Below are 57,671 nucleotides of genomic sequence, written 5' to 3'. Positions count from 1 at the left end.
CGATCTACCCGGTCAGGGGCCGCTCTCCTGCGGTGAGTGTGGGGCGCCCCGGGAGGACGAGCGCAAGAACTAGCGCGTCAGCTGCTTGCCGACTGAGGCTCGGTCCACGTACGCGATCTTCCGAAGTCGTTCCACCTGCTCACCCGGTGGTTCGTGAGGTGTCCAGGGACCGGGCGAAGCAACGGCCTGGTCTTCCAGTGGACTCCATCGGGGCGTTCTCGCAGCAGGACCTCGCCGAAGTCCACGAAGGGAAGTTCTGGAAGGCCGAGGACCGGTGCGATCCACCGGTTGGCGTCGTCCATCCACGTGGTGGCCCAACACAGCTCGAAGCCGAGCTGGAGCAGGATGCGCCCGTGTTCTGCGTTGAGCCAGACCCGCAGCGGGCGGCGAGGCGAGAAGCCTGTGTCGTCCTGATGGGTTTCTTTCCGGGGGACTCTGAGTGTGGTGTAACCGGCGGGGCGCCGTTCCGGCTTGGCCGCGTAAGGGTTGAGCGGCCCGTCCACGTCGAGAAACAGCAGTGGTCGGCTCACGGTTTCCCCCCTGGTCTTGCGCGCTGTGGACCGAGACTGGCTGTGGAGTCTGCCGCTGGGGCCGGCAGTGGGCCCGTTCCGGCCCACGGATGGCCCATACGCGCTGGTCAGAAGCGGGACAGGAGCGGGTCAGGGTGAGACAGGCCGGACGCAGAAGGGGTGCCACTCCGGAAAGTGGCACCCCTTCTGACCTGCAACGCTTATGACCTGCGCGGTGGGTGTGGGATTTGAACCCACGGTCACATCGCTGCGACGACGGTTTTCAAGACCGTTCCCTTAGGCCGCTCGGGCAACCCACCCCGCGCCGCTGAGAGATCGGCGCGGGGACAAGACTAACCGGTCAGCTGTCGCCCTCGCGCTGGCCCAGGGTCACTTCCGCCGTCCGCTGCTTGCCGTCGCGCGTGTAGGTGAGCTTGACGGTGTCGCCGGGCTGGTGGGTCCAGATCTCGCCGATGAGGGTGGGGCCGCTGTCGATCACCCGGTCGTCGAGCTTGGTGATGACGTCACCGGGCTTGAGGCCGGCCTTGTCGGCGGGCCCGTTCGGCGTGACCGCGGCCGAGTTGTTCGCGCCCTCTTCGGTGATCTTCGCGCCCGTGCTCTCGTCCAGGGCGACCGAGGCGCCGATGACCGGGTAGACGGGCTTGCCGGTCTTGATGAGCTGCTGGGCGACGTTCTTCGCCTGGTTGATCGGGATCGCGAAGCCCAGACCGATCGAGCCCGACTGGCTCGTGCCGCCCCCGCCGCTCGTGGACTGGATCGCGGAGTTGATGCCGATCACCGCGCCCTTGGCGTCCAGGAGCGGGCCGCCGGAGTTGCCCGGGTTGATCGAGGCGTCGGTCTGCAGGGCGCTCATGTACGAGGCCTTGCTGCTGGAGCTGCCGTCGCTGGAGGCGACCGGGCGGTTCTTCGCGCTGATGATGCCCGTGGTCACCGTGTTCGACAGTCCGAACGGAGCGCCGATCGCGATGGTCGAGTCGCCGACCGCGATCTTGTCCGAGTTGCCGAGCGGCAGCGGCTGGAGGTTGTCCGGCGCGCTCTTGAGTTTGATCACCGCGACGTCGTAACCCTGGGCGTGGCCGACCACCTCGGCGTCGTACTTCTTGCCGTTCGAGAAGGTGGCCGACAGCTTGCCGCTCTCGACCGCCTCGGCGACCACATGGTTGTTGGTGAGGATGTGGCCCTGCTTGTCGAAGACGAAGCCGGTGCCCGTGCCGCCCTCGCCGTTGCTGCCCTCGGCCTCGATGGTGACCGTGCTCGGCAGCGCGGTGGCGGCCACGTTCGCGACCGTGCCCGCGTCGCGCTTGAGGTCGCCGCCGCTCTCGGAGGAGGAGACCGTCGTCGAGCCCGAGGAGTCGTCGTTGCGGTCTGCCGCCCAGTAGCCGATGCCGCCGCCCACGCCACCCGCGATGAGCGCGGCCACCAGGACCGCGGCGACCAGGCCGCCGCGCCCGCCGGACTTCGGCTTGGGGGCGGGCTGCTGGTACGAGGCACCCCAGACGTCTCCGGAGCTGCTTTCGCCGCCGCCTCCGTAGGGACCGGAACCGCCCGCGCCGCCGCCTCCGTAAGGACCCGAGCCGCCCGCGCCGCCGCTTCCATAAGGGCCGGAGCCACCCGCGCCCTCTCCGGCGTACGGGCCGGAGCCTGCCTCGTTCGCGTACGCGGGCGTGGCCGGCGGCGGGGGCGGCCAGGCGCCTCCCTCCGGAGCCGGAACGGCGCCCTGAGGGGCCCCGGGAGGCGTCGGGGGCAGCGTGGCCGTCGGCGCGTCCTGCTGGAAGGAGCCCGGCGCCTGGGGCCGGTGGGTGCCGTCGTGGGGGCCCGCGGGACCCGCTCCCGGCGATACCGCCTGCTCCGGGGGCACGGAAGCAGCGGGAGTATCCACCGGCACGGGAGGTGCAGACGGGGCCGGGGGTACTGCAGTGCCCTCGTTCTCGGTGCTCACAGCTCTTCCTCTCGATCCACGGCTGTTCAGTAAGTTCGCATCCGGTCATGTTCGGTCGCGTGTGTTCAGGACTCCGCCACACGTGTTCGGGAACCGGCACGATTCAGCTGTGCATGTGCTTTTGTATGCCGTCAGCTTTTCCCACGGGACGTCAGGGCGCCATAAGCGGCACCTGTGACTCCGAGATCTTCATTTATATAGGACAGGTCTGACAAAACCACTGCACGGACCGCGGCGCCTGTCCCACCACCGGTCCCGCCACCGGTCCCGCCATCGGCCCCACCGCCGATCCCACTACCGATCCCGCCACGGATCCCCCGCTGGTCCCACGCGTACCCACTCGCGGTGGCACCATGACGCGGTGACCCACGCACGACAGCACCCGACGCAGGTCGTCGCTCACCGCGGCGCCTCCGAAGAGGCCCCCGAGCACACCCTGGCCGCGTACGAGAAAGCCATCGAGGACGGGGCCGACGCCCTTGAATGCGATGTACGGCTGACCGCGGACGGGCATCTCGTCTGCGTCCACGACCGTCGCGTCAACCGCACCTCCAACGGCCGTGGCGCGGTCTCCGCACTGGAACTCGCGGATCTCGCCGCCCTGGACTTCGGCTCCTGGAAGAACCGCGACGAGGCGCCCGACTGGGAACAGCAGCGGCCCCCCTCCTGGGAACAGCAGTCCGTCCTGACGCTGGAGCGCCTACTCGAACTCGTGGCGGACGCCGGCCGTCCCGTACGGCTCGCGATCGAGACGAAGCACCCCACCCGCTGGGCCGGCCAGGTCGAGGAGCGTCTGCTGGTCCTCCTGAAGCGCTTCGGTCTGGACGCGCCGCCCTCAGCCGCCGAGTCGCCGGTACGCGTCATGAGCTTCTCGGCGCGCTCCCTGCAGCGCGTCCGCGCCGCGTCCCCGACGATGCCGACGGTCTATCTGCTGCAGTTCGTCTCACCCCGGCTGCGCGACGGGCGGCTGCCTCCGGGAGTCCGCATCGCCGGTCCCTCGATGCGGATCGTGCGCAGCCATCCGGCGTACATCGAGCGTCTGAAGCGCGCAGGTCACCAGGTGCATGTGTGGACGGTGAACGACTCCGAGGACGTCGACCTGTGCCTCGGACTCGGTGTCGACGCCATCATCACCAATCGCCCGCGAGCGGTGCTGCGCCAGCTGGGCCGCTGAAACCACTCCCCTCCCGGTCCCCACAGGCCCCACACGTTCCGTCCACGTGGCGCCGATTCTCGGCCAAATAGTCGATTTCAGGCCGCCCGATCACAGGGAGTGCTCCGGCGCACTCGTTCCGTGTTCGATCGTTACGAGTGCGTCACTGCACGTGCATTGGCCGGTTTCCGGTCCATCCCAGAAGGGCATCCACACCGTGGCGTGGGGCAAAGGAGGTCTCGGGGGTGGCGTTGATGGTGGCACAAGAGGTGCCCACGTCGTCGAGCATGGCCGTACCCCATGGCCCTGCGGGCGTGGGAGAAGCAAGACACCGGATGCGCGATCAGTTGCGCACCGGCGGTGTAGCGGAAACGGTCATCGACGACGCCGTACTGATCCTTTCCGAACTACTGAGCAACGCCTGCCGTCATGGCAGGCCACTGGGTGAAGCCTTCGCCGGGGACGGCGACGTCCGGGCCGCGTGGCGTGTCGAACCGACCGGCAGACTCACCGTCGAGGTGACGGACGGCGGTGGTCCGACCCGTCCGGTTCCGGCCACACCCTCGGTCACCGCGCACGGCGGCCGCGGGCTGAACATCATCACGGCGCTGGCCGACGACTGGGGTGTCCGGGACGACGCCCGCGGCGAGGTCACGGTGTGGGTGGTCGTACACAAAGACGCCTGTGCGGTACGCCGCCGCAGCGACTTCGCCACGCGGGTCACGGGCCCGGCGGTGTCCGCGACGACCACGGTGGCAGCGTCACCCACGATCTCCGCGGCGTCCACGGTGTCCGCGATGTCCGACCTGGACTTCAGGGACGCCTTCGACGGTCTGGACTGACCGCGCCCACCGGACCAGCCAGGCAGGTCGGGCAGGCCGGGCAGGCCGGGCCGAGTGGAGCGAAGGGCTGGCAGGGCCGGCGGGGCCGGCCGGGTTGACAGCGCCCAAGCAGACGGAAGTGCCGGTTCCGGGACGAACCGAAGCGCCGCTCCGGCTACGACCCGGCACGTTGTCCACAGGGTCCCGTCGGTCCTCGTACGAACGGCTAGGCTCGCGCCCGTACGAGTCGAGCCGTAACCGGGAGACATCCACGATGGCCAAGAAGCGACCCCAGACGAAGGCCAAGCAGCCGCAGCGGCAGGATGGGGCCCGCGCCGCCGGAGCAGACGGACACGTCCCGGTTGTCGGAGCACGCGAGCCCTGCCCCTGCGGCAGCGGCCGCCGCTACAAGGCGTGTCACGGACGCGCCGCCTCACACGCGGTGACCGAGCTGATCCACCGGCCGTTCGAGGGCCTGCCGAGCGAGGGCGACTGGATCGCGCTGCGCGAGCTGGTGCCCGCGGCGACCGTCGAGCTGCACCTGAAGGAGGCCCTCCCTGAGGGCGTGCCGTCGGTCACCCTCGCGACGGTGCTGCCGATGGCCTGGCCGGCGCTGCGCCGCGAGGACGGCTCGGTCCTCATCGGTCTGCAGAACGACACGGCGTCCGGCGACATCAGCCGCGACCTGGCCGACACGCTCCAGCGCGCGCTCACCGCGGAGCCGGGCACTCCGGTGCAGGGCCGGCGCGCCCCGGGCGACGGAGTGCGCCTGCAGGATCTCCTCGACCCCGAAGGCGCGTTCGAGCCAGTTGTGCACGCGGGCTTCGAATTCTGGGTTCCGGACGCACAGAACGCCGCCACGGAGGTCACCGCCTCCCTGGAGCGGGCCAACGCCGCCGCCATCCCGACGGTGAAGCTCGCCGGTGTCGACGCCGCGTACTGGTGCGAGACCCCCGACAAGAACCACCTGCGCTGGGTCATGCCGCACCCCGAGGAGCAGCTTCTGGACGCGCTCGCGCGGCTGCACGCCGAGGGCCGGTCGAGCCTCGGCGAAGGCACCCGGCTGGTCGGTTCCTTCCGTGCCCACGGGCTCACCGTCCCGGTCTGGGACCTGCCGACGGGCGTCTCGGCGGAGGACATCGAGAAGCCCGCGTCCGAGTTCGCCGAGCGGCTCGCCGCCGCGCTGGCCACGGACGCGCCGCTCACCGCGGACGAGCGCCGGGCGCGTGGCGGTCTCACCAACCGCCAGGTCACCCTCAGCTGACGCACGGCGTACACCCACCTCCGGCTGACCGACCGGTCAGCCGGGCGACAGGTGCGCAAAGCGGGTGACTCCTGTCACAACTCCCGGTCGTGACAAGCGAATCCGTGTCTGAATAGCCGAGATCGAATTTGCGAACTGCCGATCTCTTGTTACCGTTCCAATAGCCCGGTTGCTGGTGCATCCCCCGTCGCCAGCAACCGGGTCTTTTCGTGCCCGGACCCGGGACCGCCCTCGGCGAAGTTCTCAACGCACCTTCCGTGTAGGCGAGTTGCTCCCCGAGCGCAGAAGCAGCGGCCCGTCGGCGCCCTCCGCGGATTTGGCGAACTCAGCGATCGCCGAGTACTCCGAAACGTCGCCCACCGTCCGCTCCCGCGGTGTCTCGCACACCCCCGGCTCGTCGTCCGCGCCCACCGCGCAGTGCATCCGCACGGTGCGGCCTCCGGGCGCCAGAAGCGTCAGTACGGACGTGAGGGCGTCACCGGTCGCGTTGCGGTAGTAGGTACGCGCCCACGTCTCGCGCCCCTGCGTCAGCACGCACGTCTGCGCCTCGATGCCGTCGGGGGAGGCGAGTTCGGGTCCGCAGCGGGCGGCGGTGGCGAGCCCCACTCCGAGCGTCAAGGAGCGCTCGGAAGCCGAGGGGTGCCGGCCGGCCGCCCCACCGTCGGCACGACCGGAGCCGGGCGCCGCGTCGGAACCGGGGCCGCCAAGACCGCCGGGACCTCCGGTGCCGCCGGGGCCGCCGGGGCCGTCGACACCAGCGGCGGCAGAACGCGAACCGGAGGAACGAGAACCGCCGGAATCAGGGCCGTCGGCGTGACGACCGTCGACGCCCCGTCGCCCGGCATCACGCTCAGCGGCGTAACGGCCACCGGCGCCACGGTCACCGGCGTCGCGGCCGGCACCGTCCGGCGACTGTGCGGACGCCCGTGCGGACGACAGTGAGGATGCGGAGGACGACGCGGGAGCATCGCGGCCCACCGGTCCCGCGGACGCCACCCCCAGCGGCAGCACGACCGTGAGAACGACGATGACCGCCGGCATCGCCAGGCGGACTTTTCGGGGATCCGGTCGGTCGGGGTCTGGGGGATCCGGGGAGTGCGGTGAGTACAGGGAGTCCAGGGGTCGTCCCCCGGAGTGACGCAGCATGAAGGGGACGATAACGAGCGAGGGCGGGCGCGCGGTTCGCCGCGCGCCCGAGTCCCCTACAACTCGGGGGCGCTCACACCCGTACGAGTGAGAGCCTCCACCACCGCGTCCACCACGGCCTCGACATCGGGCACCCAGGGGGCGGCCGAACCCGGCAGCGGAGCCCGCTCCCAGTGGATGCCGCCCTGTCCGGTCTCGGACGGCGGCAGGGCCACGTAACCGCCCTCGCCGTGGAAACGCAGCGAGCCGGGCACGAAGTCCTTGGCGTAGAGCAGCTCACCCAGCTGCTCCAGGGAGTACGGCTTCACGAGCAGCGCCCAGCGCGTCGGGGACGCGATCACGGGGCCGAGGCGCATTTCCTTGAGGTCGAGGGCGGCCAGCGCCCTCGCCGCGGCCGGAGCCGGCAGGCTCACCGCGCACGGGGCGTTTCCTCCGGTGGCGAGGATGATCGGGGCCGTCGGCCGGTTCGTCCACCACCAGCGCGCCATGCGCTCGTCGGTGGTGGCCGCGAGCAGGCCGGGGTCGAAGGGGTGGGCACCTGGCACCGTGCACTCCGGGTCCGGACACCCGCATCGGGCCCGCCCCTGCGGGTCCGGGGCCACACCCGGGAGTACGGGCCACTGCCATTGGGTCGCGAAGGTCAGGGCCGCGCTGAGCATCTCAGGCCTCCCGTCGTTTCGCCTGGACAGGAGCCTGCGTCGCCTTCCGAGGATCTCGCGCATGTGCGCTCGTTCCTTTCCGTTGAACGCCGAGGAACCACATCACACCATGTGTCGATCACTTCACTGTGCGTACCTACTGGCGCATCACACCCTCGTCAGAGACAAGGGGAACCCCTATGGGCCGAGCGTTGGTTGCGTCCGCGTCCATACTGCGTCTGGCTAAAGCACGGGCATGGCGTGGGGTGGCGGCGCCTGGCGTTTGCTGTACCGCGTATATCTCGCCGCCTCCGCCACGGGAGGATGGGGCACGGTCGTCGCTGGTTAAGACGCCCGGGTCCGGCGCCAGGTTCCGGGAGGGTTCTGTGAGGATCCCCACCACATCTGGCCTTCACCGAGTACGTACCCATCACGACCGCTGTGACGCTCTGTCGAGCTAGGCCAGTCGACCGCAATACGCCGTGACTTGAGTCAGTTTTAAGCCAACTTTACCTTTCCGTAGCAGTCCCACGGACACCAGGAATCCCAGCAGGACAATGCTGGACATCCCCTCACGAGTGCGTGTACATGTGGAGACACTGCCAGCGGCGCAGAATGACATGGGGGTTTGCGATGCTATTGAGCAATACGCACCGGTCGGAAAGCCGGACACCATGAACGCCCCTCACCTCCCGAAAGTGGCCGGAATCGATTCAACGGTTCCCTCACCCACACACACTGTCGCGCCGACACGTGCCACCACGGGTTCCCCACCGGCCACTTCCCCACACGCCCCGAGCGCCGTCCTCCAGGACAGACTCGCAGGCTGGGTGTCCGATCTCACCACCCTGCACGAGCTGACCGAGCGACTGGCACGGACCGCCTCACTGGCGGACGCCCTCCAGGAACTGCTGCGCGCCGGAGCCGCCCTCGTGGGCGCCCGGCGCGGTCTCGTGGTGCTGGAACCGGGCGACGGCCTCGGCCCGGACACCACGATCGGCCTCGGCCTCGCCCGGGCGGATCTCGGGCACATCGAGACCGTCCCGCGCAGCTCCACGTCGTACGGGAAGATCCTCGACGGGCTCCCCGGGGGCGAGGGCGAGATCGCCCAGCCCGACCTGCTCTCCGAGGACGGGCTCGACCCGCGGCACCGCGAGGTGGCCGCGCGGCTCGGCTACGCCGCGAGCTACGCGCTGCCGCTGGCCACGGACGCGGCGGGCCGTCTCGGCGCCGCCGTGTGGCTCTACGACGAGCCGGCCGAGCCGGTCGAACGGCAGCGTCACCTGATCGGCCTCTACACGGCGTACGCGGCGGAGCATCTGGCCCGCCTGGTGGAACTGGAGCGCACGCGCGCGTGCATCACGACCATCTCGGAGGAGCTGCTCCCCTCGCGGCTGCCCCGGGTCTCCGGGGTCCAGCTCGCCGCCCGCCACCGCACGGGACCGCGCGGCGGCGGCGACTGGTACGACGCGCTGCCGCTGCCCGACGCCGCGCTCGGCCTCGCGGTCGGGTCCGTCACCGGGTCGGGGCCCAGCGCCGTCGCCGCGATGGGCCGACTGCGGGCCTCCCTGCGGGCGTACGCGGTGATGGAGGGCGAGGACCCGGTCGCCGTCCTCTCCGACCTCGAACTGCTGCTGCGGCTCACCGAACCGGCCCGCTCCGCCACGGCCCTCTTCGCGTACTGCGAGCCGGCGCTGCGCAAGATCACGCTGGCCGGGGCCGGACACAGCCCGCCGCTGGTGATCGGCGAGCGGCGCACCGAGTACGTGGAGACGTCGCTCTCGGCGCCCCTGGGGATGCTCGCCTGCTGGGAGGCGCCCAGTGTGGAGTTCCGGGCGGAGCCCGGAGAGACGGTTCTGCTCTACACGGACGGGCTGCTGCACCGCACCGGCGATCCCATGGACCGGGCCTTCTCGCGGCTGCACGCGGCTGCCGCGAGCGTGCCCAGGGCGCTGCGGGCGGACCCGGACGCGGTCGCCGACCACGTCCTGCGGACCATGCTGCCGGACGGCCTCGACGAGACCGACAGCGACGAGGACGTGGTGCTGCTCGCGGCCCGTTTCGAGTGAGCCGCCGCATGTCCGGCGTCCGCCGCTTCGAGTGAGCCGCACGTCCGGCGCGGGCCGGTTCGCACGAGCCCCACGTCCGGTTCCGCGCGGGCCGCACCACCTGCCGCACGTCACCCGGGCGGGCCGGTCCGAGTGAGCCGCAGGCCCCTCTTCAGGGGCGCCGGCGTGCCCCCTGTGTGAGCCGCACGTCATCGGGTCTTCCGGCCCTGGGCGCTCTTCCGTACGACCGTACGATGGTAGGCGTCCAGAGTCGTATCGAGGAGGCAGATCGTGTCGGAGGCGCTCATTCCGGAGACCCCGGAAGCCGTGCTTGAAGATGCCGCCGACCAGGCGGATGAAGAAGAGCCCATCAAGCAGCGCAAGAACGGCCTGTACCCGGGCGTGTCCGACGAGCTGGCCGAGAGCATGAAGTCCGGGTGGGCCGACACGGAGCTGCACGGCCTGGAGCCGATCGCCCAGGCCGCGCACACGGCGGCCCGCCGCACCGCTCTCTCCGCGCGCTTCCCGGGCGAGCGCCTGGTCGTCCCCGCGGGGAACCTGAAGACCCGCTCGAACGACACGGAGTACCCCTTCCGTGCCTCGGTCGAGTACGCGTACCTGACCGGCAGTCTCACCGAGGACGGCGTCCTCGTGCTGGAGCCGGCCGCGGACGGCCACAAGGCCACGATCTACCTGCTGCCGCGCTCCGACCGCGAGAACGGCGAGTTCTGGCTCTCCGGCCAGGGCGAGCTGTGGGTCGGCCGCCGCCACTCCCTGACCGAGGCCGAGCAGCTGTACGGCATCCCGGCCTCCGACGTCCGGGAACTCCCCGAGAAGCTGCGCGAGGCGACCGGACCCGTCCGGGTCGTGCGCGGATACGACGCCGGGATCGAGGCGGCGCTCACCGACAAGGTCACCGCCGAGCGCGACGCCGAACTGCGGGTCTTCCTCTCCGAGGCCCGGCTGGTCAAGGACGAGTTCGAGGCCGGCGAGCTGCAGAAGGCGGTCGACTCGACCGTGCGCGGCTTCGAGGACGTCGTACGGGTCCTGGACCGCGCCGAGGCGACCAGCGAGCGCTACATCGAGGGCACGTTCTTCCTGCGCGCGCGGGTCGAGGGCAACGACATCGGCTACGGCTCGATCTGCGCGGCCGGACCGCACGCGTGCACGCTGCACTGGGTACGCAACGACGGCCCGGTGCGCTCCGGGGACCTGCTCCTGCTGGACGCGGGCGTGGAGACCCACACCCTCTACACGGCCGACGTCACGCGCACGCTGCCCGTCAACGGCACGTACTCGGAGATCCAGAAGAAGATCTACGACGCCGTGTACGAGGCCCAGGAGGCCGGCATCGCGGCCGTGCAGCCGGGTGCCAAGTACCGGGACTTCCACGACGCCGCCCAGCGTGTGCTGGCCGAGAAGCTCGTCGAGTGGGGGCTCGTCGAGGGCCCCGTCGAGCGGGTCCTGGAGCTGGGGCTGCAGCGCCGCTGGACCCTGCACGGCACCGGTCACATGCTCGGCATGGACGTCCACGACTGCGCGGCCGCGCGGACGGAGACGTACGTGGACGCCACGCTGGAGCCGGGCATGTGCCTGACCGTCGAGCCGGGGCTGTACTTCCAGGCGGACGACCTGACCGTGCCGGAGGAGTACCGGGGCATCGGCGTCCGGATCGAGGACGACATCCTCGTCACGGAGGACGGCAACCGGAACCTGTCCGCGGGGCTCCCTCGCCGGTCGGACGAGGTCGAGGCGTGGATGGCTTCGCTGACGGGCTGATGTGCGATGACATGAGTCGGCGCTGTGCTGTGGCATGAACCGACACGAATGGCCGGGTACCGATGGGGTGCCCGGCCATTTCCGTCGTCCGCGGGTGCGCTGTGGCTGGTCGCGCAGTTCCCCGCGCCCCCAAAAGGCAAAAGGCTGCGCGGTTTTTCGCGGCCCCGGCAGAAGGAGATCTGGTCGGTGGACTCGTTCTGGGCCGGTGTCGGTGTCGATCTGCATCTCGATCCGGACGTCTCCGACGGGCGTCGCGCCGGGCTCGAACGGGCCCTGCGCGACGCCGTCCGGGACGGGCGGCTGGCTCCCGGAGCACGGCTGCCCGCGACCCGGCGGCTCGCCGTGGAGCTCGGGATCTCGCGCGGCACGGCGAAGGCGGCGTACGACCAGCTCGTCGCCGAGGGTTATCTCACCGCGCGGCAGGGGGCCGGTACGCAGGTCGCCCCGCTGCCCTCCGTGGACGCGGCCGCGCCGAGGACGTCGGCACGCGCGCGTGCGCCCCGTTTCGATCTGCGGCCCGGCAGCCCCGACGTCGGTACGTTTCCGGCGGCGGCCTGGCTGCGGGCGCTGCGCAGGGCGATCGCGAACGCGCCCTCCCTGGCGTACGACTACGGGGACCCGCGCGGCCGGATCGAACTGCGGACGGCGCTGTCGGGGTACCTGGGGCGGGCGCGCGGGGTGATCGCGCCGCCCGAGCGGATCGTGGTGACGACCGGATACGTACAGGGGCTCGCGCTGCTCACCCGTGTGCTGGACGGCGGGGCGATCGCCATGGAGGACCCCGGGCTGCCCTTCCACCGGGACGTGGTGCGGCACAACGGCGGGACGGTGGCCCCCGCGGAGGTCGACGAACGGGGCGTCCGCGTACGGGGGCTCGGGGACGCGGCGGCCGTCGTGGTGACGCCCGCGCACCAGTACCCGACCGGGGTGACCCTGCACCCGGAGCGGCGGCGGGCCCTCACGGACTGGGCACGCGCGCGTGGAGGGGTCATCGTGGAGGACGACTACGACGGGGAGTTCCGCTACGACCGGCAGCCCGTGGGCGCGCTCCAGGGGATGGCCCCCGGGCAGGTGGCGTACCTGGGGACGGCGTCCAAGACGCTCGGGCCCGCGCTGCGGCTCGGCTGGATGGTGCTGCCGCCGCATCTCGTCGACGCGGTCGCCGACGCCAAGCTGCACAGCGACCACCACACCGAGTCCATCGGCCAGCTGGCCCTCGCCGAGCTGATCACCAGTCATGCCTACGACCGGCACGTACGCGCGTGCCGGCTGCGCTACCGGCGGCGCCGGGACCAGCTCCTCGACCGGCTGGGCGCGCGGCGGGGCGTACGGGGTGTCGCGGCGGGGCTGCACGCGCTGGTCGAGGTGGCGGACGAGGGGGCGGTGCTGGCGCGGGCCGCCGGGAAGGGCCTCGCGGTCGGGCACCTCGGCGAGCACTGGCACACGCCGGGCGACGGACGGCCCCAGGGGTTGGTGGTGGGGTACGGGACGCCTCGGGAGCGGGTCTATCCGGAGGCGTTGGAAGCGCTGGGGCAGGTGCTGGAGGGGGCCTGAAGCAGGACGGGCACCGGGCACGGGGCGCTGCGTGCTTGGCACGGGGCGCGGGGCGCGAGGCGCGGAAATTGGGCCAGGAAATGGCACAGTTATTGGGCCTGCCGAGAGGTCCACTGCCCTCGTAGCGTCATGGCCATGAGCAACCGAGCAACGGCAGCCGAGGCCTCCGTACGCGTGAACCGTGTGATCCCGCCCGCGGGACCGCAGCGGGTCCTGGCCCTGGCCCAGTTGAGCAATTCCGTCGGGGACGGCGCCTTCTACGTCACCTCCGCCCTCTACTTCACGCATGTCGTCGGGCTCGCACCCGCGCGCGTGGGGCTCGGGCTCACGGTCGCCTGGGCGGTCGGCTCGGTCGCGGGCGTACCCCTGGGCCGGCTCGCCGACCGGCGGGGGCCGCGCGGCACGGCGGTGCTCCTGGCGCTGGCCACGAGCCTCGCCGTGGCGTCCTTCCTCGTCGTGCGGGGCTTCGTGCCGTTCGTGCTGGCGGCGTGCGCGTACGCGACCGCGCAGTCGGGGCTCGCGGCCGCCCGGCAGGCGCTCCTGGCCGGTCTGGTGTCCCGCCAGGAGCGCACGGGGCTGCTCGCGCACCTCCAGTCGACGCTCAACGCCGGGCTCGCGGTGGGGGCGGGGCTCGGCGGACTGGCGCTGCACGCCGGGACGCGGGCGGCCTACCTCGGGGTGTTCGCGCTGGACGCGGTGAGCTTCCTGCTGTGCGCGGCGGTGCTGCTGCGGTTGCCGGCCGTGGACGGGACGCACGCGCGCGTGGGAGCCGGCCAGGGGTCCGGGCGGGGTGACGCGCCCGGCGTGCTGCGCGATCGTCCCTACGCCGTCGTGACCCTCCTCAACACCGTGCTGCTGCTTCGGATGCCGTTGCTGAGTCTGGGCATCCCGCTGTGGATCGCCGAGCGGACCGCGGCTCCGACGTGGGTGGTCTCCGCGCTGTTCGTGCTCAACACCGGCGCGGTGATGCTCTTCCAGGTGCGGACGGCCCGCGGGGTGACGGGCACGGCGTCGGCCACGCGCGCGGTACGGCGTTCGGGGCTCGTGATGCTGGCCTCGTGCGCGGTGTTCGCCCTGTCGGCCGGGGTCCCGCCGTGGACGGCGGTCTGTGTGCTGACGGTCGGCGCGGTGCTCCAGGTCGTCGCCGAGATGCAGCAGTCCGCGGGATCCTGGCAGCTCTCCTTCGACCTCGCTCCGCCCGACCGGGTGGGCGAGTACCAGGGCTTCTTCGGTACGGGCGCGACGGTGGCGCGGACGCTCGGCCCACTGGTGCTGACGGCGCTGCTCGTGGGCTGGGGAACGCCCGGCTGGCTGCTGCTCGGCGCCCTGACGCTGGCGGCCTCGTACGCGATGGGTCCCGCGGTGCGGTGGGCGACGGAGAGCCGGACCGCGGACTCGGACGGCAACCCGGTCCCCGGACCGACGGAGAGCCGGACCACGGACCCGCTCGGCAACCCGGTCCCCGGACCGACGGAGAGCCGGACCACGGACTCGGACGGCAACCCGGCCCCCGGGCCGACGGAGAGCCGGGCCGCGCGCTCACTTCTCGCTCCGGCACCCGAAACGGCCGTCAAGCGGCCGGTGCCGGTGAACTGACCCGCACCGGAAGCGCATCCGCGAACAGGGCCCCCGCGAGCAGCCCGCTGCTTCCGCGCGGGCTCCACGCGCGCGCGTGGAGGTCCTCGTCGAAGGCCGCCAGGGCCGCGCGGCCCGGACCGGTGGACGTGCTGCCCGCCTCGACGACCCCGCGCGCGCCCGCCTGCACGTGCCGCAGACCGTGCGGGCCTGCCGTGTACAGCAACTCGGTGTCCTGGAGCGTCGACATGACGGTCAGCAGGGCGTCCAGGCGCGCGTACGGCTCGGGGACGCCCGCGGTGCGGGCCGCGGCCAGCGTGTCCAACGCCCTGCGCACATGGGGGAAGCCGGCTCTCGCCTCGCCCCGGGCACCGGCCGCGCCGTACTTCGCGGAGACCGACGAACCGCGGGAGGGCCGTCGTGGCGCCCGCCGGTCGGAGTGGGCCGCGATCCGTTTGGCGGCGGCGGTCAGGTCCCGTCCGCCGGTCCGGGGTTCCAGGGCCGCGGCGGCGACCAGCAGGCCGAGCACCCACAGCGCTCCGCGGTGCCCGCCGCCCGCCAGGGCCACCGAGTGTTCGGTGCAGCGTCCGATCGCACCGAGTTCCGCCCGCAGTTCGGGGGTCGCCGCACCGGTGCGGCGGGCGGCGGCGGCCATCGCCGCGAGGCCCGGCTCCAGCGCCTTGGCCGACCAGCGCAGCGAACAGTGGTCCTCACCGGTCACCCGGGCACCGAGGTCACGCGGGTCGGGCAGTCCTGGCTTGGGTGCCAGCGCCAGCTGCCCGGTGAGCGCGGCCACCGCGGCCCGCGCCAGCGTCTCGTCCGCACGGCTGCTCATCGCCGACGGCCTCCTCAGGAAGAGGAGGCGGAGGAGGAGGCCGACGCGCTCGGGGCGTCGCTGGGGGCACCGCTCGGAGCGCCGCTCGGGGGCGTGCCGCCGCCACCGCCGCCGCTGCCCGCGCCGGTGTTCTCGGCGTCCGGGTCGACCCCGAGCGTGATGGAGCCCTTGTAGCCCTTGGAGGGGTCCTTCTTGTGCACGGCTTTGAGGGTGAGCAGGCCGCTGGAGGCGCCCCCGCCGTCGTAGACCATGTCGTCGTCGAGCTCGGTCCAGGTGCCCGAGTGCTGGGAGTAGGGCTCCAGTTCGAAGATCTGCTCGGCGATGTCGTCGTCGAAGAAGAGCTGGCCGGTGTAGTTGACCTTGCCGCCCTCGTAGGTGCCGTCCTCCTTCTCGCCGCCGGTGTGCACCTTCACGTGGATGTGGCAGGTGCGCGGCGTGTACCAGCCGGGGACGATGGTCTCGAACTTGACGACCCCGTTGGCGTTGGCGACCTGGTAGCCCCGCAGATAGGTCTTGTCGTCGGCGGTCGAGCCGTCCTCGCTCTCGGCGGGCGCGGAGCCGCCGGGGTTGGCCGTCGTGTAGCCCGAGTAGTAGCCCCACGCGTCGCAGTGCCAGATCTCCACGGCCGCGCCGGCGACCGGGGCGCAGGACTCCGTGGTGTCCTGCACGGTGATCCGCAGCGTCAGCGGGACACCGCTCTTGCCCTCGGTGATGTCCTTCCGCACGAGGGCGCCGTCCAGGTAGTACGGGCCTTCGGTGACGCTGGACATGAGGACGCAGGTGCCGCTGCCCGACGTGGCCGACGCGCTCGCGGAGGCCGTCTCCGTGGCGCTCCCCGTGGCGCTCTCCGCAGCCGTGGCGGCCGTCTCGTCGGCGAAGGCGGACTGGTATCCGGCGATCGCGAGCCCGCCGGCCGCGGCCGTACCGCCGGTGACCGCGAGGGCCCGGCGCCGCGTGATGGTCGTGCCTTTGTGTGTTCCCGTCATGCCGGAAAAGCTAGGGAGGCGACCCGTCAGGGACATGGGTGAAAGCTGTGAGCGCCCTGAGAATGCCGGGAAAGCTGAAATCGGCGGGAAACCACCCCTCTTGGAGGGGCCCGGTAGGGGTGCCCGTTCGAAGGGGCCCGGGACGGGCCGTCAGGTCGCCAGCAGCGGTGTGCCCTCGCGCCACTTGAGGATCTTGTCGAAGCTGACCACGGCCCCGCCCCTGACGGAGCTGCCGATGTGGACGTGGTCGGCGAGCTCCTGGATCAGACACAGGCCCCGGCCGTGCTCCGCGTCGCTGTGGGAGGGCCGCAGGGGCGCACGCCCCCGTCCGGACGGGAACCCCGGGCCGGAGTCGGTCACCTCGATACGGCACTTCTCGCCGTCCAGATAGGCGGTGACCCGGTAGGCCTCGGTGGGCTTGCCCCGGTCCGTGTCGCCGCCGTGCTCGACGGCGTTGGCGCAGGCCTCGCTCAGCGCGACGGAGATGTCGTAGGAGATGTCAGGATCCACCCCCGCCGACTCCATCGTGCCGATCAGCAGGCGCCGGGCGAGCGGAACACTCGCCGCCTCACGCCGGAGATGGAGGGACCACCAGATGCTCATGCTCCAGCCTCCTGGCCGCGGCTCGACATACCGATACGTATTGCCGCCGGAGCCCGGGGCTAAGCGTGCGGGCGACGTGAGAACGCCCATACGGGGGATGTACCGACGCCATCTGCCGGTGTATGGCCGGTATGTATCCGACACACAGGACCGACACACAGGACCGAGGCACGGCACCGACGCGGCACCGACGAAGCCGACACATATGCGGGCGAATGACCCCAGAACCTCATCTTCCGGTCCGCACGTCATCTTGTGGACCTGCCGTATGGGGCGGCCAGGGCCAGTGCGATGATGAGCCCGCCATGACTGCCTCCCACCAGCGCGCGCACACCGGAGGTGATCTCCGGGTCCTGAGGGCCGCGGTGTTCACCGCGGTCTGTGTCGTGCTGGCCGCGGCCGGCCACTCCATCGCCTCCTGCGCGACGGTTCCCCTGTGGTCGCTCGGGGTGGGCTTCCTCGCCGTCTTCGCCGTCGCGGCGCCGCTCGCCGGGCGTGAGCGCTCGCTGCCGGGCATCACCGTGCTCCTCGCGACCGGCCAGACGGTGCTGCACACGCTCTTCGGACTCGGACAGCACGGTACGGCGGCCACCGCCTCCACGGCTTCCACCGGTGTGGACACCTCGCTCGTGGCCCGCGCCGCGCGGCTGGTGTGCGGCGCGTCCGTCGCGACCCTCAGCCCCGCCCAGGCCCAGCGGATCCTCGCCGACGCACAACTCGGCACAGGCACCGGCACCGGCGGTACGGGCACGGGCGCCTCGCACGCCCTGCACGAGCAGGCGGGCGCCATGTCGGCCGCCGTCGGATCACCGTCGTCGGTGCTGCCGTCGCTGCCGATGCTCCTCGGCCACGTTCTCGCCGCCGTCGCCGCCGGGTGGCTGCTGCGCCGCGGGGACATCGCTCTGCGGCGCCTCCTGCGGCTCTCGGCGCACGGAGTCGCGGAAGGGCCGCTGGTCTCCCTGCGCGGAGCCCTGGCGCTCGTACGGGCCCTGCTGGCGGGCCTGCCCGGCGTGCTCCCGGCGGTGCCCGGCGCACCGCGCGGCTGGGCGTACGAGCCACCGGCCCCGCGTACGACCGCTCTTCAGCACTCGGTCAGCCGGCGCGGTCCGCCGGCCGGCGGGGCACTCGTCCTCGCCGCCTGACACGACGCGCCACTTCGGACGTACTCCTTCGGACGTACCACTCCAAGGGTGCCGTCGTGCGGCACGCGCGCGTGCCCGCTCTTTCACGCGCGCAATCCCAGTTCTTGACCGAACGGTTCTTGACCTGACGGATTCGACCCAACGGTTCTTGACCGAACGGTTCTTCACCGAACCAGTGCTGAAAGCGAAGTGTTTCCTGCCATGAAGGCTTCTCGTATCGCCGCGACCGGTGTCGTCGCCGCCTCCGCCGTCCTCGTCCTGTCCGGCCCCGCGTTCGCCCACGTCAGCGTGCAGCCCGAGGGCACGGCCGCCAAGGGCGGTTACGCCACGGTCAACTTCAAGGTGCCGAACGAGCGCGACAATGCCTCGACCACCAAGCTGGAGATCAACTTCCCGGCCGACCACCCGCTCGCCTCGGTCATGCCGCAGCCCGTCGACGGCTGGAACGTCAAGGTCACCAAGTCCAAGCTCGACAAGCCGCTCGAACTGCACGGCGAGAAGATCAACGAGGCCGTCACCAAGGTCACCTGGACCGCGGACGGCAAGGGCATCCAGCCCGGCTTCTTCCAGAAGTTCCCGCTCTCCATCGGCGCGCTGCCCGAGGACGCCGACGAACTGGTGTTCAAGGCGATCCAGACGTACTCCAACGACGAGGTCGTGCGCTGGATCGAGACCCAGGAGAAGGGCGAGGAGGAGCCCGAGACGCCCGCTCCGGTGCTCGCGCTGTCCGCCGCGACCGACGACCACCACGGATCCGCCGCCTCCGACGACGACGCGGACGCCGAGAAGGCCGACGACGCGAAGGCCGCCGCCTCGACCACCGAGGCCGCCTCCACCGACAGCAGCGACACCACCGCCCGTGTGCTGGGCGTCGTGGGCATCGTCGTCGGTGTGGCGGGCGTGGCGTTCGGCGTTCTCGCCGGCCGTCGGCGTACCAACGCTTAAGTCCAGTACGGCCTGCGCGCAGGTCCGGACCGGCCCCCGCCGGTCCGGTACGGCCTCCGCGCAGGTCCTGTCCGACCGATCCGAGGTCGGACGCTCACCGCGATCCCGGCCGGTCCGTTTCCGGCCGGGGCCGGGGCCCGTACCCAGGAGATCGGGTGCGGGGTCCCCAGGAGAATGCACTATGCGCAAGAAGACGTACGCCGTGGCCGCTCTGTTCGCCGCGGCCGCTCTGACCCTTTCCGGCTGCGGCAGCGGCGAGAGCGGCGGTGACAACGCCGTCGCCGAGGTGTCCACCGGGACCGGCTCGGACAAGGCCGCCACGGTCCTCGACAAGCCGTTCGAGAAGCCGGACCTGGTCCTCACCGACACGCAGGGCAAGAAGTACGACCTCCGCGAGGCGACCGCGGGCAAGCCGACGCTCATCTACTTCGGCTACACCAACTGCCCCGACGTCTGCCCGCTGACGATGAACAACATCGCCGTCGCCAAGAAGCAGCTCGCCCAGGACAAGAAGCTGTCCCAGGCCCAGAAGGACTCGCTGCGCATCGTGTTCGTCACCACCGACCCGGAGCGTGACACCCCCGCCGCGCTCGGCAAGTGGCTCAAGGGCATCGACTCGGACGTCGTCGGCCTGACCGGCTCCTTCGACACGATCCAGGCGGGCGCCCGGACGCTGGGCATCTCCATCGAGGCGCCGACGAAGGGCAAGGACGGCAAGGTCACCTCCATGCACGGCACGCAGGTCATCGCCTTCTCCCCGAAGACCGACGGCGGTTACGTGCTGTACGGCGAGGACGCCACCGTCGACGACTACACCAAGGACCTCCCCGCGCTGATCAAGGGCGCGAGGCCGTGACCCGTCGTACGGCGTCCGCGGCGGCCCTCGTGGCTGCCGCCGCACTGATCCTGACGGGCTGCGGGAACTCGGACTCCGACGGCTCGGGCGGCTCCGGTGGCGGGCTCTCGGTGGGCTCCGCCTACATGCCGCAGCCCGTGTCGGACTCCATGGCGGCCGGTTTCCTGGTCATCGCCAACGACGGCGGCGCGGACGACCGGCTGTCCTCCGTCACCAGCGACGTGGCCGGCGAGGTCACCATCCACACGACCGTCGGGCAGTCGATGGAGCAGGTGAAGGACCTCGACATCCCCGCCCACGGCAAGCTCGTCCTCGAAAGCGGTGGCGACCACCTCATGTTCGAGAAGCTGAAGCGCAAGCCGAAGGAGGGCGACACGGTGTCCCTGGAGCTGCGCTTCACCGAGTCCGATCCGATCAAGGTCGAGATGCCGGTGAAGTCCGCCACCTACCAGCCGTCCGCGGCGACGAAGTCGTCCTCGCGGTCGTCTTCCGATCCGACCGCCCCGACCGACCCATCCACCGTGTCCGCTCTGCCTGCTCTGTCCACTCTGTCCGTTCCGTTCACGACATCGCACCACTGAGGGAGGGAACACCGTTGAGCCAGACCATCGCTCCCCGTGTGCGGACGCTGTTGCTGCTGCTCCTCGCCGTCACCGGCGCGCTCCTTGCCGGGGCCGTGCCCGTCTCCGCGCACGCCGCCCTGACCGGGAGCGACCCCCAGCAGGGAGCGGTGGTCGCCGAGGCCCCCGCCCAGGTGTCGCTCACCTTCTCCGAGCAGGTCGCGATGTCCGACAGTTCGGTGCGCGTGCTCGACCCCAAGGGCAAGCGCGTCGACACCGGCAAGACGTCCGGGCAGGGCGGCAACACGTACGCCGTGAAGCTGCACTCGGGCCTGCCCGACGGCACGTTCACCGTGACCTACCAGGTGGTGTCCGCGGACAGCCATCCCGTCTCCGGCGCCTTCACCTTCTCCATCGGCGCGCCTTCCACGACCACGGTCGCCGTGTCCGACCAGGAGGCCGGCGGCGGGCTCGTGGGCGGCCTCTACGGCTTCGCGCGCTATGTGTCGTACGCGGGATTCATCCTGCTCGTCGGCGGCTCGGCCTTCGTGCTGGCCTGCTGGCAGCGCGGCACCGGTGTACGGGCGGTGCAGCGGCTCGTGGTCTCCGGGTGGCTCGCCCTGACCGGGGCCACGCTCGCCATGCTGATGCTGCGTGGGTCGTACACCGGGTCGGGGAAGTTCGGGGACATCTTCGACCTGAACCTGCTCAGCGACGTGCTGCAGACCAAGACGGGCGCCGCCCTGGTGTCGAGGCTGCTGCTGCTCGCCGCGGCCGCGCTGTTCATCGCCGTGCTCTTCGGGGCGTACGAGAAGCGCGAGGACGAGGAGGAGAAGAGCGATCTGACCTTCGGGCTCGCCATCGGCGGGTTCGTCGTGGCGGCCGGTCTCGCCGCGACGTGGGCGATGGCCGAGCACGCCTCGACCGGTCTCCAGGCGGGCATCGCGATGCCCGCCGACGTGCTGCATCTGCTCGCCGTCGCGGTCTGGCTGGGCGGGCTGTCGACGTTGCTCGTGGTGCTCTACCGGGCACCTTCGATCGAACGGTCCGCCGTACAGCGCTTCTCGCAGGTCGCGTTCGGCAGCGTGGCCGTGCTGGTCGTGACCGGGATCTACCAGTCGTGGCGGCAGGTCGGCTCGTGGTCCGCGCTCACCGGGACCTGGTACGGGCAGCTGCTGATGATCAAGGTCGGCCTGGTGGTCGTCCTCGTCGGCATCGCGTTCGTCTCGCGACGCTGGACCGCACGGCTGGCGCAGACGCCGGCGCCTGCCAAGGAGCGGGCGAAGGCCTCGGTCGGGGCCACGGCTTCGAAGAAGTCGACCGGTTCGGCCGGAACGTCTGGATCGACGGGATCGACGGGATCGGCCGGGGGCAAGGGAGCCAAGGGAGCCAAGGCGTCCAACAGCTCCAAGGGGGCCAAGGGCTCCAAAACATCCACCGGGTCCGAGGAAAGCCCGGACGCGAAGGACAAGGAGAAGGTCCCCGCGGGCGGCGACGGCGGGGGCGGCGGCAAGCGTGCCGCCCAGCTGGCCCGGCAGCGGGCCGCCGCGGCCACCGCGCGCGACAAGCGCCTGCGCGACGCCGACCCGCTCCGCTCGGGCCTGCGCCGCTCGGTGCTCGCAGAGGCGGGCGTCGCGGTCGTCCTGCTGGCCGTCACCACCGTGCTCACGTCCACCGAACCGGGGCGTACGGAGGAGGAGGCGAAGGCCGCCACCGCCGCCGCGACCGCGGAGCAGACCGGTGAGGCGCTGTCGCTGGACATCCCGTTCGACACGGGCGGCCAGGACGGCAAGGGGATAGCCCGCGTCGAACTGGACCCGGCCCGCGTCGGCGGCAACGACATGCACGTCTACGTGGAGCGGCCGAACGGCAAGGCCTTCGACATCCCCGAGGTCAAGGTCGCCTTCACCCTCAAGGCGAAGGACATCGGCCCGCTGCCCGTGGTCCCCGACCGCATCGCCACCGGACACTGGACGGCGAGCGGGGTGCAGATCCCCATGGCGGGCAGCTGGCAGATCGAGGTGACCGTGCGGACGTCCGACATCGACCAGGTGACCGTGGACAAGAACGCGCAGATCGGCTGAACGACACCATGGCTGAACAGTCCACTCCGAAGACCCCTGTTCCGAAAGCTCCCCCCAAGGGGGTTGATTCCGGTTCCGGTGGCTCCAGGGGCGTCGTCTCCCGGCGGCGCCTGCTCGGCACCGCCGGTGCCACGGGCCTCGCGCTGGGTGCGGCGGGCGGAGCCGCCGGTTACGCCGCCGCGCCCGCCGCCGACCGGACCGCGCTCCTCAACTCGGTGGGCGCGGACGAGGTGATGTTTCACGGGAAACATCAGCCGGGCATCACGAACGCCCTGCAGGCCAAGGGCCACCTCGTCGCCTTCGACCTGGCGGCGGGCGCGGGCCGCAAGGAGGCGGCGGCCCTGCTGCGGCGCTGGTCGACGACCGCCGAGCGGCTGATGGCGGGCGAGGCGTCCGCGCACGACGACACGGACGTGGCACGCGACGCCGGACCCTCGTCCCTCACGGTCACCTTCGGTTTCGGCCACAGCTTCTTCGCCCGTACGGGACTGGAGAAGCTGCGCCCGATCGCCCTCGACCCGCTGCCCGACTTCTCCTCGGACCATCTCGACAAGGCCCGCAGCAACGGCGACCTGTGGGTCCAGATCGGCGCCAACGACTCCCTGGTCGCCTTCCACGCCCTGCGCGCGATCCAGCAGGACGCGGGCCGGGCGGCCAGGGTGCGCTGGCAGATGAACGGCTTCAACCGCTCGCCCGGCGCCACCACACGACCGCTGACGGCCCGCAATCTGATGGGCCAGATCGACGGCACCCGTAATCCCAAGCCCTCGGAGTCCGACTTCGACCGGCGGATCTTCGTGCCCGACGCGGGCGACCCGGCCTGGATGGCGGGCGGCTCGTACGCCGTCGTACGCCGTATCCGGATGCTCCTCGACGACTGGGAGAAGCTGTCGGTCAAGGACCAGGAGGACGTGATCGGCCGCCGGAAGTCCGACGGGGCGCCGCTGTCCGGCGGCACCGAGACGACCGCGATGGATCTGGAGAAGACCGGCGGCGACGGCAAGCTGGTGGTCCCCATCAACGCGCACGCCCGTATCACCCGGCCCGACGAGAACGGCGGCGCGGCGATGCTCCGGCGGCCCTTCTCCTTCCACGACGGCATCGACGCGGACGGGGTGCCGGACGCGGGGCTGCTCTTCGTCTGCTGGCAGGCCGACCCGTTGCGCGGCTTCGTACCGGTGCAGCGCAAGCTCGACCGCGGGGACGCGCTGTCCACCTTCATCCGGCACGAGTCGAGCGGGCTGTTCGCGGTGCCGGGCGGCGCGGCGGAGGGGGAGTACGTGGGTCAGAAGTTGCTGGAGGGCTGAGATCCGCTCATCGGGGCGGGGTTGGGGAAGCGTGAGCCCAGTTCCGCGAGGCCCATTAGGGTGAGGCCATGCCAGCCAGCTACGCGTATCTCGGCCCCGAGGGCACCTTCACCGAAGTGGCCCTGCGGACTCTTCCGGAGTCGGCCACCCGGCAGCTCGTCCCGATGGTGTCCGTTCCGGCGGCGCTCGACGCCGTGCGGGCCGGTGAGGTCGAGGCCGCGTTCGTGCCGATCGAGAACTCAGTGGAGGGCGGCATCACCACGACGATCGACCAGCTGGCCGTCGGCGAGCCGCTGATGATCTACCGCGAGGTGCTCCTCTCGATCACCTTCGCCCTGCTGGTCCGCCCCGGCACGAAGCTGTCCGACATCAAGACGGTCAGCGCCCACCCGGCCGCCCAGCCGCAGGTGCGCAACTGGATGCGGGACAACCTCCCGGACGTCATCTGGGAGTCGGCGGCCTCCAACGCGGACGGCGCACGTCTGGTGCAGGAGGGGCGGTACGACGCGGCCTTCGCGGGCGAGTTCGCGGCGGCGCGGTACGGCCTGGAGGCCCTGGAGACCGAGATCCACGACGCGGAGAACGCGCAGACCCGGTTCGTCCTGGTGGGCCGGCCCGCCCGGCCCGCGGCGCCGACCGGCGCCGACAAGACGTCCGTGGTGATCTGGCAGCGCGACGACCATCCCGGCGCCCTGCTCGAACTGCTCCAGGAGTTCGCCGTCCGCGGCGTCAACCTGATGCTGCTGCAGTCCCGGCCCACCGGAGAGGGCATCGGCAACTACTGCTTCGCGATCGACGCGGAGGGGCACATCGCGGACCGGCGGGTGGCCGAGGCGCTGATGGGCCTCAAGCGGGTCTGCCCGAAGGTGCGGTTCATCGGGTCCTATCCGCAGGCCGACGTCGACCCGAAGGACGTACGCGCACCGAGGGCCGGGACCTCGGACGGCGAGTTCGCGGCAGCCTCGGACTGGCTGGCTCGCTGCCAGGACGGCCGCTTCTAGGCGGTCCTGCCTGCTGGTCCTGCCTGCCTGCCTGCCTACCAGTCCTAGCTGCTGGTCCTACCTGTAGATTTTCTTCATCCACAAAGTTATCCACAGGCTCGCTTCTCGACCTGGGGACAAGTCGACAACGAAGCACGACACAGTCGACAAATCGGCCTACAGCCCACAACTGCGTCCACAGCCCCGCAGGTCACCCTTCGTCCACCTGTTTTCCCTGACCAATCCCTTAGAGGGAACCATTTCCACCCGAACGTGGGTGTAGAGAGGGTTTGATTCGGGAATTCCTCGCCCCGAATGCGGCTTTCGGAACGATCACTTCCGATGTCCACAGATCTTTCGCACAGCCTGTGGATAACTTTTCGAGGGTGTGGATTCCTGTGGACAACCCCTCTGCCAAGTCCCTTGTCCCGCAAGGGAATCGAGTCAACCCACCGCATCCCGCCTGCCCCGTTCCAGGGAGCCGCGCCCTTTTCGATTGACGCGGATCGGCACAATTCAAACGACTCGACAATTCCAGCAAACCATGACAGAAGCGACAGATCGGAATACCGGGTCGTGTCCCGGAACCCCGCACCGGTAGCCTTGTGGGGTGATTGACCTTCGCCTGCTTCGTGAGGACCCCGACCGTGTTCGCGCCTCCCAGCGCGCCCGTGGAGAGGATGTCGCGCTCGTCGACTCCCTGCTCTCCGCCGACGAGCGGCGCAGGTCGTCCGGCGTCCGCTTCGACGAGCTGCGCTCCGAGCAGAAGGCGCTCGGCAAGCTCATCCCCAAGGCTTCGGCGGAAGAGAAGGCCGAGCTGCTCCAGAAGGCCGGCCGGCTCGCCTCGGACGTCAAGGCGGCCGACGCCGAGCAGCACGAGGCGGACGAGGAGACCAAGCGGCTCCTGCAGCAGCTCGGCAACCTCGTGCACCCCGACGTCCCCGTCGGCGGCGAGGAGGACTTCGTCGTCCTGGAGACGCACGGCACGATCCGCGACTTCGGCGCCGAGGGCTTCGAACCCAAGGACCACCTGGAGCTCGGCGAGGCGCTGGGAGCCATCGACGTCGAGCGCGGCGCCAAGGTGTCCGGCTCGCGCTTCTACTACCTGACGGGTGTCGGCGCGCTCCTGGAGCTCGCTCTCGTCAACGCGGCGATCGCACAGGCCACGGAGGCCGGCTTCATCCCGATGCTGACCCCGGCGCTGGTCCGCCCGCGCGCCATGGAGGGCACCGGCTTCCTCGGCCAGGCCGCGGAGAACGTGTACCACCTGGAGAAGGACGACTTCTACCTGGTCGGCACCTCCGAGGTCCCGCTCGCGGCGTACCACATGGACGAGATCCTCGACGCGGACAAGCTGCCGCTGCGCTACGCGGGCTTCTCGCCGTGCTTCCGCCGCGAGGCCGGCACGTACGGCAAGGACACCCGGGGCATCTTCCGCGTGCACCAGTTCGACAAGGTCGAGATGTTCTCGTACGTCGATCCGGCGGACGCGGAGAACGAGCACCAGCGGCTCCTCGACTGGGAGAAGCAGTGGCTGACCGGCCTCGGGCTGCCCTTCCAGGTCATCGACGTGGCCTCGGGCGACCTGGGCTCGTCCGCCTCGCGCAAGTTCGACTGCGAGGCGTGGATCCCGACCCAGGGCAAGTACCGCGAACTGACCTCGGCCTCGAACTGCGACGGCTTCCAGGCCCGCCGCCTTTCGGTGCGCATGCGGGACGGCAAGAAGGTGCAGCCGCTCGCGACCCTGAACGGCACGCTGTGCGCCGTCCCGCGCACGATCGTGGCGATCCTGGAGAACCACCAGCTGGCCGACGGTTCCGTACGGGTGCCCGAGGTGCTGCGTCCGTACCTGGGCGGCCGTGAACTGCTGGAGCCGATCTCCAAGTGACCGGCACCACCGAGCCCACAGATTCCAGCGCGTCCACCGCGTCCACCGGGGCTTCCGATACGCCCGGGACAGCGCAGTCGTCCGGGGCGACCGGGGCGTTCCCGTACAAGCTCGTCGCGACCGATCTCGACGGAACGTTGCTGCGCTCCGACGACACCGTCTCGGAGCGCACCCGCGAGGCACTCGCCGCGGCCACCGTGGCGGGTGCCGCGCACCTCGTCGTCACCGGCCGGGCGGTGCCCTGGACCCGGCACATCCTCGACGACCTCGGGTACGAGGGCCTCGCGGTGTGCGGGCAGGGCGCCCAGCTGTACGACGCCGGGGCGCACCGGCTGCTCACGTCGGTGACGCTCGACCGGCAGCTGGCGGGGCTCGCGCTCGCCAAGATCGAGGCGGAGGTCGGCCCGCTGGCCCTCGCCGCGAGCCGCGACGGACTCGACGGTGACGTGCTGGTCGGCCCCGGCTACCGGGTGCAGGGCCTGCTGCAGTCCGTGCCGTTCACCGACATGGCCGAGCTGTGGGCCGCGCCCCTGACCAAGATGTACATCCAGCATCCCCGTCTCACCGACGACGAGCTGACGTCCGCGGCGCGGGCGGCGGCGGGCTCTCTCGTGAACATCGTGATGGCGGGCGAGGGCATCGTGGAGATCCTGCCCCTGGGCCTGTCCAAGGCCACGGGGCTCTCCCTGGCGGCCCGCCGCCTGGGCGTGAAGGCCGCCGACACGATCGCCTTCGGCGACATGCCGAACGACATACCGATGTTCGCGTGGTCGGGACACGGCGTGGCGATGGCCAACGCCCACACCGAACTCAAGGCCGTGGCCGACGAGATGACCCTGTCGAACGACGAGGACGGCATCGCGGTGGTGCTGGAGAGGCTGCTGGGCTAGCGGCTCCGCGGCACCTCTGGGTCCCGCCCGGGAGGGGCGGCCCGCGCGGAGGTACGCGCTCGAAGCGGCCGCCCCGGGCAGCTCCCGTACGGGGCGGACTCGACGGAGCTGACTACTCCGGAGCCCGCACGCTGCCCTCTCGGGAGCTCGACGAACCGCCACTGACGGGCATCGCCGTGCTCCTCACCCGGACTGCGGCGCCGGAGGAATCCGGCGGCCTGGACATGTCCACTGTGCCCGCGGGACGAGTCGGACGCCACTGAATAATCGGACACCGCCGAATAAAAGGGCGCCCGGCACACAGCGGGCGACAGAGATCAGCGGCGCCGCCACCTGCGCCGCCGCGCCTTGCTGAAGAACCATCCCGCGGGCGGCTCGTCGGAGCGCCAGGGCTGCGGATCGGGGCCGCCCTCGCGCCAGCGGGCCGCGAGCATACGGGCGCGCGCGGACGGCTCCTCCGTATCGGCGGACCGCACGAAGTCCTCGTCGAGGACGAGTTCGTCCCAGACCTCCTCGGTGGACTCCCCCCGGCCTTCGCCTGGGCCCTGTCCGTCACCGCGTCCGTCACCGCGTGGCGCCTGTGCTGCCATCCCCGTTCCTCCTCGTCGCATCCCCTCGGGCCAGTGTGCCGTCACCGGCGTAAAACCCACTTCAAGATCAAAATTCCACCGCGGGATCAAAGACAAATGCGGCTCCACGCGCGCGTGGAGCCGCATCGGCCACCCGAAGCCCCGCCTTCCGGGGCCCCGGGGAGGCCTACTCCTCGCCGGCCAGCGTCAGCGTCCGCAGTTTCTGTCCCGCGAACCAGGTGGCGGCGACGGTCACCACGACCAGCAGCACCGTGCCGGTGGTGAGACTCACGTCGGAGGTGACGAGGTCGCCGCCGGACACCTTCTGGGCCACCGCGAGCGACCACTGCTGGACACTCAGCGTCCTCGCCCCGGAGACCAGCGTCCCGAAGAGCGCCTCCCACACGAGGGCGTATACGAGCCCGAAGACCACCGCGTGCCGCGTGATCGTGCCGAGCAGCAGGAACAGCGCGGCGTACGCGATCGAGGCGACCAGCGCGGCCACGGTGTAGGCGACAGCGACCTGCTGGCCGTTGCCGTTGAGGATCAGCCCGGCGAGGAACGTCGGGACCGCCGAGAACACCATGGTCACGGCGACGGCGACGATCAGCTTGGTGAAGATGATCGTGGGGCGCTTGACCGGCTTGGCGAGCAGGTAGACGACCGAGCCGTCGTCGATCTCGGGGCCGATCGCACCGGTGCCCGCGATGACGCCGATGATGGGCACCATCGTGGCGAGCGCGAAGCCGCCGAGGACGTCCGCGGCCACCTGGTCGTCGGCGCCCGTGAAGCCGCGTACGGCCGCGGAGATGACGATCAGCAGGACGGGCAGGGCGCCCAGGATGAGGGCCCGGCGGCGGCCGAGAAGGCCGCGGTAGGTGAGCCGGGCGACTGTGGGGTCGTACATCTTTCGGCCTCCTACGCCGCGACGAGATACGAGAAGACGGACTCAAGGGACTCGTCGGACGGCGAGACCGTGAGCAGTCGGATGCCGTGGTCGCGGGCCACTCGCGGCAGCAGTGCCGTGAAGCGGGGGAAGTCGACGGCCTGGATGCGCAGTGCGCCCTCCTGAAGGTCCACTTCGATGCCGGACGTCGACGGGTCGGCGATGAGTGCGGCCGCGAGCGCGCGGTCGTCGCTGGAGCGGACGAGATAGCGGTGCGGGCGGTCGGTCATCAGGCGGCGGATCCGGCGGAAGTCGCCGCTCGCCGCGTGCCGTCCGGCGACGATCACCTCGATGTGCGAGGCGAGCTGCTCGACCTCCTCCAGGATGTGCGACGAGAAGAGGACCGTGCGGCCCTCGTCGCCCATGCGCCGCAGCAGTTCCATCAGCTGCATGCGCTGGCGCGGATCCATGCCGTTGAAGGGCTCGTCGAGCAGCAGCAGCGAGGGGTTGTGGACGAGCGCGGAGGCCATCTTCACGCGCTGGCGCATGCCCTTGGAGTACGTCGAGATCTTCCGGTCCTGCGCGTACTCCATCTCGACCGTGGCGAGGGCCCGGTGCGCGGCCTTGTCACCGAGGCCGTGCAGCTCGGCGTTGGCGACGACGAATTCGCGGCCCGTGAGGAAGTCGTACATCGCCTCACGCTCGGGGACGATGCCGATCTGCTTGTAGATCTCCTCGTTGCGCCAGGTCGGCCGTCCGTCGAGGGTGACGGAGCCGGTGGAGGGGGCCAGGAAGCCGCCCATCATGTTGATGAGGGTGGACTTTCCGGCGCCGTTCGGGCCGAGCAGGCCGGTGACGCCGGGGCCGATGGTCATCGTGATGTCGTTGACGGCCACCACGTTGCCGAACCAGCGCGAGACGTGGTCGATGGTGAGGGTGCTCATGGGCGCGGCCCGTTCCTTGGAAGGGTGGTGGCGGACGACGGGCGGGCGGTCACAGTCCGACCTTTCGGTAGCGGCGCATCAGGAGGCCGTAGCAGCCCGCGACGAGCCCCAGGACGGCGAGCAGATACACGACGCCCTGGCCGCTCGAAGGACCGTCACCGCCGGGGAACGCGGACGTGGCGCCCAGGAAGGCGGTCTGCACCCCGTCGATCAGCGTGATCGGCGAGAAGAGGCCGAGCCAGGAGATCGCGTCGGTGCTGGACTGGTCGTAGGCGATGGCCTGGACCGTGGACACCGCTCCGTAGGAGATGGTCAGCACGGCGATGACGGCGGCGATACCGAAGCCGCGGCGCGGGGTGACCGCCGAGATGACCAGGCCGATGCCGGCGAAGAGCAGGGAAAGCAGTGCCACGGAGACGAGCCCTTGTCCGAAACCCTTGGTCTGGTCCCAGAAGTCGAGTTTGGCGAGCAGCGCGCCTACGTAGAGCACCAGCAGCGGTGCGGCGGTGAGCATGAACAGCGCCGACGCGAGCGCCGCGTACTTGGCGCGTACGTAGTCGGCGGTCTCGATGGGACGTGAGAAGTACAGCGGGACGGTCTTGAAGCGCAGGTCGCGGGAGACGGACTGCGGTCCCTGGGAGGCTACGTACAGACCGATGACGGCCTGCATGATGATCGCGTAGCGCGTGTAGTCGACGGGCAGGTCCTTCGCCTTCGTGGCGACGGCGACCGCGACCATGATCAGTGCGGGCACGCACATCACCACGAAGAGCAGCATCGGCAGCACTTTGGACTTCACCGAGCGGCCGAGGCCGTACGAACCGCGCAGCGACATCGAGTAGAGCGAGCGGCGGGCGTACGCGCGGCCCAGGCGGGGGCCGTCGTAGTTGCGGTAGCCGATGTTGTGGATCCGGGTCTGCTCGCCGCCGCGCGCCGGAGCCGGAACCTGTGCCTGGGGCTGCTCAACCGCCATGGCCGACCGCCTCCTTCCGCTGTTCGTCGCCGTTCTTCAGGGCCTGCGCTTCGGCGTCCCTGGCTGCCTGCTCGTCGCTGTCCTTGAAGACCTCCGCGATGTGGTGCCTGCGCTGCTCCATGCGCACCAGACCGAGGCCCAGGTCGGCGACGACGTCCCGTACGAGGTCGTACGTCTCCTCGCCCTGCGCGGTGAGCAGGAGGATGTGGCCCGCGCCCGGCAGCCCGCTGCCGTCGTGGGTCTCGACCCCGCGCGCGTGGAGCACGTCGCGCAGTGCGCCGGTGCCGTCCGGGTGCTCGTCCGTGTCGGTGACCTCGACCGCGAGGATCGCCGTGCGCTGTGTGAAGTCCGTGGTGGAGCTGGACCGCAGGAGCTTGCCGCCGTCGATGACGACGACGTGGTCGCAGGTGCGCTCCAGCTCGCCGAGCAGATGCGAGGTGACCAGGACGGAGATGCCGAAGTCGGTGTGGATGCGGCGGATGAGGCCGAGCATCTCGTCGCGGCCGACCGGGTCGAGGCCGTTCGTCGGCTCGTCGAGGAAGACCAGCTGCGGGTCGTGGACCAGCGCCTGCGCGAGTTTCACGCGCTGCTTCATACCCGTCGAGTAGCCGCCGATGGGGCGGTACCGCTCCTCGTAGAGGCCGACGTGGCGCAGCGTGTCCGCGGTGCGCTCGCGGGCCGCCGCCGGGGGCAGGCCGGACATGCGCGCCATGTGGACGACGAACTCGGTGGCCGAGACGTCGGGCGGCAGGCAGTCGTGCTCGGGCATGTATCCGACGCGCTCCCGGATGTCGCCGCCCTGGGTGGCGACATCGAGGCCGAGCACCGCGGCGCGGCCCTCGGTGGCGGGGGACAGCCCCAGCAGGATCTTGATCAGTGTGGACTTGCCGGCTCCGTTGGCTCCGACGAGTCCGGTCACACCGGGTCCGACGTCCACGGAGAGCCGGTCAAGAGCGGTCACCCTGGGGAACCGCTTGCTCAGGCTTTCGGTCGCGATCACAGTCACATTCCGAAGGTAGTGGCGCAGGCCACATCAGTCGTCAGACCTGGGAGCTGTATCGCTGTCACCCTCCAGTCGTACGGGCCCGTAGGGGTCCCCCTCAGGTCGAACAACCGACGGCTGCCGCTGTGCCCGGCTTGCCCGGGTCGGTCGGGTCGGTCGGGTCGGTCGGGTCGGTCGGGTCGGCCAGGGCGCTCGGGACGGTCGGCTCGTCAGGGCCGGCCGGGTTGTCCACAACCACACGGTTTTCCACAGGTCCCGCACCCACCCCTTGACGCAGCCGCCGACAATGGTCACATTCATCAGTGTCAAGTTACGGGCGCGTACGGCAGTCGGCTTGGAACGGACGGTGGCATGACCTCAGCAGTTGCTCGGCCCGGGGCCCCATCAGGCCCGCTCGCCGCGGAGCTCGGCGGTTTCAGGAAGGTGCAGCGGCTCGCGTACGCGTGCGCCGAGGCGCGCTGAAAGGTCTGGTGGGCGACGCGCTGCACGGCCACCGCGACGGCTGGTCTCCTCTGTGGTCGCCGTACCGCTTCTCCGACCATCCGCCGCGTCCGGGCCTGTGGGCGGTCGAACCGCACCTCGGATTCCGGGGCACGGGCGCGAAGTTCGAGGAGATCCTCGTGGTCACCGACTCCCGGGACCCCGGGCAGAGCGCGTTCTGGCTGGACGACGACTTGCCGCACGTGCGGCGCTGGGCGGAGGAAAAGTGAGCCGTGACGGAGAACGTGTGAGCCGTGGCGAAGGGCAAGTGCCCTTCGGTGAAGGACGGGTGACCCTCGCGGGCGCGCGTGAGCGCCGGGTGCGTACGGGCGGTGTCGAGCTGTGTGTCGCCGAGTGGGGCGATCCCGCGGCGCAGCCCACGGTGGTGCTGGTGCACGGCTATCCGGACTCCAAGGAGGTGTGGTCCGAGGTCGCCGGGCGCCTGGCCGAGCGCTTCCATGTCGTGCTGTACGACGTGCGCGGCCACGGCAGATCCACCGCGCCCCGGCCGCTGCGCGGCGGGTTCACCCTGGAGAAGCTCACGGACGACTTCCTGGCGGTCGTGGACGCGGTCAGCCCGGACCGGCCGGTGCATCTGGTCGGCCACGACTGGGGTTCGGTGCAGGCCTGGGAGTTCACCACGGTCGAGCGCACAAGAGGGCGGATCGCGTCCTTCACCTCGATGTCCGGTCCGTCCCTCGACCACTTCGGGCACTGGATCAAGAAGCGCGTGTCGCGTCCGACGCCCCGCAAGGTCGGGCAGTTGCTCGGTCAGGGCGCCAAGTCCTGGTACGTGTACCTGCTGCACACCCCCGTCCTGCCCGAACTGGCCTGGCGCGGCCCGCTCGGCAGGCAGTGGCCGAAGATCCTGCGCCGCCTGGAGAGGATCCCCGCCGGTGACTATCCGACCTCGTCACTGCCCAGGGACGCAGCCAACGGGGCGTGGCTGTACCGCGACAACATCCGCCCCCGCCTGGGCAGACCTCGCGGCGACGCGTACGCCCACGCGCCCGTGCAGCTCATCACGCCCCTGGGGGACGCCTACCTCTCGGAGCGGCTCTACGACGAACTGGAGCAGTGGGCCCCGCGGCTGGTGCGCCGCACCCTCCCGGCCAAGCACTGGATCCCGCGCACCCGGCCCGACCAGGTGGCGGCCTGGATCACCGAGTTCGTGACCTCGACCGAGGGCGGTCGGCCCGAGCCCGCGGTGAGCGGCCCGCACGCCGGGCGCTTCGGCGGGCAGCTCGTCCTGGTCACCGGCGCGGGCAGCGGCATCGGACGGGCCACCGCCTTCGCGTTCGCCGAGGCCGGCGCGCGCGTGGTGGCCGTCGACCGGGACGCGGAGAGCGCGGCGCGCACCGCGGAGCTGTCCCGGCTAGCCGGCGCCCCGGAGGCCTGGGCCGAGACGGTCGACGTCTCGGACGAACAGGCCATGGAACAACTGGCCGCGAAGGTCGCCGCCGAGTACGGGGTGGTCGACGTCCTCGTGAACAACGCCGGAATCGGACTGTCCGGCTCCTTCCTCGACACCACCGTGGAGGACTGGCGAAACGTCCTCGACGTCAATCTGTGGGGTGTCATCCACGGCTGCCGGCTCTTCGGTAAACAGATGGCGGACCGCGGACAGGGCGGCCACATCGTCAACACCGCGTCGGCTGCCGCTTATCTGCCCTCCAAGGCACTGCCCGCCTACAGCACCTCCAAGGCCGCGGTGCTGATGCTCAGTGAGTGCCTGCGCGCCGAACTGGCGGGCCAGGGCATCGGCGTCTCGGCGATCTGCCCCGGATTCGTCAACACCGCCATCACCTCGACCGCGCGCTTCACCGGAGTCGACGCCGAAGAGGAGAAGCGGCGCCGGAAAAGGTCGGCGCGGCTGTACGGACTGCGCAACTACCCGCCGGAGAAGGTCGCCGAGGCCGTTGTGCGGGCCGTCGTCCGCAACCAGGCCGTGGTGCCCGTGACAGTGGAGGCCCGCGGCGGCCGTCTCATGTCCCGTTTCGCTCCCAGGGCACTGCGCGCGATCGCACGGATGGAGCCACCGCTGTGACAGAGCACCACGCCATCACGCCCCGCCGGGTCTCCTTCGACTGGGAGCGGACCCCGCTCCACTGGATACCGGCCGAGCCGACGGCCACCCACGTCATCAATGTGCTGCATCTGCTGCTGCCCGCGGGGGAGCGGTGGTTCGTCAAGGTCTTCAAGGAAGGCCTGCCGCTGGTCACCGACCCCGAACTGCTCAAGGACGTCAAGGGGTTCATGGGGCAGGAGGCGACGCACAGCGTGCAGCACGCGTACGTGCTCGACCATCTGGCGGCGCAGCGGCTGGACACGGACGCGTACACGAAGCACGTCGAGTTCCTCTTCCGGACGATCCTGGGCGAGACTCCGCCGCTGGGCCGGATACCGGCCCGGGAGTGGCTGCTCTTCCGGCTCTCGGTGGTTTCGGCCATAGAGCAGTTCACCGCGGTGCTCGGCGACTGGGTGCTGGCCGCCGAAGGGCTGGACGGGGCGGGGTCCGACGCGGTCATGCTCGACCTGCTGCGCTGGCACGGCGCGGAGGAGGTCGAGCACCGCGCGGTCGCTTTCGACATGTACCAGCACTGCGGCGGCGAGGGCCTGCCCCGGTATGCGCGCCGGGTCGCGGGCATGGCGGTCACGGCCCCGGTGATGCTGTACATGTGGGCGTGGGGAGCGGGCCATCTGATACGCCACGATCCCCAACTGGCGGGCAGACTCCGCTATTCGCTCGGGGCGCACAACCGGGCGGTGCGCAGGGGGCTGCTGCCCACGTGGAAGGAGCTCGGCTCGGCCGTCCCGCGTTATCTGCGGCGCTCGTACCATCCTTCGAAGGAGGGCTCGATGCGCCGCGCGGTCGAGTATCTGGCCGTGTCGCCCGCGGCCCGGGCCGCGGCGGGGGCGATCGGCAGGGCGGCGATCGCTTAGCGACGGGCGCTCGGGCGGGCAGGGAACCGCAAGGGCCCGGAACCGGAAGGGCAGGGACTGTGATCGACGAGCCGGCCGGCGCCGCGTACCGGATCGAGGACCTGGCGCACCGCAGTGGCGCCACGGTCCGGACGATCCGCGCCTATCAGGACCGCGGGCTGCTCCCCCGCCCGGAGCGGCGCGGGCGCGCGAACCTCTACGCGGACGCCCATCTGGCCCGGTTGCGGCAGATCGCGGACCTGCTGGACCGCGGCTACACCCTGGCCTCCATCAAGGAGCTGCTGGAGGCCTGGGACGCGGGGCGCGGTCTGGGCGGCGTGCTCGGTCTGGTCGCGGAGGTCGACGGACCGTGGACGGACGAGGAGGCGGTCCACATCTCGCGGGCAGAGCTCGACGAACGGTTCGGCGGCCACCCGGACGACGCGGCGGTGGCAGAGGCGGTCGAGCTGGGCGTGCTCGAACGGATCCCGGGGCAGGACGACACGTTCCTCGTTCCGAGCCCCCAGGAACTGGCGGTGGCGGCGGAGTTGTACGAGGCGGGCGTCCCGCTGTCCGCGATCTCCAGTCATCTGCGGGAGTTGAGGGGGCAGGTGGAGCACATCGCCTCCCGGTTCCTGGAGTTCACGGCCGAGCACGTCTTCGCCCGCTATCTCGGCGAACACGCGCCGAACGACGCCGACGCCACGGAAGCGGCAGCGCTCGTACGCCGGCTGCGGCCGCTCGCACGCCAGACGGTGGACGCCGAACTGGCGCGGGCCATGCAGCTGTTCGCCCATCGACAGCTGCGCCGGCATCTCGGTGTGGAGAAACCCCGGGCGGACCAGGAAGAGACACGTACTGTGGCGGTCCCGGCCGCGACAATGACCGCCGTTGAAGGGCTTGTCGGCGTGGAGCACGCGGCCGAGTTCATCGCTCTGGCAGCGGAACGCGAGGTCAGGGCGCGGGCCTTGGACGCACTTGCCGCACACCGCCCTCAAACGGCCGAAGTTGACGAACCATCATGAAATGTCGAGGAGTTGTCCACAGATTCCTCAACTACGCCTGTGGATAACGCATTTGGCTGTGGATCAAACCTCCGGGCCAAAATCAAATGCGTGATCAGTGTCTCTCCAGGCACCCTGGCGGGATGAACGAGAGACCCATGGACGAGAGGCGCACCGCGGACGGGAGACGCCCCGCGGACGAGAGGCGCACCGTGAAGGTGTCGAAGTACCTCTCGAAGCATCTGCGGCACCAGCCCGAGCGGATCGGGCTCACGCTCGACGACGGCGGCTGGGTCGAGATCGGCACCCTGCTGGCCGCGGCGGCGGCGCACGGCTTCCCGTTCACCCGGGACGAGCTGGACCATGTGGTGGCCGACAACGACAAGCGGCGTTTCGCGATCGAGGGCACCCGGATCCGTGCCAGCCAGGGCCACTCCGTGGAGGTCGACCTGGGACTGCCGTCGGCGACCCCGCCCGCGTACCTGTACCACAGCACCGTCGCCCGCAGTCTGGACGCGATCCGCGCCGAGGGTCTGCGGCCCATGGACCGGCACGACGTGCACCTCTCCGCCGACCGCGAGACGGCGACCCGCGTCGGAGCCCGGCGCGGCCGCCCCGTCGTCCTCTCCGTGGACGCCGGCGCCATGAGCCGCGACGGGCACGTCTTCACCGTCAGCGCCAACGGCGTCTGGCTCACGGCGGCCGTGCCCCCGCGCTACCTGCGGTTTCCGGCCACGCACTGACGACCCGGTGGGCCGGGTGGCTCGCGGCGGGCCGCCTCGCGTCGCTGCCGTCCGCCCAGCGGGGCTCCGGCCGTGGCCACGGCCGGGGTGGCCACCCCGGCCGGTCGGCCGCTTCGGTGTGCCGCACCGCTGCGCTTAGGCTCTGCGGCATGAGTCTGCGCCTGAGCACCGTGATCCTGCCCTACCTCCGCTGGCACGAGGGAGGGCGTTCCACCTGGCAGCGCGCCGAGCAGCTCGGGTTCCACACCGCCTTCACCTACGACCACCTGGCCTGGCGGACGTTCCGCGAGGGCCCCTGGTACGGCGCCGTGCCGACCCTGACCGCCGCCGCGGGCGCCACCGACCGGCTGCGCCTCGGCACCCTGGTGACCTCTCCGAACTTCCGGCACCCGGTGGCCCTGGCCAAGGAACTGATCTCCCTCGACGACATCTCCGGTGGCCGGATCACGCTGGGCATCGGCGCGGGCGGCTCCGGGTTCGACGCCACGACACTGCTGCGCACCGGCGAGGAGCCGTGGACGCCGCGCGAGCGCGCCGACCGCTTCGGCGAGTTCGTACCGCTGCTCGACCGGCTGCTCACCGAGGACACCGTGTCGTACGACGGCACGTTCTACTCGGCGCGTGAGGCGTACAACATCCCCGGGTGTGTGCAGCGCCCCCGGCTGCCCTTCGCGGTGGCCGCCACCGGGCCTCGCGGGCTGAAGCTCGCCGCCGCGCACGGACAGGCGTGGGTGACCACCGGGGACCCGAAGCTCTTCCAGGCGGGCACGCCCGAGCAGTCGGTGGACGCCCTCCGCGGACAGACGGAGAAGCTGGCCGCGGCGTGCGAGACGGTCGGGCGCGATGTGCGTGAGCTCGACAAGGTCCTGCTCACCGGCTTCACCCCGGACCGTGGACGTCCACTGGAGTCCCTCGACGCGTTCGTCGACTTCGCGGGCCGCCATGTGGAGCTGGGCTTCACGGACATCGTGATCCACTGGCCCATCCCGGGCTCCGACTTCGCGGCGGACGAGAAGGTCTTCGAGCAGATCGCGCTGGAGGCGGTCGCTCAGTTGGGCTGACGCCCGGTGCAGGGCGGCGCCCAGCGGGGAGGGGCCGGGGGCCCGGTACGCGACTGCGGGTCGTGCCGGGTTGCCCGCGCGGTTCCCCGTGCCCCTTCCGGGGCGCCCCCGCCCAGCGGCTGCGGCGTGTGAGGCGGAAAAGGGCAGGTGAGGGGTTACGTCACTCACATGTGCGGACCGCCGCACGCCCGTGCGCGCATATGCGGGAGAATGGCGGAGTGACCTCAGCGACCCGACGGCCCGGGACTCCGGCCTCCCCCCTCCCGCCCCGCCTGATCGCCACGGACCTCGACGGCACCCTGCTGCACGACGACAAGTCCGTCTCTCCGCGCACGGTGGCCGCCCTGGCCGCCGCCGAGGCGGCCGGCATCGAGGTCTTCTTCGTGACCGGGCGCCCGGCCCGCTGGATGGACGTCGTGAGTGAGCACGTCCACGGCCACGGCCTCGCCATCTGCGGAAACGGCGCCGCCGTGGTCGATCTGCACGGCGGCCCCGGCGCCCACCGCTTCGTCAAGGTGCGCGAACTGGCGCGGGAGAACGCTCTCGACGCCGTACGTCTCCTGCGCGACGCCGCTCCCGGCACCCTCTTCGCCATCGAGCAGACGTACGGCTTCTACCAGGAGCCCGCGTACCCGAAGCTGCACCTGGAGGCGCCCGACACCGTCGCGCCCGCCGAGAAACTTCTGGCGCCGGACGCCCCGGGTGCCGACGAGCCGGTGCTCAAGATCCTCGCGTTCCACCACGAGATCGCCCCGGACGACTTCCTCATGACCGCCCGGCTGGCCATCGGCGACCGGGCCAACGTGACCCGGTCCAGCCCCAGCGCGCTGCTGGAGATCAGCGGCCCCGGCGTCTCGAAGGCCAGCACCCTCGCGCTGTGCTGCGCCGAGCGCGGGATCTCGCACGAGGAGGTCGTCGCCTTCGGTGACATGCCGAACGACGTGGAGATGCTCACGTGGGCTGGCACGTCGTACGCGATGGGCAACGCGCACCCCGACGTGATCGCCGCGGCGTCCGGCCGTACGGCCGCCAACACCGAGGACGGCGTGGCTGTCGTCATCGAGCGGATACTCGCGGAGCGCCGGTAGGAAAGGGTCGGCAGCCGGCCCGCTCCCTCAGGCCGGCCCGCCCGCTCATTCGGTCACAGCCGTACTCCCCGCTCGGCGAACCATTCCCGGGGATCGACTCCCGAGCCCGGCTGCGGCGTCAGACGTACCTCGAAGTGCAGATGCGGGCCCGTCGAGTTGCCGGTCGTGCCCGACTGGCCGACCCACTGTCCGGTGGACACCCGCTCCCCCTGATCCACGGTGACGGCCGCCAGATGGGCGTACTGCGTGAAGTAGCCGCCCGTGTGCCGCACCACGACCTCCATGCCGAACGGGCCGCCGCACGACACCTTCACCACCCGTCCCCGGCCCACCGAACGCACCGGCGTACCGATGTCCACCGCGAAGTCCTGCCCGGTGTGCCGGCTCGCCCAGCGTTCACCGCCGCTGCCGAACCCCGCGGACAGTCCGTACGTCTCCACCGGCGGGATCCACGGCTGGGTGAAGGCCTCGTCCGGCTGGTCGAGCCGGGCCGGGCCCCGGCACGCACCGGCGGCGGCCGAGGCGTCCGCCTGTCCCTGGAGCGTGCCCTGGGCCTCCTCCAGTTTCCGCTCGATGCCGCGCTTGATCCCGGCGAGTTCGTCGTTGCGCCGTTCCAGCACCTGCCATGCGGAGGCCGCCTTCGATTCGTCGGCGGCGAGCCTGCGCTCGGCCCGGCGGCTCTTGGTGACGGCGTTGTCGACCGCCAGATCCACCTGCCGGACAACCCGCTGACCGCGCATCAGCTCCTCGGGGCTGTCCGCGAGCAGCAGCCGCACGGTGTGCGGGAGCCCACCGCCGGTGCGGTACTGGGCACGTGCGATACGGCCGAGGTCCCCGTGCAGCACGGCGATGTCCCGCCGCCCCCGGTCGAGAAGCCGCTCCAGCCGCTGGGCCCGGCCCCGCTGCTCATCGGCCTCGCGGCGCCCCGCCTCGTACCGCTGCGCCGCCACTGACGCCTCCTCGTACAGCCGTACGACCTCGGCGCCGACCCCGCCGGAGCCGTCGGCGTCCCCGGTGGCCGTCGCCGGTCCCGCCGCCAGGCCGGCCAGCGCGCACGACAGCGCCGTGACGAGCAGAGGACGGTGAGGTCGACGTGAGCGCATGACATGGATCGTGTCGCGCGCGGACGGCTCAGGTCCTGTTCACGTCGTACACCTGGGGGAGCGGTCGCCACGGATGGACCACTGCGCTGAGCCGAACAGGGGTCTCGCCGACGCCACTTCAGCGAGTCGCACACCGGCGCACGCGTCGGCGGCTCGCCCCCACCCCCACCCTGTACGGCCTCCGCCCGGCCCAGCCCTGTCCCTGATTCAGTACGGCGCCTCCCAGACCACCGACGTGCCGCCGCCGTCCTCCCCGGCCCCCGGGCCGTACCAGCTGTCCCCGCCCAGCGACTCCGCGCGGCGCTTCAGGTTCTTCAGCCCGCTGCGCCGGCCTCCTTCGGGGATGCCGACACCGTCGTCCGTCACCGTCAGACGTACGCCGGTCTCCTCGCCCCGAAGCCGTACGGTCGCGTCCACGGTGACGTCGATACGGGACGCTCCCGCGTGCCGGAAGGCGTTGGACAGGGCTTCGCGGAGGGCCGCGACGAGGTTCTTGGCGGTGAGTTCACCGACCACCGTGTCCACGGACCCGACGAAGCGGTGCGACGGCTTGAAGCCGAGCGGTACGGCGGCCATGTTGATCTCGCGCAGGACGCGCGTCCGCAGCCGGGTCGGAAACTCCGCGGGTCCCTGCTGCAGCGCGAAGATGGCCGTGCGGATCTCCTGGATGGTGACGTCGAGTTCGTCGACCGCCTTGCCGACACCCTTGCGCACCTCGGGCAGCACGGACCGCCGCTGCGCGCTCTCCAGCAGCATCCCGGTGGCGAACAGCCGCTGGATGACGAGATCGTGCAGGTCACGGGCGATCCGGTCACGGTCCTCGTAGACCGCGAGCTGTTCCCGGTCCCGCTGTGCCTCGGCCATCATCAGCGCGAGCGCCGCCTGGGAGGCGAACTGCGTCGCCAGGGTGCGCTCGGTATCAGTGAACGGGCGGGCGTCCGCCGCGCGGGCCATGACGAGGGTCCCCAGGACCCGGCCGCCGCTCTGGAGGGGAAGCAGCATCGTCGGCCCGTAGCCCCGGGAGAGGTCCGCGAGCATCCGCGGGTCCGAGGCCGCGTCCTCGACGAACACGGCGTTTCCCGCGAGGATCTGGCCCGCCACCGCGTTCTCGGGCGGTACGACGAGGCCCAGTGCCCTCGACGGGTGCTCGGACGCGACGGCGACGATCTCCAGTCCGCCCGCCGCCGCGGGCAGGAGCACGAGGCCGGCCATCGAGTCGGAGAGCCGGCGGGCCTGTTCGGCGACCACCTGGAGGGCTTCGTCGGCGTCTCCTCCGGAGAGCAGCGCTGTGGTGACGGCCACGGATCCGTCGATCCAGCGCTCACGCCGCTTGGCGGCCCCGTACAGGCGCGCGTTCCCCACCGCGATGCCCGCCTCGCGCGCCAGTACGCGCACCATGTCGAGGTCGTGCTCGCCGAACGGGCGCCCGTCGCGCTTCTCGGCGAGGTAGAAGGTGCCGAGGCTCTCGCCCTGTACGCGGATCGGGACGGCCAGGAAGCCGGCCTCGGGCGGACGACAGCTTTCCTCGGTCCCCCTGGCTCCCTCGTACCCGTCCGGCAGCCGCCCGATCCACCTGACCGGCTTCCCGTCGGCGTCCGGGCCCGGGTGCTCGGCGAGGCCGTCCCCGCACTCCGCCGTCAGCCCGACAGCCGCGTACCGCGCGTCCGCCAGTTCCGCCGCGGTCTCGCAGATCCGTTCCAGCGTGGACCGCAGCTGCAGACCGCTGCCGACCGCCCGCATCGCCTCCAGCAGCCGCGGCACGTCGTCTGGGTTCGGGGCGCCACCGGAGCCCGGCTCGACTGACATGCACCGAGCCTAGTTAGTCCCATTTGTCAGGGAAAGTCGAACCCTGGCACGTGGTCCTGCGTGCTCCTCCCACCGTGCGAAGGCCGGTATCTCCGTCCCGTCACCGTGCGAGGGCCGGTCGTCCCCGTCCGGTCACCCTGCGAAGGCCGGCATCCCCGTCCGGCTCTCCCGCTCGGCCATCTCCCGCAACGGCCCCTCCGCACGCACCAGCTCGTCGAACGCGCCCCGCTGCGCCACCTGCCCCTCCGCCATGACGATCACCTCGTCCACCGCTTCCAGGCCCGCGAGCCGGTGGGTGATCATCAGCGTCGTACGCCCCTCGGTCGCGGCCAGCAGATCGGCGGTGAGGGCGTCGGCGGTGGCCAGGTCGAGATGCTCGGCGGGCTCGTCGAGCACCAGCACGGGAAAGTCCGCGAGCAACGCACGGGCGAGCGCCAGCCGCTGCCGCTGCCCCCCGGACAACCGGGCCCCGTGCTCCCCGATCATCGTGTCGATCCCGTCGGGCAGACCGTCGGCCCAGTCGAGCAGCCGCACCCGTCCCAGCACGTCCCGCAGCGCGGAGTCCGTCGCGTCCTTCCGTGCGAGCAGCAGGTTCTCGCGCACCGAGCTGTCGAACAGGTGCGCGTCCTGCGCACAGAGCCCGACCAGTCGCCGTACGTCGTCGCCGTCCATGCCGTACGCGTCCACACCCCCCAGCGTGTACGTCCCTCCGCGTGGGTCCAGGAAGCGCAGCAGCACCTGGGCCAGCGTCGTCTTGCCGGATCCGGACGGCCCGACGACAGCGGTCCTGCGCCCTTGTTCGAGCACCAGGTCCACCCCGGCGACCGCGTCCCGCTCCTGTCCCTCGTATCGGGCGGCCAGGTCCTTCACCACGACCGGGAACGGCGATGCGGGCGCCTTCACCGGCCGCTCCGGTTCCCGTACGGGCTCGGGCGCGTCCAGGACCTCGTACACGCGCTCCGCGCTCCTGCGTACCCGCTGTCGGTACTGGGCGGCGAGCGGCAGCCCCAGGACGGCCTCGAAGGCGGCCAGGGGGGTGAGGACGACGACGGCCGTCGCAACGCCGCTGAGGCGCCCGTCGACGACCGCCTGAGCGCCGACGAGTGCGGCGGCCGTGACGGTGAGGCCGGAGATCAACGCGGTCAGTCCGTCACCGAGCGCGGTGGCGGTGGCGGCGCGCGAGGTGATGCGGGTGAGCTCGGCGTCGGCCCGCCGCGCCTCGGCGGTACGGGCGGGCAGGGCGCCCGCGACGGTCAACTCGGCGGTTCCCGTGAGGAGGTCGGCCACCCGGGTCGCCAGGACACCGCGTGCCGGTGCCAGCCGGCGTTCGGCGCGGCGCGCGACGGCTCCGGTCACCAGCGGGACGCCCACGCCCGCGGCCAGCAGCCCGACGGCGAGCACGGCACCCGCCTCGGGCAGCAGCCAGGCCGTGAAGCCGACCGAACCGGCGGACACGACGGCCGCCGCGGCGGCGGGCAGCAGCCAGCGCAGCCAGTAGTCCTGCAGCGCGTCGACATCGCTGACGAGCCGCGAGAGCAGATCACCGCGCCGGGTGGTCCGCAGTCCGGCGGGCGCCAGCCGTTCGAGGCGCCGGTACACGGCGACCCTGGTGTCGGCGAGCATCCGCAGCACCGCCTCGTGCGACACCAGCCGCTCGGCGTACCGGAAGACGGCCCGCCCGATCCCGAAGGCCCGCGTGGCCGTCACGGCGACCATCAGATACAGCACGGGCGGCTGCTGGGAGGCCCTGGAGATCAGCCAGCCCGAGGTGGCCATGAGACCGACGGCGCTTCCGAGCGCGAGACTGCCGAGCAGGAGGGCCAGCGCGAGCCGCCCCCTGCGCGGCCCGGCCATGGCACGTACGCGCGCGAGCACGTCACCCCGCCCCTCCGGGATCGGGGCCGTCTTCCCCGCGTCCGCCGCGGGTGCTGACGCCACCACGTCGGAGTGGCTCGGCCGCGTACCGCCGGGCATTGCGGCGGCCTGGTCCGCCGAAGCCGCCGGTTCCAGGCGCACCACACGGTCGGCCACCGCCAGCAGGGCCGGCCGGTGGACGACCAGGAGGACGGTCCGTCCGACGGCGAGGCGCCGGACCGCCGCCACCACCTCGGCCTCGGTCGCCCCGTCGAGCGAGGCCGTCGGCTCGTCCAGGAGCAGCACCGGCCGGTCCGCGAGAAAGGCCCGGGCCAGGGCGAGCCGTTGCCGCTGCCCGGCGGAGAGCCCGGCACCGTCCTCGCCCAGGAGCGTGTGCGGTCCGTCGGGGAGCGCGTCCACGAACTCCAGGGCCCCCGCGTCGGCCAGCGCCTCCCGCACCGCGGAGTCGTCCGCCTCCGGCCGCGCCAGCCGTACGTTCTCGGCGACGGACCCGGCGAACAGATGGGGCCGCTGCGGCACCCAGGCGACATGCGAACGCCACTGCTCCGGGTCGGCGTCCGTCAGATCGACTCCCCCGACCTCGACCCGCCCCTCCGTGGGCCGGACGAACCCCAGCAGCACGTTGAGAAGAGTCGTCTTGCCGACGCCGCTGGGGCCGACGAGCGCCACCGTCTCGCCGGGCCGGACCGCGAAGGACACGTCCGACACGGCGTCGGACGACCGCCCGGGGTAGCGGACCGTCACTCCGTCGAAGCGCAGCTCCCCGGAGGCGGGCGCGACACCGGTCCCGGGCTCCCGCACCGGCGTCTCCAGGACCGAGAAGATCTCCTCGGCGGCCGACAGCCCCTCCGCCGCCGCGTGGTACTGCGCCCCTACCTGCCTCAGCGGCAGATAGGCCTCGGGGGCGAGGATCAGCACGACCAGTCCGTCGTACAGCTCCATCTCGCCGTGGACGAGCCGCATTCCGATGGTCACGGCGACCAGGGCGACCGAGATCGTGGCGAGCAGCTCCAGTGCGAAGGACGAGATGAAGGCGATGCGCAGGGTCCGCATGGTCGCCTGCCGGTACTCCCCGGTGATCCGCCGGATGGACTCGGCCTGCGCCTTGGCCCGCCCGAAGACCTTGAGCGTGGGCAACCCCGCGACGACGTCCAGGAAGTGCCCCGAGAGTCGGGACAGCAGATGCCACTGGCGGTCCATCTGGGACTGCGTGACCCAGCCGATGAGCATCATGAAGATCGGAATGAGCGGCAGCGTGCCGACGATGATCGCCGCCGACACCCAGTCCTCGGTGACGATCCGCGCGAGGACGGCGACGGGTACGACCACCGCGAGCCCCAACTGCGGCAGATAGCGCGAGAAGTAGTCGTCAAGGGCGTCCACCCCTCGGGTGGCGAGCGCGATCAGTGAGCCTGTCCGCTGCCCGCTCAGCCACTCCGGACCGAGCGCACCGGCCCGTTCCAGCAACCGTCCCCGCAGCTCCGACTTGACCGCCGCGCTCGCCCGGTGCGCCGCGAGTTCGGTGAGCCAGGAGATGAGCGCACGACCGACCGCAACAGCCGCCAACAGCATGAGTGGTGTGCGGAGTTCAGCCGTCGACAGTCCGTGCTGGAAGGCGCCCACCACCACTTCGGCGATGAGCATGGCCTGAGCGACGACCAGCCCCGCTCCCACAACTCCCAGTCCCACGACCGCCATCAGGAAGAGACGGGTGGCGCGGGCGTATCGAAGAAGTCGTGGGTCGATCGGTTTCACGTGAAACACACCCTTGGGTCAAGCAGGTGTGTTTCACGTGAAACACACCTTCTTCTCATGAGGCATGTTTCACGTGAAACATGCCCCCGGATTGATGAGCCTCAGTGCACGGCGTCAGCGATGTGCTGGGTACCGATCCGCTTACGGAACACCCAGTACGTCCAGCCCTGGTAGAGCATGACCACCGGTGTAGCGATCACCGCACACCAGGTCATGATCTTCAGCGTGTACGGGCTCGACGAGGCGTTGGTGACCGTGAGGCTCCACTCGTCGTTCAGCGAGGACGGCATGACGTTCGGGAAGAGCGTCAGGAACAGCATCGCGACCGCGGCGACGATGGTGAGGCCCGACAGCCCGAAGGCCCAGCCCTCACGCCCCGCCTGGTTCGCTCCGATCGCCGCGACCAGCGCGACCACTGCCACGACCAGCGCGACCAGGCTCTTGCCGTCACCGTTCTCGACCTGGGTCCAGAGCAGGAAGACCAGCGCGAGCACGGCCGTCATCACTCCGAGCCGCAGCGCCAGCTTCCGGGCCCGTTCCCGGATGTCACCGAGGGTCTTGAGCGCCGCGAACACCGCGCCGTGGAAGGTGAACAGCGTCAGCGTCACCAGCCCGCCCAGGACTGCGTACGGGTTGAGCAGATCCCCGAGGCTGCCCACGTACTCGAAGTTCTGGTCGATCTTCACGCCCCGGACGATGTTGCCGAAGGCCACACCCCACAGGAACGCCGGGAGCAGCGAGGTCCAGAAGATCGCGTTCTCCCAGTTGCGCTGCCACTGCTCCTCGGGCCGCTTGGCCCGGTACTCGAAGGCGACTCCGCGCAGGATCAGGCAGACGAGGATGAGCAGCAGGGGCAGGTAGAAGCCGGAGAAGAGCGTGGCGTACCACTCGGGGAAGGCGGCGAAGGTCGCACCTCCCGCCGAGAGCAGCCACACCTCGTTGCCGTCCCAGACCGGGCCGATGGTGTTGATCAGGACCCGCTTCTCGGTCCGGTCGCGGGCGAGCAGCTTGGTGAGGACGCCGATCCCGAAGTCGAAGCCCTCCAGGAAGAAGTAGCCGGTCCACAGGACGGCGATGAGGACGAACCAGATGTCGTGAAGTTCCATGACTCAGCTCCCTGGGCCTAGTACGAGAAGGCCATCGGCTTGTCGGCGTCCCGGGGGTCGCCGCCGATCTTCGTGGGCGGGTTGAGGTCGGCCTCGGTGAGCTCGGGCGGTCCGGCCTTGATGTACTTCGCGAGCAGCTTCACCTCGATGACGGCGAGGATGGCGTAGATCGTCGTCAGAACGGCCAGCGAGATGATCATCTCGGTCTGCGACACACCGGGGGAGACCGCGTCCCGGGTCTGCATGACGCCGTAGACGACCCAGGGCTGGCGGCCCATCTCGGTGAAGATCCAGCCCCACGAGTTGGCGATCAGCGGGAAGGCCATCGTCCAGACCGCCAGGAGCCAGTACAGCCGGGTGAGTCTGGACCCGAGCGGCTTCCTCAGCAGCACCAGGTGTGGCACCTCGTCCTCCCCCGTCCGCCGGGCGGCCGGCAGCAGGAACCTCTTCCGGGTCAGCCACAGTCCCAGCAGGCCCAGGGAGAAGGACGCCATGCCGAAGCCGATCATCCAGCGGAAGCCCCAGTAGGCGACGGGGACGATGGGCTTGTAGTCGCCGGGGCCGAACTTCTCCTGCTCGGCCTTGTTGGTGTCGTTGATGCCGGGCACGTACGAGTCGAAGTCGCTGTGGGCGAGGAAGGACAGGAGCCCGGGGATCTCCAGGGCCACCGAGTTGTGCCCCTTGTCGACGTCCCCGTAGGCGAACACGGAGAAGGGCGCGGGCTCCTCGCCGTCCCACAGGGCCTCGGCTGCGGCCATCTTCATGGGCTGCTGCTCGTACATGACCTTGCCGAGGGTGTCTCCGCTGATCGCGGTGAGGAGGCCGCCGACGGCCATGGTGACCAGGCCGAGCCGCAGCGAGGTCCGCATCACCGGGATGTGCTTCTTGCGCATCAGGTGGAACGCCGCGATGCCCACCATGAAGGCACCACCCGTCAGGAAGGCGGCCGAGAAGCTGTGGAACACCTGGTTGAGCGCGGTGTTCTGGGTCAGGACCAGCCAGAAGTCGGTGAGCTCGGCGCGCCCCTTCTGCTCGTTGATGCGGTAGCCGACCGGGTGCTGCATCCAGGAGTTGGCCGCGAGGATGAAGTACGCGGAGAGCAGCGTGCCGATCGAGACCATCCAGATGCACGCCAGGTGGATCTTCTTCGGCAGTTTGTCCCAGCCGAAGATCCAGAGTCCGATGAACGTGGACTCGAAGAAGAAGGCGATCAGGGCCTCGAAGGCGAGCGGGGCACCGAAGACGTCACCGACGAAGCGTGAGTAGTCGGACCAGTTCATGCCGAACTGGAACTCCTGCACGATGCCCGTGACGACGCCCATCGCGATGTTGATCAGGAAGAGCTTGCCCCAGAACTTGGTGGCTCTGAGGTACTTCTCCTTCTCCGTGCGCACCCAGGCGGTCTGCAGGCCCGCGGTGAGCGCGGCGAGCGAGATCGTGAGCGGGACGAAGAGGAAGTGGTAGACGGTGGTGATGCCGAACTGCCATCGCGCTATCGTCTCCGGCGCCAAAGCCAATTCCACGTCGTCAACTCCTTACGTCGCCGTGGTAACCGCGGCAGTTTGTCCCGCTTGCCCCAGACATCCAGGGAGCAAATGGGACGCGCTTGTGAACGCGTTCACATTCACAAGCAATTATGACGCATGCCCGTTCGAGCGGTGACAGGTGGGGGTACCTTGCTGCGGGACCTGGCTTATCTGGCACGAAACACCAGGTCAGAGGCGCGCAGGAGCAAAGAACGAGACGAACGCCACAAGGCCCTGGCCCCTCGCTCTCGCGGGGTGCCAGGGCCTTGATCAACAGCCTCTTGCCGACGGTCCGGCTGGAGGCCCATGGGCTCGAAGCCGACAGCTCGGCTAGATCTCCTTGCGGAAGCTCTCCGTCGTCTTCAGGAAGATGTCGTTGGCCTCGGTCTCGCCCACCGTCACCCGGACGCCCTCGCCCGAGAACGGCCGCACCACGACCCCGGCCTGCTCGCACACGGCGGCGAAGTCGACCGTGCGCTCCCCGAGCCGCAGCCACACGAAGTTCGCCTGGGTGTCCGGCACCGTCCAGCCCTGACCGCGCAGCGTCTCGACCACCCGCGTGCGCTCGGAGACCAGCGAACCGACCCGTCCGAGCAGCTCGTCCTCGGCGCGCAGCGAGGCGACCGCCGCGTCCTGAGCGAGCTGGCTCACCCCGAACGGCACGGCCGTCTTGCGCAGCGCAGCCGCCACCGGCTCATGAGCGATCGCGAAGCCGACCCGCAGCCCGGCGAGACCGTACGCCTTGGAGAACGTACGCAGCACGCACACGTTCGGCCGCTCCCGGTACAGCTCGACGCCGTCCGGCACCTCGGCATCGCGTACGAACTCCCGGTACGCCTCGTCGAGAACCACCAGGACGTCGCCCGGCACCCGGTCGAGGAATCGTTCCAGCTCGGCCCGGCGCACGGCCGTACCCGTCGGGTTGTTGGGGTTGCAGACGAAAATCAGCCGGGTCCGGTCGGTGATCGCGTCCGCCATCGCGTCGAGGTCGTGGATGTCCCCCGGCGTCAGCGGCACCTGGACCGGCGTCGCCCCGCTGACGCGGGTGATGATCGGGTACGCCTCGAAGGACCGCCAGGCGTAGATCACCTCGTCGCCCGGTCCGGAGGTCGCCTGCACCAGTTGCTGGGCGACGCCGACCGATCCGGTTCCGGTGGCCAGATGCGTGAGCGGTACCCCGAACCGGTTCGCCAGCTCGTTCATCAGCCCCGTGCACGCCATGTCGGGGTAGCGGTTGAAGGACCCGGCCGCCGCGCTCACGCTCTCCAGCACACCCGGCAGCGGCGGATAGGGGTTCTCGTTGGAGGACAGCTTGTACGCCACCGGACCGTCCGCGGCCGCGGGCTTCCCGGGCTTGTACGTGGGGATACCCTCCAGCTCGGCTCGCAGCTTCGGGCTCGTCTCGCTCACCGCAGTCCTCCTTGTGACCGTCTCCGGCTCATCACCACCACCGGCTACCAATACTGCTCACCTTAAGAGGATTCGGAGCCGCTGAGTACGGCCGGGACCGACCTCCCGGCCGGCACCGACGATCCGTGTGCGCACTCCCGGGCATCACCGCACGAAGGCGTACGAAAGAGGGGGCGCGCTGCTCGTCACAGCCCGCGCCGGTGGCTCGCGCCGTGGCGCGCATCCCTCGTGAAGGTGAGTTGAGACCTCTTCGAGACATGGCCCCTTTGGCAGGCTCATGCGCGTCGACAAGTGACGTACTGCCATTGAAACGGTCAACTCCCTTGCTTTCCAAGGGAGTTGCGCACTGATGACCATGCAGAAACGTGCCTGTCAACGAGTGCATATGCGTCCGCACTACCCCACCGCATGAGCCCTACTATCGGCTCGCCATGACAGCAGCAGGGAAGCACCAGGTGAGCCGGTCGGATACCTCGCGTCGAGGAAACCGGCCGGGCCGGGCGGGCATCAGAGACGTGGCCGCGGCCGCCGGAGTCTCCATCACGACGGTCTCCGACGCCCTCAACGGCAAGGGACGGCTCCCGGACGCCACCAGACGCCATGTCCGCGAGGTCGCCGATCGGCTGGGCTACCGGCCCTCCGCGGCGGCCCGAACCCTCCGTACCGGCAAGTCGGGCCTCATCGGCCTGACCGTGACGACCTACGGGGACGAACCTTTCACCTTCACGGAGTTCGCGTACTTCGCGGAGATGGCCAGAGCCGCCACCTCGGCCGCGCTCGCCCGGGGCTACGCCCTGGTCATCCTCCCGGCGACCTCGCGCCACGACGTGTGGTCGAACGTGGCCCTGGACGGGACGGTCGTCATCGACCCCTCCGACCAGGACCCGGTCGTCAGCGAACTCGTCCGCCAGGGATTACCGGTGGTCTCGGACGGCCGCCCGGCCGGCTCGCTGCCGGTGACCGCCTGGGTGGACAACGACCACGAGGCCGCGGTCCTCGGCATCCTCGACCACCTGGCCGCCGCCGGAGCCCGCAGGATCGGCCTGCTGACCGGGACGACCACGGACACGTACACGCACCTGTCGACGACCGCGTACCTCCGCTGGTGCGAGCGTGTGGGCCAGGATCCCGTGTACGAGGCCTATCCCGCGCACGATCCGTGCGCGGGAGCGGTGGCCGCCGACCGGCTGCTCGCCCGGCCCGACCGTCCCGACGCCGTCTACGGTCTGTTCGACCCGAACGGCACCGACCTCCTCGCGGCGGCGCGGCGCTACGGCCTGCGCGTACCGGACGACCTGCTGCTCGTGTGCTGCAGCGAGTCCACCGTCTACGCCAACACCGAACCGCCCGTCACGACACTCTCGCTCAAACCGAGACGAATCGGCACGGCCGTGGTCCAGCTCCTCATCGACGCCATCGAGGGGGTCGAATCGGACCAACCGGTCGAGCAGGTGATACCGACGGAGCTGATCGTGCGCACCTCCTCCGAGCGACGGCCGCCACGGACGACCGTCAGTCCACCGCGGTCTCCGGAGCAGGGGTGACCTCCGACGCGGAAAGGCCCTCCCAATTCGGGAGAAAACCACGGTGAACTGGGGTTCTGCTCCGATTCACCACCCCTGGGTCATCACATGGCGCGATCCGCATTCCTATGATGGGCGGACGACACCGCGGGCCGCTGCGACCAGGCAGTCCGACGCGGTGCAGATGCGGCGCGATGGTGGTGGAGGGGTCGATGACTCAGGGGGCCGGTCAGGGACCCGAGATGCGGACGCCGACGGTGCGCGACTTCCGCGTACCGGCGTACGTCCACGAAGCCGGTCCGTACGCGCAGCCGCCCGGACCGCACCCGGCACCGCCCGGGCAGTACGACCGGCCGGCCGAACCGTACGACCGCTCCGCCGAGCCGTACGACCAGGCCGCCGACCCGTACACCGGGCCCCCGGAGCCGTACGTCCGGTCCGGTTCCTACGCGGGCGGACCGCCGAACGGTGAGGCCGGCGTCCCCGCCGCCGAGCCGGAGGGCTACACGCCGACCGAGCGCGATCTGCCGGTCATCAACCGCGGTGACACGGTTCAGATGCCGGTCGACCCCGAGGCCGGTCGGATTCCGCAGCCCGAGGAGGGTCCCGGTCCGCTGTACGTCGTCGGCGACGTGCACGGCTACCTCGACGAACTCGTCTCCGCGCTGCACGAGAAGGGGCTCATCGACCTCGAAGGCCGCTGGGCGGCCGGGACCTCCCGGCTGTGGTTCCTCGGTGACTTCACCGACCGCGGGCCCGACGGGATCGGCGTCATCGACCTCGTGATGCGGCTCTCCGCCGAGGCCGCCGCGGTCGGCGGCTACTGCAAGGCGCTGATGGGCAACCACGAGTTGCTGCTCCTGGGCGCCAGGCGGTTCGGGGACACCCCCGTCAACTCCGGCGCGGGAACCGCCACCTTCCAGGCCGCCTGGCTGCTCAACGGCGGCCAGAAGACCGACATGGAACGTCTCCAGGACCATCATCTGCAGTGGATGGCCCGCCTGGACGCGATGGAACTGGCCGACGGGCATCTGCTCGTGCACTCCGACACGACCGCCTATCTCGACTACGGCGACTCCATCGAAGCGGTCAACGACACCATCCGCGAAACCCTCACCCGCAATGACGCGGACGAGTGCTGGGACCTGTTCCGCAAGTTCACCAAGCGCTTCGCGTTCCGCGACGACGGCGGCGCGCAGGCGGTCCGCTCCCTGCTGGAGACCTACGGCGGGTCACGCATCGTCCATGGTCACAGCCCCATTCCGTACCTGCGGGGCGAGGTCGGCTCGGAGGACGGCGAGAACTCTCCGCCTCTCGCGGTCGAAGAACCTCATGTGTACGCCGACAAGCTCGCGATCGCGATGGACGGCGGCGTGACCATGGCCGGGAAACTGCTGGTCCAGCAGCTTCCCCTGGATAACTAGGCGTTCACGGGGCACACGTCCTGCGATGGAGGACGCGTGCGGTCCGGGGGCAAATTCTGGAAACCCCCTGTCACCCTGTGCCGTCATCGCTCTACCATCGGCTTATCCGTAGCAGGCTCCCCTCCGTTTCTGCCCGACGGCTCGTCAGCATGCCGAGTCACCCAGCCCTACGGAGCATCGGGGGATGCACATGAACAGCGTTCCGCAGCACCTGCTGAGCGAGGACCGCCAAGAGTACGAGCGGATCCTCGACGAGGCGCTGCGCTCCGCACCACACCGTCCGGAACTCGCCGCTGTCGGTCAGCGGCTCAACCCCGAACAGCTGCGCACGATGGCACTCAACGCCACCGCACTCATCACGGCGGCCGCGGCGAGCGAGTACCAGCACTATGTGAAGGTCCGCGAGGAACTGCGCCAACCGGCGCCGTCCACCCCTCCCGTCCGCGAAGGATCCAGCAGTTCCTCGGATCCGGGCACGAGCGCGGTGGGGCTCGCCACCACCATGGGGGAAGTCGCCGAGACCGCGGGGGCCGGTGCCGCCGCGGTGGTCGCCGTGCTCGCCCCGGTCCTCGCCGGCACCGCCGCGGCGATCTTCCTGCTCGTCGGCTACATCCTGAAGATGCTCGCCCCCGAGCCGGGCATCGCACGGACCCTCCTCACCACCGGCTGGGTCTTCGGCGCCATCACCGCGGTCTCGATCCTGGTCGCCGCGGTCTGCCTGCTGCTCGCCGCCCTGCGCAACGGCGCCAGCTCACTGCAGGCCGGTGTACACGGTGAACGGAACGAGGAGGTCGCTCTGGCCAGGGAAGCCTGGCACGAAGCACTCCTGGAGCGCGGCCTCATGCCGTTCCTCCGGGAGGCTCTCGCCGACCCCGGCACAGCGGCCCTCGGCCGTACGAAGCCGACGGAACCGGTCAGCCGGATGCCGCAGCTCGGTTACAACCGGCCGGGATTCAGCAGTCCCGACGGGGGTGCGGCGGCGGGTCCCCGTCCCAGCTACTCAAGCCCGGACTTCAGCAGCCCGGACTTCGGGGGACCGGAGCACGCTCCGGAGTAGCGGCGGGCTCGCCGACACCACCCGCCCCGCAAGAATGATCGACGACGGATTTCCGTCGTCGATCTTTTCTTTTTACGTTCCGCGCAATGGTGTCGCCAGCCACGGCACTCAAGCCCCTCAGGCATGCATTACGACGCGTAGGAAAAGTATCGCTCTACCGTAAATCGAGCCCCATTAATTGACTCGCCTACACACATTCGCAGGTGGGCTTGTTTTATACGTGGGCGCGCAGGATGCTATATGCCATGTGGCAATCCAGCATGACGCACTTGGTGTCCGGGCAGACAGACTGGCGGCGATGAGACAGCGCGCGTCGAGCCGTGCGGCTCATGGGCGCCAGGCGTTCGGGTCGGCAGCAGACAGCGCCTTCGCCATCGGCCGAGCAGCCCTAAGCGGCGTGCCTGAGCGCCTCCAGGCCACTAGCCTACTGACGGACAACGCCCACTGCGTCAGGACGGAGACCTCGGTGCCACAGGAAGAGCCCGGATTCCAGCGTGCACGACTGCGCGATCGCCTCAAGAAGGCGAGGGAGGGCGCAGGACTGAAGCAGCGCGAGGTAGCCGAGCAGCTCGACTGGTCACCCTCAAAGGTGATTCGGATCGAGGCCGGCACCGTCGGCGTGTCGGTCACCGACGTACGGGTGCTGGCGGAGCACTACGGGATCACGGACCGGGCACAGGTCAAGGTGCTGACCGACATGGCACGTGCCGCACGACGGCCGCCGTGGTGGGACCAGTACCGCCCCTGGGTGAATCAGGACTTCGAGACGTATCTCGGATATGAGAGCTCCGCGTCGATCATCAGGAACTTCGAACCCAATTTCGTACCCGGTCTGCTGCAGACCGAGGAGTACATGCGGGTGGTCCTGAACCGGCTCAACCTGGGAGGGGAGAAGACCGAGCAACTTGTGCAGCTGCGCCTGGAGCGCCAGGACCGTCTGATTCAGACAGACGGTCCCAAGTCCTTTTTCATCCTGGACGAGGCCGTGATCCGGAGAACAGTGGGATCACCCGAGACGATGCACAAACAATTTGAAAAGCTACTGACGGTCAACGAGATGCCCACGGTCACGGTGTACACCGTTCCGTTCAGTGCGGGAATTTACCCACGTTTCGGATCTCCCTATGCTCTTTTCGAGTTTCCTGAGGACGAGGACGAGATGGTCGTCTATCTGGAGAATCCGGACGGCTCGGCCATTCTGAGCGAAAAGGCCCTGGGGCGCACTTCACAGCGCCGGCCGACAGACTATCTGGATATCTTCTGGGAAGTCGAGAGGGAGGTGGCCACTGGAGTGACGAGGGAATTCCTGTTCGGCCAGGAGTGACACGAGAAACACCAGGGGAGCATGTTGCGGAACGTCACCGGCCGCGCAACGGGAACCATGGAATCGCCGACACCACAACCTATGAGGAGCGGGCTCCTGAGCCAGGCGCCTTGAGCTCCGACAGGAAAGAGCACCAGGAATATGCGCTGAATCCCAGAAGAGCCCCATGGGGATTGGACGAGTCGCGTACAGCCACATGATCGGCGAAAGCTACTTCAACGCAGTTTTCCGAACCACTGGCCGAGCTCTTTCGCCACCGCACTTCAGCATCATCGAACCGCATGCAACCCCCACGTCCACGCCAGCCAAAGGGTGGCGACACCAAAGAATTTCGGCATTCAAATCAGTATGGGTGCCGCCACCAGCACTGCCAAGATGCACACCGATGTGCACCCCAGGACGCTAAATGGAGGTATATGCACAATAAATACAATAAAGCGCCGGCCGCGCCACACAAGCGGCTGGCCGAAAAGGAACCAAGATTGTTCCGTGTGAACACAGCAAAAGGGAGCCCTGCGACCCGGCCGGCAAGCTTCAGGTCGCGGACTCCCTTGCGCCAAGCACCCCCGTCTGCGAAACCGAAAGGAGCTCTGCCATGGAGTCTACAGACTCCATCTCGGAGGGCTACTCACCACACAAGACCAGCTCAACGAAGTGGAAGCAATGGGCGCGCTCCGCAGGCGCCAACGCATTCAAAGGAGCTTGCACGGCCCTCGGGGCCGGTGCGGTCTCCCTGTTGATCTGGTGGCTCGAAAGGCAATAGCGCACCTCTTCCACCACCGGCCCCACTCGCGCGCCGAACGGGCCGGATCACCGAGGTCCTGGAAATGATCGTCCAGGACCTCGGCATCTCAGCGCCACGACCGTTCGGTCGGCCAAAGGTGAAGGAACCCTATTCGCTCGCGGCCATGGGCAGATAGACCCGGTTGCCCGCGGCGGCGAACTCCTTGGACTTCTGGAGCATCCCGTCGGCGACCTCTTCGGGTGAGGCCCCCGCGTCCGCCGTACCGCCGAACTGCTCGTTGATACTGTGGCTGATCTTCATCGAGCAGAACTTCGGCCCGCACATGGAGCAGAAGTGCGCCGTCTTGGCCGGTTCGGCCGGCAGGGTCTCGTCGTGGAACTCCCGTGCGGTGTCCGGATCCAGGGCCAGGTTGAACTGGTCCTCCCAGCGGAACTCGAAGCGGGCGTCCGACAACGCGTCGTCCCACTCCTGTGCGCCCGGATGTCCCTTGGCGAGGTCCGCCGCGTGGGCCGCGATCTTGTAGGTGATGACGCCCGTCTTGACGTCGTCACGGTTGGGCAGGCCCAGGTGTTCCTTGGGCGTGACGTAGCAGAGCATCGCCGTGCCCCACCAGGCGATCATCGCGGCACCGATGCCGGAGGTGATGTGGTCGTACGCAGGCGCGATGTCGGTCGTCAGCGGGCCGAGCGTGTAGAACGGGGCCTCCTCGCAGATCTCCTGCTGCAGGTCGATGTTCTCCTTGATCTTGTGCATCGGGACATGCCCCGGGCCCTCGATCATGGTCTGTACGTTGAAGCGCTTCGCGACCTTGTTGAGCTCCCCCAGGGTGCGCAACTCCGCGAACTGCGCGGCGTCGTTGGCATCCGCGATCGACCCGGGCCGGAGCCCGTCGCCGAGCGAGTACGTGACGTCGTACGCGGCGAGAATCTCGCAGAGCTCCTCGAAGTGCTCGTACAGGAACGACTCCTTGTGGTGCGCCAGGCACCACGCCGCCATGATCGAGCCGCCGCGCGAGACGATGCCGGTCTTGCGGTTCGCGGTCAGCGGGACGTACGGCAGGCGGACCCCCGCATGGACGGTCATGTAGTCCACGCCCTGCTCGGCCTGCTCGATGACCGTGTCCTTGTAGATCTCCCAGGTGAGTTCCTCGGCACGCCCGTCGACCTTCTCCAGCGCCTGGTAGAGGGGAACCGTGCCGATGGGGACGGGGGAGTTGCGCAGCACCCATTCGCGGGTGGTGTGGATGTTGCGGCCGGTCGACAGGTCCATCACCGTGTCGGCGCCCCAGCGCGTCGCCCAGGTCATCTTGTCGACCTCCTCCTCGATGGAGGAGGTGACCGCGGAGTTGCCGATGTTGGCGTTGACCTTCACCAGGAACCGCTTGCCGATGATCATCGGCTCGATCTCGGGATGGTTGACGTTGGCCGGCAGCACGGCCCGGCCCGCCGCGATCTCCTCGCGGACGACCTCGGGGTCGACGTTCTCCCGGATGGCCACGTACTCCATCTCCGGCGTGATCTCGCCCCGTCGCGCGTAGGCGAGTTGGGTCACCGCCTGCCCGTCGCGACTGCGGCGGGGCAACCGCGGACGCCCCGGGAAGACCGCGTCGAGATTGCGCAGCCCACCGCGCGGCGAGGTGTGCTTGATCCCGTCATCCTCGGGACTCACGGGGCGGCCCGCGTACTCCTCGGTGTCGCCGCGGGCGATGATCCAGTTGTCGCGCAGGGGTGCCAGACCCCTGCGTACATCGGTGTCGACGAGCGGATCGGTGTACGGACCGGAGGTGTCGTACAGGGTGACCGACTCGCCGTTGGTGAGATG

The 57,671-nt window shown here is 70.3% G+C and carries 46 protein-coding genes, 1 tRNA gene and 3 pseudogenes (1 of these 50 cut by a window edge); 28 read left to right on the top strand and 22 right to left on the bottom strand.

Going from position 1 to position 57,671, the window contains the following annotated elements; genetic code table 11:
- Nucleotides 1-161 precede the first annotated feature (161 nt).
- The 3 genes and pseudogenes from C6Y14_RS32625 to C6Y14_RS32615 form a co-directional block, all read right to left on the bottom strand.
- Nucleotides 162-530: pseudogene (locus C6Y14_RS32625) on the bottom strand (hypothetical protein); the annotation flags it as partial.
- 212 nt (nucleotides 531-742) lie between these two features.
- A tRNA-Ser gene (locus C6Y14_RS32620) sits at nucleotides 743-829 on the bottom strand.
- A 41-nt stretch (nucleotides 830-870) separates the two neighbouring features.
- Nucleotides 871-2,469: a S1C family serine protease gene (locus tag C6Y14_RS32615; RefSeq protein WP_107020489.1), complete on the bottom strand. Its 1,599-nt coding sequence runs from the start codon at nucleotides 2,467-2,469 to the stop codon at nucleotides 871-873.
- Between the two features lie 361 nt (nucleotides 2,470-2,830).
- Here C6Y14_RS32615 and C6Y14_RS32605 point away from each other — a divergent pair, with 361 nt between their 5' ends.
- The 3 genes from C6Y14_RS32605 (at nucleotide 2,831) to C6Y14_RS32590 (ending at nucleotide 5,707) form a co-directional block, all read left to right on the top strand.
- Nucleotides 2,831-3,643 (top strand): glycerophosphodiester phosphodiesterase, encoded by an 813-nt coding sequence (locus C6Y14_RS32605; protein ID WP_107020488.1) that lies wholly within the window; start codon nucleotides 2,831-2,833, stop codon nucleotides 3,641-3,643.
- Nucleotides 3,644-3,780: 137 nt separating this feature from the next.
- The gene (locus C6Y14_RS32595) at nucleotides 3,781-4,464 is read left to right on the top strand and encodes an ATP-binding protein (protein WP_199854945.1); all 684 of its coding nucleotides are present in this window, start codon (nucleotides 3,781-3,783) and stop codon (nucleotides 4,462-4,464) included.
- A 253-nt stretch (nucleotides 4,465-4,717) separates the two neighbouring features.
- Nucleotides 4,718-5,707 carry a DUF5926 family protein gene (locus C6Y14_RS32590; RefSeq protein WP_107020486.1) on the top strand — a complete coding sequence of 330 codons (990 nt, stop codon included), beginning with the start codon at nucleotides 4,718-4,720 and terminating at the stop codon, nucleotides 5,705-5,707.
- Between the two features lie 243 nt (nucleotides 5,708-5,950).
- Here C6Y14_RS32590 and C6Y14_RS45745 read toward each other — a convergent pair whose 3' ends face one another.
- Entirely contained in the window at nucleotides 5,951-6,325 is a 375-nt protein-coding gene (locus tag C6Y14_RS45745) for a hypothetical protein (RefSeq protein WP_318658076.1), read from the bottom strand.
- 21 nt (nucleotides 6,326-6,346) lie between these two features.
- Between C6Y14_RS45745 and C6Y14_RS45740 the strand changes: the two genes are divergently transcribed.
- Complete coding sequence (locus C6Y14_RS45740) at nucleotides 6,347-6,649, top strand: hypothetical protein (protein ID WP_318658075.1); 303 nt, start codon at nucleotides 6,347-6,349, stop codon at nucleotides 6,647-6,649.
- Nucleotides 6,650-6,909: 260 nt separating this feature from the next.
- On the opposite strand, the gene C6Y14_RS32580 is transcribed toward C6Y14_RS45740, so the two are convergent.
- The gene (locus C6Y14_RS32580) at nucleotides 6,910-7,575 is read right to left on the bottom strand and encodes a bifunctional DNA primase/polymerase (RefSeq protein ID WP_107020484.1); all 666 of its coding nucleotides are present in this window, start codon (nucleotides 7,573-7,575) and stop codon (nucleotides 6,910-6,912) included.
- 473 nt (nucleotides 7,576-8,048) lie between these two features.
- On the opposite strand from C6Y14_RS32580, the gene C6Y14_RS32575 reads away from it, so the two are divergent.
- The 4 genes from C6Y14_RS32575 (at nucleotide 8,049) to C6Y14_RS32560 (ending at nucleotide 14,468) form a co-directional block, all read left to right on the top strand.
- Nucleotides 8,049-9,560 (top strand): PP2C family protein-serine/threonine phosphatase, encoded by a 1,512-nt coding sequence (locus C6Y14_RS32575; RefSeq protein ID WP_107020483.1) that lies wholly within the window; start codon nucleotides 8,049-8,051, stop codon nucleotides 9,558-9,560.
- 270 nt (nucleotides 9,561-9,830) lie between these two features.
- Nucleotides 9,831-11,318 carry an aminopeptidase P family protein gene (locus C6Y14_RS32570; RefSeq protein WP_404828856.1) on the top strand — a complete coding sequence of 496 codons (1,488 nt, stop codon included), beginning with the start codon at nucleotides 9,831-9,833 and terminating at the stop codon, nucleotides 11,316-11,318.
- A gap of 186 nt (nucleotides 11,319-11,504) precedes the next feature.
- Nucleotides 11,505-12,872, top strand: a complete 1,368-nt coding sequence (gene pdxR / locus C6Y14_RS32565) for a MocR-like pyridoxine biosynthesis transcription factor PdxR (protein WP_107020482.1) — start codon at nucleotides 11,505-11,507, stop codon at nucleotides 12,870-12,872.
- A gap of 135 nt (nucleotides 12,873-13,007) precedes the next feature.
- Nucleotides 13,008-14,468, top strand: a complete 1,461-nt coding sequence (locus tag C6Y14_RS32560) for an MFS transporter (RefSeq protein ID WP_225891386.1) — start codon at nucleotides 13,008-13,010, stop codon at nucleotides 14,466-14,468.
- Here C6Y14_RS32560 and C6Y14_RS32555 read toward each other — a convergent pair.
- The 3 genes from C6Y14_RS32555 to C6Y14_RS32545 all read right to left on the bottom strand — a co-directional run bounded on the left by C6Y14_RS32555 (nucleotide 14,443) and on the right by C6Y14_RS32545 (nucleotide 16,871).
- Complete coding sequence (locus C6Y14_RS32555) at nucleotides 14,443-15,282, bottom strand: triphosphoribosyl-dephospho-CoA synthase (RefSeq protein ID WP_107020481.1); 840 nt, start codon at nucleotides 15,280-15,282, stop codon at nucleotides 14,443-14,445. The genes C6Y14_RS32560 and C6Y14_RS32555 overlap by 26 nt on opposite strands.
- A 14-nt stretch (nucleotides 15,283-15,296) precedes the next feature.
- Nucleotides 15,297-16,268, bottom strand: coding sequence for an intradiol ring-cleavage dioxygenase (locus C6Y14_RS32550; RefSeq protein WP_225891385.1), 972 nt, complete (start codon nucleotides 16,266-16,268; stop codon nucleotides 15,297-15,299).
- 150 nt (nucleotides 16,269-16,418) lie between these two features.
- Nucleotides 16,419-16,871 carry an ATP-binding protein gene (locus C6Y14_RS32545; RefSeq protein WP_107020479.1) on the bottom strand — a complete coding sequence of 151 codons (453 nt, stop codon included), beginning with the start codon at nucleotides 16,869-16,871 and terminating at the stop codon, nucleotides 16,419-16,421.
- A gap of 305 nt (nucleotides 16,872-17,176) precedes the next feature.
- Between C6Y14_RS32545 and C6Y14_RS32540 the strand changes: the two genes are divergently transcribed.
- From C6Y14_RS32540 to C6Y14_RS32500, 9 genes and pseudogenes are all read left to right on the top strand, one after another.
- A complete protein-coding gene (locus C6Y14_RS32540) occupies nucleotides 17,177-18,013 on the top strand; it encodes a hypothetical protein (RefSeq protein WP_107020478.1) in 837 nt (278 codons plus the stop codon).
- A gap of 201 nt (nucleotides 18,014-18,214) precedes the next feature.
- Nucleotides 18,215-18,958, top strand: coding sequence for a YcnI family copper-binding membrane protein (locus tag C6Y14_RS32535; protein ID WP_107020477.1), 744 nt, complete (start codon nucleotides 18,215-18,217; stop codon nucleotides 18,956-18,958).
- A gap of 181 nt (nucleotides 18,959-19,139) precedes the next feature.
- Nucleotides 19,140-19,814, top strand: a complete 675-nt coding sequence (locus tag C6Y14_RS32530; protein WP_107020476.1) for an SCO family protein — start codon at nucleotides 19,140-19,142, stop codon at nucleotides 19,812-19,814.
- Nucleotides 19,811-20,272, top strand: a pseudogene (locus C6Y14_RS32525) (copper chaperone PCu(A)C); the annotation flags it as partial. The gene C6Y14_RS32530 and the pseudogene C6Y14_RS32525, both read left to right, overlap by 4 nt.
- A 137-nt stretch (nucleotides 20,273-20,409) precedes the next feature.
- Nucleotides 20,410-22,458, top strand: coding sequence for a copper resistance CopC/CopD family protein (locus C6Y14_RS32520; protein ID WP_107020474.1), 2,049 nt, complete (start codon nucleotides 20,410-20,412; stop codon nucleotides 22,456-22,458).
- 8 nt (nucleotides 22,459-22,466) lie between these two features.
- A complete protein-coding gene (efeB, locus tag C6Y14_RS32515; RefSeq protein WP_107020473.1) occupies nucleotides 22,467-23,765 on the top strand; it encodes an iron uptake transporter deferrochelatase/peroxidase subunit in 1,299 nt (432 codons plus the stop codon).
- 68 nt (nucleotides 23,766-23,833) lie between these two features.
- A complete protein-coding gene (pheA, locus tag C6Y14_RS32510) occupies nucleotides 23,834-24,766 on the top strand; it encodes a prephenate dehydratase (RefSeq protein ID WP_107020472.1) in 933 nt (310 codons plus the stop codon).
- 589 nt (nucleotides 24,767-25,355) lie between these two features.
- Nucleotides 25,356-26,633, top strand: coding sequence for a serine--tRNA ligase (gene serS, locus C6Y14_RS32505; protein WP_107020471.1), 1,278 nt, complete (start codon nucleotides 25,356-25,358; stop codon nucleotides 26,631-26,633).
- The gene (locus tag C6Y14_RS32500) at nucleotides 26,630-27,523 is read left to right on the top strand and encodes an HAD family hydrolase (protein ID WP_107020470.1); all 894 of its coding nucleotides are present in this window, start codon (nucleotides 26,630-26,632) and stop codon (nucleotides 27,521-27,523) included. Before serS ends, C6Y14_RS32500 begins: the two co-directional genes overlap by 4 nt.
- Nucleotides 27,524-27,840: 317 nt before the next feature.
- On the opposite strand, the gene C6Y14_RS32495 is transcribed toward C6Y14_RS32500, so the two are convergent.
- The 6 genes from C6Y14_RS32495 to C6Y14_RS45600 form a co-directional block, all read right to left on the bottom strand.
- The gene (locus C6Y14_RS32495) at nucleotides 27,841-28,113 is read right to left on the bottom strand and encodes an SGM_3592 family protein (RefSeq protein WP_107020469.1); all 273 of its coding nucleotides are present in this window, start codon (nucleotides 28,111-28,113) and stop codon (nucleotides 27,841-27,843) included.
- Nucleotides 28,114-28,279: 166 nt separating this feature from the next.
- Nucleotides 28,280-28,999 (bottom strand): ABC transporter permease, encoded by a 720-nt coding sequence (locus C6Y14_RS32490; protein ID WP_107020468.1) that lies wholly within the window; start codon nucleotides 28,997-28,999, stop codon nucleotides 28,280-28,282.
- A gap of 11 nt (nucleotides 29,000-29,010) precedes the next feature.
- The gene (locus C6Y14_RS32485; protein WP_107020467.1) at nucleotides 29,011-29,922 is read right to left on the bottom strand and encodes an ABC transporter ATP-binding protein; all 912 of its coding nucleotides are present in this window, start codon (nucleotides 29,920-29,922) and stop codon (nucleotides 29,011-29,013) included.
- Nucleotides 29,923-29,971: 49 nt separating this feature from the next.
- The gene (locus C6Y14_RS32480; protein ID WP_107020466.1) at nucleotides 29,972-30,895 is read right to left on the bottom strand and encodes an ABC transporter permease subunit; all 924 of its coding nucleotides are present in this window, start codon (nucleotides 30,893-30,895) and stop codon (nucleotides 29,972-29,974) included.
- Nucleotides 30,885-31,895, bottom strand: coding sequence for an ABC transporter ATP-binding protein (locus tag C6Y14_RS32475; protein WP_107020465.1), 1,011 nt, complete (start codon nucleotides 31,893-31,895; stop codon nucleotides 30,885-30,887). Before C6Y14_RS32475 ends, C6Y14_RS32480 begins: the two co-directional genes overlap by 11 nt.
- A 100-nt stretch (nucleotides 31,896-31,995) precedes the next feature.
- On the bottom strand, nucleotides 31,996-32,130 hold the full coding sequence (locus C6Y14_RS45600; protein ID WP_263973111.1) for a hypothetical protein: 135 nt from the start codon (nucleotides 32,128-32,130) through the stop codon (nucleotides 31,996-31,998).
- Nucleotides 32,131-32,353: 223 nt separating this feature from the next.
- Between C6Y14_RS45600 and C6Y14_RS32465 the strand changes: the two are divergent.
- From C6Y14_RS32465 to C6Y14_RS32435, 7 genes and pseudogenes are all read left to right on the top strand, one after another.
- A pseudogene (locus tag C6Y14_RS32465) lies at nucleotides 32,354-32,608 on the top strand (M24 family metallopeptidase); the annotation flags it as partial.
- 59 nt (nucleotides 32,609-32,667) lie between these two features.
- Nucleotides 32,668-34,425 (top strand): SDR family oxidoreductase, encoded by a 1,758-nt coding sequence (locus C6Y14_RS32460; protein ID WP_107020599.1) that lies wholly within the window; start codon nucleotides 32,668-32,670, stop codon nucleotides 34,423-34,425.
- A complete protein-coding gene (locus C6Y14_RS32455) occupies nucleotides 34,422-35,321 on the top strand; it encodes a metal-dependent hydrolase (RefSeq protein WP_107020463.1) in 900 nt (299 codons plus the stop codon). Before C6Y14_RS32460 ends, C6Y14_RS32455 begins: the two co-directional genes overlap by 4 nt.
- Nucleotides 35,322-35,380: 59 nt before the next feature.
- Nucleotides 35,381-36,325, top strand: coding sequence for a MerR family transcriptional regulator (locus C6Y14_RS32450; protein WP_107020462.1), 945 nt, complete (start codon nucleotides 35,381-35,383; stop codon nucleotides 36,323-36,325).
- Between the two features lie 122 nt (nucleotides 36,326-36,447).
- Nucleotides 36,448-37,047: an RNA 2'-phosphotransferase gene (locus C6Y14_RS32445; RefSeq protein ID WP_225891384.1), complete on the top strand. Its 600-nt coding sequence runs from the start codon at nucleotides 36,448-36,450 to the stop codon at nucleotides 37,045-37,047.
- Between the two features lie 149 nt (nucleotides 37,048-37,196).
- Nucleotides 37,197-38,108, top strand: coding sequence for an LLM class flavin-dependent oxidoreductase (locus C6Y14_RS32440; RefSeq protein WP_107020460.1), 912 nt, complete (start codon nucleotides 37,197-37,199; stop codon nucleotides 38,106-38,108).
- A gap of 218 nt (nucleotides 38,109-38,326) precedes the next feature.
- Nucleotides 38,327-39,196 carry a Cof-type HAD-IIB family hydrolase gene (locus C6Y14_RS32435; protein WP_107020459.1) on the top strand — a complete coding sequence of 290 codons (870 nt, stop codon included), beginning with the start codon at nucleotides 38,327-38,329 and terminating at the stop codon, nucleotides 39,194-39,196.
- A gap of 53 nt (nucleotides 39,197-39,249) precedes the next feature.
- Here C6Y14_RS32435 and C6Y14_RS32430 read toward each other — a convergent pair whose 3' ends face one another.
- From C6Y14_RS32430 to hisC, 6 genes are all read right to left on the bottom strand, one after another.
- The gene (locus tag C6Y14_RS32430) at nucleotides 39,250-40,299 is read right to left on the bottom strand and encodes a M23 family metallopeptidase (RefSeq protein WP_107020458.1); all 1,050 of its coding nucleotides are present in this window, start codon (nucleotides 40,297-40,299) and stop codon (nucleotides 39,250-39,252) included.
- Nucleotides 40,300-40,506: 207 nt separating this feature from the next.
- Nucleotides 40,507-42,105 (bottom strand): GAF domain-containing sensor histidine kinase, encoded by a 1,599-nt coding sequence (locus tag C6Y14_RS32425; protein ID WP_107020457.1) that lies wholly within the window; start codon nucleotides 42,103-42,105, stop codon nucleotides 40,507-40,509.
- Between the two features lie 132 nt (nucleotides 42,106-42,237).
- Nucleotides 42,238-45,735, bottom strand: a complete 3,498-nt coding sequence (gene cydD, locus C6Y14_RS32420; RefSeq protein WP_107020456.1) for a thiol reductant ABC exporter subunit CydD — start codon at nucleotides 45,733-45,735, stop codon at nucleotides 42,238-42,240.
- Between the two features lie 101 nt (nucleotides 45,736-45,836).
- Complete coding sequence (cydB, locus tag C6Y14_RS32415) at nucleotides 45,837-46,841, bottom strand: cytochrome d ubiquinol oxidase subunit II (RefSeq protein WP_107020455.1); 1,005 nt, start codon at nucleotides 46,839-46,841, stop codon at nucleotides 45,837-45,839.
- 17 nt (nucleotides 46,842-46,858) lie between these two features.
- Entirely contained in the window at nucleotides 46,859-48,364 is a 1,506-nt protein-coding gene (locus tag C6Y14_RS32410) for a cytochrome ubiquinol oxidase subunit I (protein WP_107020454.1), read from the bottom strand.
- 333 nt (nucleotides 48,365-48,697) lie between these two features.
- A complete protein-coding gene (gene hisC / locus C6Y14_RS32405; protein ID WP_107020453.1) occupies nucleotides 48,698-49,777 on the bottom strand; it encodes a histidinol-phosphate transaminase in 1,080 nt (359 codons plus the stop codon).
- A 431-nt stretch (nucleotides 49,778-50,208) separates the two neighbouring features.
- Here hisC and C6Y14_RS32400 point away from each other — a divergent pair, with 431 nt between their 5' ends.
- From C6Y14_RS32400 to C6Y14_RS32385, 4 genes are all read left to right on the top strand, one after another.
- On the top strand, nucleotides 50,209-51,321 hold the full coding sequence (locus tag C6Y14_RS32400) for a LacI family DNA-binding transcriptional regulator (protein ID WP_107020452.1): 1,113 nt from the start codon (nucleotides 50,209-50,211) through the stop codon (nucleotides 51,319-51,321).
- A gap of 176 nt (nucleotides 51,322-51,497) precedes the next feature.
- Nucleotides 51,498-52,724 (top strand): metallophosphoesterase, encoded by a 1,227-nt coding sequence (locus C6Y14_RS32395; RefSeq protein WP_263973113.1) that lies wholly within the window; start codon nucleotides 51,498-51,500, stop codon nucleotides 52,722-52,724.
- A 184-nt stretch (nucleotides 52,725-52,908) separates the two neighbouring features.
- Complete coding sequence (locus C6Y14_RS32390) at nucleotides 52,909-53,781, top strand: hypothetical protein (protein WP_107020450.1); 873 nt, start codon at nucleotides 52,909-52,911, stop codon at nucleotides 53,779-53,781.
- Nucleotides 53,782-54,247: 466 nt separating this feature from the next.
- Nucleotides 54,248-55,105, top strand: a complete 858-nt coding sequence (locus C6Y14_RS32385) for a helix-turn-helix domain-containing protein (RefSeq protein ID WP_159074347.1) — start codon at nucleotides 54,248-54,250, stop codon at nucleotides 55,103-55,105.
- 79 nt (nucleotides 55,106-55,184) lie between these two features.
- On the opposite strand, the gene C6Y14_RS32380 is transcribed toward C6Y14_RS32385, so the two are convergent.
- On the bottom strand, nucleotides 55,185-55,388 hold the full coding sequence (locus C6Y14_RS32380) for a DUF397 domain-containing protein (protein WP_107020448.1): 204 nt from the start codon (nucleotides 55,386-55,388) through the stop codon (nucleotides 55,185-55,187).
- A gap of 609 nt (nucleotides 55,389-55,997) precedes the next feature.
- On the bottom strand, nucleotides 55,998-57,671 hold the 3' portion of the coding sequence (gene thiC, locus C6Y14_RS32375) for a phosphomethylpyrimidine synthase ThiC (RefSeq protein WP_107020447.1). The gene runs 237 nt beyond the window's last position; only the last 1,674 of its 1,911 coding nucleotides appear in the window; the start codon falls outside the window, past its right edge — the gene reads right to left on this strand; the stop codon is at nucleotides 55,998-56,000.

It is taken from the genome of Streptomyces dioscori, from assembly GCF_003024195.1.
In the GTDB taxonomy this organism is placed as follows: Bacteria; Actinomycetota; Actinomycetes; order Streptomycetales; family Streptomycetaceae; genus Streptomyces; species Streptomyces dioscori.
Note: the sequence above shows the minus strand (reverse complement) of the source record. Positions and strands in the feature narration are given on the sequence as shown.

Excerpts from the sequence above, each read along its gene's own strand:
- C6Y14_RS32590 (WP_107020486.1), top strand. The coding sequence starts at position 4,718 with ATGGCCAAGAAGCGACCCCAGACGAAGGCCAAGCAGCCGCAGCGGCAG.
- C6Y14_RS32580 (WP_107020484.1), bottom strand. The coding sequence starts at position 7,575 with ATGCGCGAGATCCTCGGAAGGCGACGCAGGCTCCTGTCCAGGCGAAAC.
- C6Y14_RS32575 (WP_107020483.1), top strand. The coding sequence starts at position 8,049 with ATGCTGGACATCCCCTCACGAGTGCGTGTACATGTGGAGACACTGCCA.
- C6Y14_RS32560 (WP_225891386.1), top strand. The coding sequence starts at position 13,008 with ATGAGCAACCGAGCAACGGCAGCCGAGGCCTCCGTACGCGTGAACCGT.
- C6Y14_RS32555 (WP_107020481.1), bottom strand. The coding sequence starts at position 15,282 with ATGAGCAGCCGTGCGGACGAGACGCTGGCGCGGGCCGCGGTGGCCGCG.
- C6Y14_RS32550 (WP_225891385.1), bottom strand. The coding sequence starts at position 16,268 with ATGACGGGAACACACAAAGGCACGACCATCACGCGGCGCCGGGCCCTC.
- C6Y14_RS32545 (WP_107020479.1), bottom strand. The coding sequence starts at position 16,871 with ATGAGCATCTGGTGGTCCCTCCATCTCCGGCGTGAGGCGGCGAGTGTT.
- C6Y14_RS32540 (WP_107020478.1), top strand. The coding sequence starts at position 17,177 with ATGACTGCCTCCCACCAGCGCGCGCACACCGGAGGTGATCTCCGGGTC.
- C6Y14_RS32535 (WP_107020477.1), top strand. The coding sequence starts at position 18,215 with ATGAAGGCTTCTCGTATCGCCGCGACCGGTGTCGTCGCCGCCTCCGCC.
- C6Y14_RS32530 (WP_107020476.1), top strand. The coding sequence starts at position 19,140 with ATGCGCAAGAAGACGTACGCCGTGGCCGCTCTGTTCGCCGCGGCCGCT.
- efeB (WP_107020473.1), top strand. The coding sequence starts at position 22,467 with ATGGCTGAACAGTCCACTCCGAAGACCCCTGTTCCGAAAGCTCCCCCC.
- pheA (WP_107020472.1), top strand. The coding sequence starts at position 23,834 with ATGCCAGCCAGCTACGCGTATCTCGGCCCCGAGGGCACCTTCACCGAA.
- C6Y14_RS32495 (WP_107020469.1), bottom strand. The coding sequence starts at position 28,113 with ATGGCAGCACAGGCGCCACGCGGTGACGGACGCGGTGACGGACAGGGC.
- C6Y14_RS32490 (WP_107020468.1), bottom strand. The coding sequence starts at position 28,999 with ATGTACGACCCCACAGTCGCCCGGCTCACCTACCGCGGCCTTCTCGGC.
- C6Y14_RS32485 (WP_107020467.1), bottom strand. The coding sequence starts at position 29,922 with ATGAGCACCCTCACCATCGACCACGTCTCGCGCTGGTTCGGCAACGTG.
- C6Y14_RS32480 (WP_107020466.1), bottom strand. The coding sequence starts at position 30,895 with ATGGCGGTTGAGCAGCCCCAGGCACAGGTTCCGGCTCCGGCGCGCGGC.
- C6Y14_RS32445 (WP_225891384.1), top strand. The coding sequence starts at position 36,448 with ATGAACGAGAGACCCATGGACGAGAGGCGCACCGCGGACGGGAGACGC.
- C6Y14_RS32440 (WP_107020460.1), top strand. The coding sequence starts at position 37,197 with ATGAGTCTGCGCCTGAGCACCGTGATCCTGCCCTACCTCCGCTGGCAC.
- C6Y14_RS32430 (WP_107020458.1), bottom strand. The coding sequence starts at position 40,299 with ATGCGCTCACGTCGACCTCACCGTCCTCTGCTCGTCACGGCGCTGTCG.
- C6Y14_RS32425 (WP_107020457.1), bottom strand. The coding sequence starts at position 42,105 with ATGTCAGTCGAGCCGGGCTCCGGTGGCGCCCCGAACCCAGACGACGTG.
- cydB (WP_107020455.1), bottom strand. The coding sequence starts at position 46,841 with ATGGAACTTCACGACATCTGGTTCGTCCTCATCGCCGTCCTGTGGACC.
- C6Y14_RS32400 (WP_107020452.1), top strand. The coding sequence starts at position 50,209 with ATGACAGCAGCAGGGAAGCACCAGGTGAGCCGGTCGGATACCTCGCGT.
- C6Y14_RS32390 (WP_107020450.1), top strand. The coding sequence starts at position 52,909 with ATGCACATGAACAGCGTTCCGCAGCACCTGCTGAGCGAGGACCGCCAA.
- C6Y14_RS32380 (WP_107020448.1), bottom strand. The coding sequence starts at position 55,388 with ATGCGGTTCGATGATGCTGAAGTGCGGTGGCGAAAGAGCTCGGCCAGT.